Source organism: Streptomyces sp. NPDC051907, from assembly GCF_040681075.1.
Lineage (GTDB): Bacteria > Actinomycetota > Actinomycetes > Streptomycetales > Streptomycetaceae > Streptomyces.
On the sequence record NZ_JBFAYB010000062.1, the window covers coordinates 1 to 52,084 of the forward strand.

Annotated in this window: 53 protein-coding genes and 7 pseudogenes; 26 read left to right on the forward strand and 34 right to left on the reverse strand. The window is 68.4% G+C overall.

Annotated elements, in window-relative coordinates:
• Both AB0M39_RS27385 and AB0M39_RS27390 read right to left on the reverse strand, forming a co-directional pair.
• Window positions 1-191 (reverse strand): annotated as a pseudogene (locus AB0M39_RS27385) (ribonuclease BN); the annotation flags it as partial.
• Between the two features lie 511 nt (window positions 192-702).
• Window positions 703-1,218, reverse strand: coding sequence for a helix-turn-helix domain-containing protein (locus AB0M39_RS27390; protein WP_365368580.1), 516 nt, complete (start codon window positions 1,216-1,218; stop codon window positions 703-705).
• 99 nt (window positions 1,219-1,317) lie between these two features.
• On the opposite strand from AB0M39_RS27390, the gene AB0M39_RS27395 reads away from it, so the two are divergent.
• The 3 genes from AB0M39_RS27395 to AB0M39_RS27405 all read left to right on the forward strand — a co-directional run bounded on the left by AB0M39_RS27395 (window position 1,318) and on the right by AB0M39_RS27405 (window position 5,169).
• The gene (locus AB0M39_RS27395) at window positions 1,318-2,103 is read left to right on the forward strand and encodes an SDR family oxidoreductase (protein ID WP_365368581.1); all 786 of its coding nucleotides are present in this window, start codon (window positions 1,318-1,320) and stop codon (window positions 2,101-2,103) included.
• A gap of 25 nt (window positions 2,104-2,128) precedes the next feature.
• The gene (locus AB0M39_RS27400; protein WP_365368582.1) at window positions 2,129-2,488 is read left to right on the forward strand and encodes a nuclear transport factor 2 family protein; all 360 of its coding nucleotides are present in this window, start codon (window positions 2,129-2,131) and stop codon (window positions 2,486-2,488) included.
• A gap of 548 nt (window positions 2,489-3,036) precedes the next feature.
• The gene (locus tag AB0M39_RS27405; RefSeq protein ID WP_365368583.1) at window positions 3,037-5,169 is read left to right on the forward strand and encodes an ATP-binding protein; all 2,133 of its coding nucleotides are present in this window, start codon (window positions 3,037-3,039) and stop codon (window positions 5,167-5,169) included.
• On the opposite strand, the gene AB0M39_RS27410 is transcribed toward AB0M39_RS27405, so the two are convergent.
• Window positions 5,162-6,307, reverse strand: a complete 1,146-nt coding sequence (locus AB0M39_RS27410; RefSeq protein WP_365368584.1) for a hypothetical protein — start codon at window positions 6,305-6,307, stop codon at window positions 5,162-5,164. The two genes, AB0M39_RS27405 and AB0M39_RS27410, sit on opposite strands and share 8 nt — an antisense overlap.
• Window positions 6,308-7,503: 1,196 nt before the next feature.
• On the opposite strand from AB0M39_RS27410, the gene AB0M39_RS27415 reads away from it, so the two are divergent.
• From AB0M39_RS27415 to AB0M39_RS27425, 3 genes and pseudogenes are all read left to right on the forward strand, one after another.
• Complete coding sequence (locus AB0M39_RS27415; protein ID WP_365368585.1) at window positions 7,504-7,857, forward strand: ferrous iron transport protein A; 354 nt, start codon at window positions 7,504-7,506, stop codon at window positions 7,855-7,857.
• 258 nt (window positions 7,858-8,115) lie between these two features.
• Window positions 8,116-9,149: pseudogene (locus AB0M39_RS27420) on the forward strand (transposase).
• A 74-nt stretch (window positions 9,150-9,223) separates the two neighbouring features.
• Window positions 9,224-9,529 carry a hypothetical protein gene (locus AB0M39_RS27425; protein WP_365368586.1) on the forward strand — a complete coding sequence of 102 codons (306 nt, stop codon included), beginning with the start codon at window positions 9,224-9,226 and terminating at the stop codon, window positions 9,527-9,529.
• A gap of 108 nt (window positions 9,530-9,637) precedes the next feature.
• Here the strand turns inward: AB0M39_RS27425 and AB0M39_RS27430 are convergent, their stop codons facing one another.
• Window positions 9,638-10,087 carry an HD domain-containing protein gene (locus tag AB0M39_RS27430; RefSeq protein WP_365368587.1) on the reverse strand — a complete coding sequence of 150 codons (450 nt, stop codon included), beginning with the start codon at window positions 10,085-10,087 and terminating at the stop codon, window positions 9,638-9,640.
• 341 nt (window positions 10,088-10,428) lie between these two features.
• Between AB0M39_RS27430 and AB0M39_RS27435 the strand changes: the two genes are divergently transcribed.
• From AB0M39_RS27435 to AB0M39_RS27450, 4 genes are all read left to right on the forward strand, one after another.
• Window positions 10,429-10,707 (forward strand): hypothetical protein, encoded by a 279-nt coding sequence (locus tag AB0M39_RS27435; RefSeq protein WP_365368588.1) that lies wholly within the window; start codon window positions 10,429-10,431, stop codon window positions 10,705-10,707.
• A gap of 107 nt (window positions 10,708-10,814) precedes the next feature.
• Complete coding sequence (locus tag AB0M39_RS27440) at window positions 10,815-11,027, forward strand: three-helix bundle dimerization domain-containing protein (RefSeq protein WP_365368589.1); 213 nt, start codon at window positions 10,815-10,817, stop codon at window positions 11,025-11,027.
• Complete coding sequence (locus AB0M39_RS27445; RefSeq protein WP_365368590.1) at window positions 11,008-11,199, forward strand: YozE family protein; 192 nt, start codon at window positions 11,008-11,010, stop codon at window positions 11,197-11,199. The genes AB0M39_RS27440 and AB0M39_RS27445 overlap by 20 nt, the downstream gene beginning before the upstream one ends.
• Window positions 11,200-11,627: 428 nt before the next feature.
• The gene (locus AB0M39_RS27450) at window positions 11,628-11,840 is read left to right on the forward strand and encodes a YozE family protein (protein ID WP_365368591.1); all 213 of its coding nucleotides are present in this window, start codon (window positions 11,628-11,630) and stop codon (window positions 11,838-11,840) included.
• On the opposite strand, the pseudogene AB0M39_RS27455 reads toward AB0M39_RS27450, so the two are convergent.
• The 4 genes and pseudogenes from AB0M39_RS27455 to AB0M39_RS27470 all read right to left on the reverse strand — a co-directional run.
• Window positions 11,819-12,007, reverse strand: a pseudogene (locus AB0M39_RS27455) (AraC family transcriptional regulator); the annotation flags it as partial. The gene AB0M39_RS27450 and the pseudogene AB0M39_RS27455 sit on opposite strands and share 22 nt — an antisense overlap.
• A 133-nt stretch (window positions 12,008-12,140) precedes the next feature.
• The gene (locus AB0M39_RS27460) at window positions 12,141-12,347 is read right to left on the reverse strand and encodes a three-helix bundle dimerization domain-containing protein (protein WP_365368592.1); all 207 of its coding nucleotides are present in this window, start codon (window positions 12,345-12,347) and stop codon (window positions 12,141-12,143) included.
• Between the two features lie 115 nt (window positions 12,348-12,462).
• The gene (locus AB0M39_RS27465; RefSeq protein ID WP_365368593.1) at window positions 12,463-13,566 is read right to left on the reverse strand and encodes a PP2C family protein-serine/threonine phosphatase; all 1,104 of its coding nucleotides are present in this window, start codon (window positions 13,564-13,566) and stop codon (window positions 12,463-12,465) included.
• Window positions 13,567-13,948: 382 nt separating this feature from the next.
• Window positions 13,949-14,128 (reverse strand): hypothetical protein, encoded by a 180-nt coding sequence (locus AB0M39_RS27470; protein ID WP_365368594.1) that lies wholly within the window; start codon window positions 14,126-14,128, stop codon window positions 13,949-13,951.
• A gap of 297 nt (window positions 14,129-14,425) precedes the next feature.
• On the opposite strand from AB0M39_RS27470, the gene AB0M39_RS27475 reads away from it, so the two are divergent.
• From AB0M39_RS27475 to AB0M39_RS27485, 3 genes are all read left to right on the forward strand, one after another.
• A complete protein-coding gene (locus AB0M39_RS27475; RefSeq protein WP_365368595.1) occupies window positions 14,426-14,821 on the forward strand; it encodes a hypothetical protein in 396 nt (131 codons plus the stop codon).
• A gap of 164 nt (window positions 14,822-14,985) precedes the next feature.
• Window positions 14,986-15,780 carry a sporulation protein gene (locus tag AB0M39_RS27480; RefSeq protein ID WP_365368596.1) on the forward strand — a complete coding sequence of 265 codons (795 nt, stop codon included), beginning with the start codon at window positions 14,986-14,988 and terminating at the stop codon, window positions 15,778-15,780.
• A gap of 78 nt (window positions 15,781-15,858) precedes the next feature.
• Window positions 15,859-15,987: an HNH endonuclease gene (locus AB0M39_RS27485; protein WP_365368597.1), complete on the forward strand. Its 129-nt coding sequence runs from the start codon at window positions 15,859-15,861 to the stop codon at window positions 15,985-15,987.
• 358 nt (window positions 15,988-16,345) lie between these two features.
• Here AB0M39_RS27485 and AB0M39_RS27490 read toward each other — a convergent pair whose 3' ends face one another.
• The 7 genes from AB0M39_RS27490 to AB0M39_RS27520 all read right to left on the reverse strand — a co-directional run bounded on the left by AB0M39_RS27490 (window position 16,346) and on the right by AB0M39_RS27520 (window position 23,077).
• Window positions 16,346-17,218 (reverse strand): alpha/beta hydrolase, encoded by an 873-nt coding sequence (locus AB0M39_RS27490; RefSeq protein ID WP_365368598.1) that lies wholly within the window; start codon window positions 17,216-17,218, stop codon window positions 16,346-16,348.
• A 26-nt stretch (window positions 17,219-17,244) separates the two neighbouring features.
• Window positions 17,245-18,090 carry an alpha/beta hydrolase gene (locus tag AB0M39_RS27495; RefSeq protein ID WP_365368599.1) on the reverse strand — a complete coding sequence of 282 codons (846 nt, stop codon included), beginning with the start codon at window positions 18,088-18,090 and terminating at the stop codon, window positions 17,245-17,247.
• 59 nt (window positions 18,091-18,149) lie between these two features.
• Window positions 18,150-18,668, reverse strand: coding sequence for a DoxX family protein (locus tag AB0M39_RS27500; RefSeq protein WP_365368600.1), 519 nt, complete (start codon window positions 18,666-18,668; stop codon window positions 18,150-18,152).
• Between the two features lie 15 nt (window positions 18,669-18,683).
• On the reverse strand, window positions 18,684-19,283 hold the full coding sequence (locus AB0M39_RS27505; RefSeq protein WP_365368631.1) for a hydrolase: 600 nt from the start codon (window positions 19,281-19,283) through the stop codon (window positions 18,684-18,686).
• Between the two features lie 142 nt (window positions 19,284-19,425).
• On the reverse strand, window positions 19,426-21,324 hold the full coding sequence (locus AB0M39_RS27510; protein WP_365368632.1) for an amidohydrolase: 1,899 nt from the start codon (window positions 21,322-21,324) through the stop codon (window positions 19,426-19,428).
• Window positions 21,325-21,387: 63 nt separating this feature from the next.
• Window positions 21,388-22,116, reverse strand: coding sequence for a GPR1/FUN34/YaaH family transporter (locus AB0M39_RS27515; RefSeq protein ID WP_365368601.1), 729 nt, complete (start codon window positions 22,114-22,116; stop codon window positions 21,388-21,390).
• The gene (locus tag AB0M39_RS27520) at window positions 22,109-23,077 is read right to left on the reverse strand and encodes an alpha/beta hydrolase (protein ID WP_365368602.1); all 969 of its coding nucleotides are present in this window, start codon (window positions 23,075-23,077) and stop codon (window positions 22,109-22,111) included. The genes AB0M39_RS27515 and AB0M39_RS27520 overlap by 8 nt, the downstream gene beginning before the upstream one ends.
• Window positions 23,078-23,321: 244 nt before the next feature.
• Here AB0M39_RS27520 and AB0M39_RS27525 point away from each other — a divergent pair, with 244 nt between their 5' ends.
• Complete coding sequence (locus tag AB0M39_RS27525) at window positions 23,322-24,311, forward strand: helix-turn-helix domain-containing protein (protein ID WP_365368603.1); 990 nt, start codon at window positions 23,322-23,324, stop codon at window positions 24,309-24,311.
• A 1,278-nt stretch (window positions 24,312-25,589) separates the two neighbouring features.
• On the opposite strand, the pseudogene AB0M39_RS27530 reads toward AB0M39_RS27525, so the two are convergent.
• From AB0M39_RS27530 to AB0M39_RS27545, 4 genes and pseudogenes are all read right to left on the reverse strand, one after another.
• A pseudogene (locus AB0M39_RS27530) lies at window positions 25,590-26,358 on the reverse strand (transposase).
• Window positions 26,359-26,433: 75 nt separating this feature from the next.
• Window positions 26,434-26,994 (reverse strand): SUKH-4 family immunity protein, encoded by a 561-nt coding sequence (locus tag AB0M39_RS27535; protein ID WP_365368604.1) that lies wholly within the window; start codon window positions 26,992-26,994, stop codon window positions 26,434-26,436.
• Between the two features lie 210 nt (window positions 26,995-27,204).
• Window positions 27,205-28,170 (reverse strand): helix-turn-helix domain-containing protein, encoded by a 966-nt coding sequence (locus AB0M39_RS27540; protein ID WP_365368605.1) that lies wholly within the window; start codon window positions 28,168-28,170, stop codon window positions 27,205-27,207.
• Between the two features lie 1,047 nt (window positions 28,171-29,217).
• Window positions 29,218-29,778, reverse strand: a complete 561-nt coding sequence (locus AB0M39_RS27545) for a hypothetical protein (RefSeq protein WP_365368606.1) — start codon at window positions 29,776-29,778, stop codon at window positions 29,218-29,220.
• 79 nt (window positions 29,779-29,857) lie between these two features.
• On the opposite strand from AB0M39_RS27545, the gene AB0M39_RS27550 reads away from it, so the two are divergent.
• A complete protein-coding gene (locus AB0M39_RS27550; RefSeq protein ID WP_365368607.1) occupies window positions 29,858-30,334 on the forward strand; it encodes a MarR family transcriptional regulator in 477 nt (158 codons plus the stop codon).
• Between the two features lie 77 nt (window positions 30,335-30,411).
• On the opposite strand, the pseudogene AB0M39_RS27555 reads toward AB0M39_RS27550, so the two are convergent.
• Window positions 30,412-30,717 (reverse strand): annotated as a pseudogene (locus tag AB0M39_RS27555) (ATP-binding protein); the annotation flags it as partial.
• Window positions 30,718-31,402: 685 nt separating this feature from the next.
• Between AB0M39_RS27555 and AB0M39_RS27560 the strand changes: the two are divergent.
• Together AB0M39_RS27560 and AB0M39_RS27565 are read left to right on the forward strand one after the other, a co-directional pair.
• Entirely contained in the window at window positions 31,403-32,341 is a 939-nt protein-coding gene (locus tag AB0M39_RS27560) for a ribosome-inactivating family protein (protein WP_365368608.1), read from the forward strand.
• 156 nt (window positions 32,342-32,497) lie between these two features.
• On the forward strand, window positions 32,498-32,932 hold the full coding sequence (locus AB0M39_RS27565; protein WP_365368609.1) for a hypothetical protein: 435 nt from the start codon (window positions 32,498-32,500) through the stop codon (window positions 32,930-32,932).
• Here AB0M39_RS27565 and AB0M39_RS27570 read toward each other — a convergent pair.
• The 4 genes from AB0M39_RS27570 to AB0M39_RS27585 all read right to left on the reverse strand — a co-directional run bounded on the left by AB0M39_RS27570 (window position 32,929) and on the right by AB0M39_RS27585 (window position 35,958).
• Window positions 32,929-33,645, reverse strand: a complete 717-nt coding sequence (locus AB0M39_RS27570; RefSeq protein WP_365368610.1) for an alpha/beta hydrolase — start codon at window positions 33,643-33,645, stop codon at window positions 32,929-32,931. The two genes, AB0M39_RS27565 and AB0M39_RS27570, sit on opposite strands and share 4 nt — an antisense overlap.
• 184 nt (window positions 33,646-33,829) lie before the next feature.
• Entirely contained in the window at window positions 33,830-34,726 is an 897-nt protein-coding gene (locus tag AB0M39_RS27575; RefSeq protein ID WP_365368611.1) for an MBL fold metallo-hydrolase, read from the reverse strand.
• Window positions 34,723-34,989 (reverse strand): hypothetical protein, encoded by a 267-nt coding sequence (locus AB0M39_RS27580; protein WP_365368612.1) that lies wholly within the window; start codon window positions 34,987-34,989, stop codon window positions 34,723-34,725. The genes AB0M39_RS27575 and AB0M39_RS27580 overlap by 4 nt, the downstream gene beginning before the upstream one ends.
• Window positions 34,990-35,112: 123 nt before the next feature.
• Window positions 35,113-35,958 (reverse strand): alpha/beta hydrolase, encoded by an 846-nt coding sequence (locus AB0M39_RS27585; protein WP_365368613.1) that lies wholly within the window; start codon window positions 35,956-35,958, stop codon window positions 35,113-35,115.
• A 166-nt stretch (window positions 35,959-36,124) separates the two neighbouring features.
• Between AB0M39_RS27585 and AB0M39_RS27590 the strand changes: the two genes are divergently transcribed.
• The gene (locus AB0M39_RS27590; RefSeq protein WP_365368614.1) at window positions 36,125-36,736 is read left to right on the forward strand and encodes a TetR/AcrR family transcriptional regulator; all 612 of its coding nucleotides are present in this window, start codon (window positions 36,125-36,127) and stop codon (window positions 36,734-36,736) included.
• 394 nt (window positions 36,737-37,130) lie between these two features.
• Here AB0M39_RS27590 and AB0M39_RS27595 read toward each other — a convergent pair whose 3' ends face one another.
• The 5 genes and pseudogenes from AB0M39_RS27595 to AB0M39_RS27615 form a co-directional block, all read right to left on the reverse strand.
• Window positions 37,131-37,436, reverse strand: coding sequence for a MazG-like family protein (locus AB0M39_RS27595; protein WP_365368615.1), 306 nt, complete (start codon window positions 37,434-37,436; stop codon window positions 37,131-37,133).
• 80 nt (window positions 37,437-37,516) lie between these two features.
• Complete coding sequence (locus AB0M39_RS27600; RefSeq protein ID WP_365368616.1) at window positions 37,517-38,014, reverse strand: hypothetical protein; 498 nt, start codon at window positions 38,012-38,014, stop codon at window positions 37,517-37,519.
• Window positions 38,011-38,883: a nucleoside 2-deoxyribosyltransferase gene (locus tag AB0M39_RS27605; protein WP_365368617.1), complete on the reverse strand. Its 873-nt coding sequence runs from the start codon at window positions 38,881-38,883 to the stop codon at window positions 38,011-38,013. The genes AB0M39_RS27600 and AB0M39_RS27605 overlap by 4 nt, the downstream gene beginning before the upstream one ends.
• Window positions 38,884-39,242: 359 nt before the next feature.
• Window positions 39,243-39,523, reverse strand: a pseudogene (locus AB0M39_RS27610) (transcriptional regulator); the annotation flags it as partial.
• Between the two features lie 12 nt (window positions 39,524-39,535).
• Window positions 39,536-39,997, reverse strand: coding sequence for a helix-turn-helix domain-containing protein (locus tag AB0M39_RS27615; protein ID WP_365368618.1), 462 nt, complete (start codon window positions 39,995-39,997; stop codon window positions 39,536-39,538).
• Between the two features lie 128 nt (window positions 39,998-40,125).
• On the opposite strand from AB0M39_RS27615, the gene AB0M39_RS27620 reads away from it, so the two are divergent.
• Window positions 40,126-40,743, forward strand: a complete 618-nt coding sequence (locus AB0M39_RS27620; protein WP_365368619.1) for a hypothetical protein — start codon at window positions 40,126-40,128, stop codon at window positions 40,741-40,743.
• Between the two features lie 73 nt (window positions 40,744-40,816).
• Window positions 40,817-41,677, forward strand: coding sequence for an MBL fold metallo-hydrolase (locus AB0M39_RS27625; RefSeq protein WP_365368620.1), 861 nt, complete (start codon window positions 40,817-40,819; stop codon window positions 41,675-41,677).
• Window positions 41,678-41,886: 209 nt separating this feature from the next.
• Here AB0M39_RS27625 and AB0M39_RS27630 read toward each other — a convergent pair.
• The 3 genes and pseudogenes from AB0M39_RS27630 to AB0M39_RS27640 all read right to left on the reverse strand — a co-directional run.
• Window positions 41,887-42,120: pseudogene (locus tag AB0M39_RS27630) on the reverse strand (IS982 family transposase); the annotation flags it as partial.
• Window positions 42,121-42,206: 86 nt separating this feature from the next.
• Entirely contained in the window at window positions 42,207-43,145 is a 939-nt protein-coding gene (locus AB0M39_RS27635) for a MerR family transcriptional regulator (protein ID WP_365368621.1), read from the reverse strand.
• A 588-nt stretch (window positions 43,146-43,733) separates the two neighbouring features.
• On the reverse strand, window positions 43,734-44,081 hold the full coding sequence (locus AB0M39_RS27640; protein WP_365368622.1) for a DUF317 domain-containing protein: 348 nt from the start codon (window positions 44,079-44,081) through the stop codon (window positions 43,734-43,736).
• Between the two features lie 214 nt (window positions 44,082-44,295).
• On the opposite strand from AB0M39_RS27640, the gene AB0M39_RS27645 reads away from it, so the two are divergent.
• On the forward strand, window positions 44,296-44,562 hold the full coding sequence (locus AB0M39_RS27645; RefSeq protein ID WP_365368623.1) for a hypothetical protein: 267 nt from the start codon (window positions 44,296-44,298) through the stop codon (window positions 44,560-44,562).
• A 1,206-nt stretch (window positions 44,563-45,768) separates the two neighbouring features.
• On the opposite strand, the gene AB0M39_RS27650 is transcribed toward AB0M39_RS27645, so the two are convergent.
• The gene (locus AB0M39_RS27650) at window positions 45,769-45,909 is read right to left on the reverse strand and encodes a hypothetical protein (RefSeq protein ID WP_365368624.1); all 141 of its coding nucleotides are present in this window, start codon (window positions 45,907-45,909) and stop codon (window positions 45,769-45,771) included.
• A 628-nt stretch (window positions 45,910-46,537) separates the two neighbouring features.
• On the opposite strand from AB0M39_RS27650, the gene AB0M39_RS27655 reads away from it, so the two are divergent.
• The 5 genes from AB0M39_RS27655 to AB0M39_RS27675 all read left to right on the forward strand — a co-directional run bounded on the left by AB0M39_RS27655 (window position 46,538) and on the right by AB0M39_RS27675 (window position 50,883).
• Window positions 46,538-46,735, forward strand: coding sequence for a hypothetical protein (locus AB0M39_RS27655; RefSeq protein ID WP_365368625.1), 198 nt, complete (start codon window positions 46,538-46,540; stop codon window positions 46,733-46,735).
• 694 nt (window positions 46,736-47,429) lie between these two features.
• Complete coding sequence (locus AB0M39_RS27660; protein ID WP_365368626.1) at window positions 47,430-47,864, forward strand: hypothetical protein; 435 nt, start codon at window positions 47,430-47,432, stop codon at window positions 47,862-47,864.
• A 1,058-nt stretch (window positions 47,865-48,922) separates the two neighbouring features.
• Window positions 48,923-49,285, forward strand: coding sequence for an SDR family NAD(P)-dependent oxidoreductase (locus tag AB0M39_RS27665; RefSeq protein ID WP_365368627.1), 363 nt, complete (start codon window positions 48,923-48,925; stop codon window positions 49,283-49,285).
• 32 nt (window positions 49,286-49,317) lie between these two features.
• On the forward strand, window positions 49,318-49,737 hold the full coding sequence (locus tag AB0M39_RS27670; RefSeq protein ID WP_365368628.1) for an SDR family NAD(P)-dependent oxidoreductase: 420 nt from the start codon (window positions 49,318-49,320) through the stop codon (window positions 49,735-49,737).
• Between the two features lie 210 nt (window positions 49,738-49,947).
• On the forward strand, window positions 49,948-50,883 hold the full coding sequence (locus AB0M39_RS27675; protein ID WP_365368629.1) for an AraC family transcriptional regulator: 936 nt from the start codon (window positions 49,948-49,950) through the stop codon (window positions 50,881-50,883).
• Between the two features lie 728 nt (window positions 50,884-51,611).
• Here the strand turns inward: AB0M39_RS27675 and AB0M39_RS27680 are convergent.
• Window positions 51,612-52,084, reverse strand: a 473-nt coding sequence (locus tag AB0M39_RS27680) for a hypothetical protein (protein WP_365368630.1), incomplete at its 5' end; no start/stop codon positions are given.

The window sequence follows — 52,084 nt, forward strand, 5'->3', positions numbered from 1 at the left end:
ACGCCGTAGTAGGTCAGAGCGGCGGCGCGGTCGCCGAGGTCATCGCCGGCGACCTCCTTCATGGTGCGCCTCAGCACGGCCCACCAGGACTTCCCCGCCATGTCCGTCGGGTTCTCCGGGGCTGCCGCGCCTGCCGGAGCCTGTGCCGCCCGCCTTCCGCGCGGATCCTGCTTGCGGTTAGTGGAATCCATGGGATGCGCGTATCCGCACTCTCTGCCGTGAACCCGACTTCAGGCTGCGTGATTCGCCCGATGCCCAACAAAGGAAAGGTGATCTTTTCCGGCTTGGTTCTGGCGCCGGAGGCGTCGAGCGCTTGACGGGGGCTCTCCAGTAGCGGCTGCCGCGCCGACTCGTCGGGCGGAGGAAGCTCTCGGACGCTCTCTTCTCTCCTCAGTGGCAGCTCTGGGAGCAGGCCGGGCGGCTCGGGGCCGGGAATGGCGCCCAGCAGTCCTGCGGGGGCCTGGACCATGGCGATTACTTGTGCGCCTTGGGCCACAGAGATGTCCTGTTCAACACCTGATGCGACCGGTGAGCTGATGGCGATTCTTGGAAACGATCGGTGTTGCTCCTCGCCTCACTTGATCTGGCTTTCAACGGCTGGGGATGATTGACGGGCGTGACACTGCGGGAGCAGGCGTTGCCCAGTCGATCAGAAACGATCTGTGCGTCCCGGCCCTGCCCAGGTGCATGGCCGCGACATCTTTACGCTTCCGCGGGGGTGGCCGGCCGTGTCGCGTACCGGTGGCGCATGGCGTCGCTGGCTGCGGGACCTGCGGTGAAGACGTAGGTGTCGCTGTCGTCGAGCCGGCGGCCGGTCTTGGCGTCGACGACGACGGGCTCGACTTCCTCGCCACTGTGCGCGTCGATGAGGATCATGCTGCGTTCGGCCGGCGTGAGGCGGGAGTTGCCCCACGCGGCCAGGGCGACGATCACCGGCCGTAGGGAGTGCCCGAGTTCGGTGAGAACGTACTCGTGACGTACCGGGTTGGTCTGGTAGGGCCGACGCTCCAGCAATCCGTCCGCGACGAGGGTCTTCAGCCGGGTGGTGAGCATGCTGGAGGAGATGCCCAGGCTCTCCTGGAACTGGTCGAATCGGGTGTAGCCGTCGAAGGCGTCATGGAGGATCAGCAGCGTCCACCACTCACCGACGTGTTCTACCGTCGTGGACAGCGGGCACTCCCGGTCCTCCAGCCTGATCCGGCTTGCCACGGCGACCATCCTCTCAGTTGCTGCTAAAGTCGAAGGTACTAGCTTCTATTTTAGCAGTAATGACGGGAGCGGTGCCTTCTGCGCCCGCATCCGGGAGCGGAGCACATCGTGAGCACGTCCATCAGCGAATCCCTCGAGGGCCGACGTGCTCTGGTCACCGGAGGCACCAAGGGCACCGGGGCCGCCATCGCCCGACGTCTCGCCGAGGCCGGCGCGACCGTGCTGGTCACCGCGCGCAGCCGCCCCGACGGCATGGAGGAGAAGGCGTTCATCACCGCCGACCTGTCCACCGCCCAGGGCGCGGCCCACGTCGCCGCCGAGGTGGACGCCCGCGTCGGAGGCGTCGACATCCTGGTCAACACCCTCGGAGGGTCCGAGGCGCCCGCTGGAGGGTTCGCGGCGCTCGGAGAGGACGACTGGGCCAGGGAGCTGAACACGAACCTGCTGGCCGCCGTCCGTCTGGACCGCGCACTCCTGCCGCACATGATCGCCACGGGCAAGGGCGCGGTCGTGCACGTCACCTCGATCCAGCGCCGCATGCCGCTGTGGAACGGAACTCTGGCCTACGCAGCCGCCAAGGCCGCCCTGACCACCTACAGCAAGGGCCTCTCCAACGAGGTCGCCCCGTACCGCGTCCGCGTCAACACCGTCTCGCCCGGATTCGTGCAGACCTCGGCCGCCGACAACCTCATCGCCCGGATCGCCGAGGAGGCAGACATCACCCAGGAAGCGGCGCTGGGCCGGCTCATGGACTCCCTGGGAGGCATCCCGCTCGGCCGACCCAACCGGCCCGAGGAGGTCGCCGAGCTCATCGCCTTCCTCGTCTCCGACCGCGCCTCGGCCATCGTCGGCGCCGAACACGCGATCGACGGAGGCACCACCCCCACCGTCTGAACCCGCCACCACCCCGAGGAGCGTCATGCACGACAACCAGCCCCGAACCATCACCCCGGACACCCTGCCCGAGGTCATCACTCGATACCTCACAGCGCACCACGCCCACGACACCGCAACCGCAGTCACGGCGTTCACCCGCGAAGCCACAGTGATCGACGACGGCAACACCTACGAGGGCGCTAAGGCGATCGAGGGTTGGCTCGGCCGATCCGCCACCGAATTCACCTACACCACCCACCTCACGAAGGCTCAGCAGACCGACGCAACCCACTACATCGCCACCCACCACCTCGAAGGCAACTTCCCTGGCGGCACCATCGATCTGCGCTACCAGTTCACACTCCGCGAAGACCTCATCGAACGCCTCGTCATCGAGCCCTGAGCCCGCTCACCTGTCTCCGCCTGCACGAAATGCGAGAATGCGCAGGCTCGTGCCCCTTCGGGGCGCATCGGCCGACTCCAGTCCAACGGCAGAGCCGACCCCAGTCCAACGCCAGAAAGGAGGGGTTTCACGTCGCCCGCTCGGATCGGAGGCGGTGGCTCTCGTGGATACGCCGCTCCAGATCTGCCCGGCTGGGTTTCCACGTGCCGACGGTGCGGTCTGTGCAGGCGGCGGCTTGCCGACGAGGCCGCCGAGCGTATCGATCGCCGAGCCGTCCTTACCGCACTGGGGGCACAGGCCCGATCTCTTCGGTGAGTGATCGGGCCTGCTTGAGGGCGTCCGTAGGAGTCGTTGTGGCACCACGAGTGGACAGAGCCGCTCCGCTCGATGGCGCGGGCCGACGCCTCTCCCGCCTCCGACGTGCTTGAGCACCGCATGTATCGCGACACGTAAGGGAGTTACTCAGGCGCGAATGTTTCCATGATGGGCGGACACGGCGATACAGTCCGGCGGAGCAGGAGTGGTGTCCACCAGGGGGAGGGGCCGACGTGTTGGAGGTCGTGGCGCTCAGTGCGCTGACCACGTTCCTGCTGGGGGTGGGGAGTGGGGCCGCCGGGGAGATCGGGAAGAACCTGACCTTGTCGGCAGGGGCTCTGGTGAGACGGACCCTGGGGCGGGAGACTCCGCTGCCGGCCGGCGCGGAAGACCGCCGGGCGCTGGCCGGCCAGGTGCACGCGCGGCTGGGGCGCGATCCGCGTCGGGCTGGTGAGTGGGCCCTGCTCATGGAGAGCCTCCCGGACGAGGCCGCCGAACCGTCCCAGGGCTTCATGCCCCCGGCTCCGTGGGCGTTCACGAACCAGCAGAAGGTGCTCAAGCAGCTGTTGCGGGAGGCCGACCGGCCCTGGGAGGGCCGGCCTCGGGTCGTATTGCTGTCGGGCCCTGCGGGCAGCGGCTCCACCTCGGTGGCGCTCCGGCTGGGCGCCGAAGGCCGCGACCGGTTCCCCGACGGGCAGTACTACGTCGATCTGCGCGATGGGTCCGGGGAGTCCGGACCGGCGCCGGCAGGCGTTCTGCTGCGGTTGTTGCACGAGATGGACGTGGATCCCGAGCGGATACCTTCCACCGAGTCCGGCCGCGAGCGGCTCTACCGGAAGGTCACCGCAGGGCGGAAGGCGCTCGTGGTGATCGACCACACGACCTCGCTGGCGCAGGTCCGTGGTCTCGTACCGTCGACGCCCGATGTCCTGCTCGTGGTGGTCGTGTCCGGGCCGCCTCTGCTGCTGGAGGCCGAGCGCGTCGCCGTGCCGCCGCTGACCGATCGACACGCGAAGCAGCTCGTACGGAAGGTGGCCGGACCGGAGCACGCCACGCGGATAGAGGCGCAGCTGCCCAACGTGCTCGACCGCTGCCGGGGCAACGCGTTCGCTCTCCATGCGGAGGCGCGGCTGCTGGCTCGGGGCGAGACCGAACCCCTGCTTGGCACCAGCGCTTGGCAGGACCATCCGGTGCGTGCCGCGGCACACCTCGCCTCGCTCCGGCTCGGCCCGGAGGCGGTACGCCTTTGCCGGCTGACATCGCTCGGTGGCTGGCCGTCCATCAGCGCGGGCATCGCGGCGGCCGCCGCCGACGTCGACGAAGGGAGCGCCGCTCGACTGCTCGACGAGGCGGTGGATGTCGGACTGCTGGAACCCCTTCCCGATCTGCGCTATCGATTCCGCCCTGAGATCAGGAGGCAGCTGGCCGAGACCGCCGCTTCCGAGTACGGCGTCCGGGAGTGCGCGGATGCTGTGGACCGGGTACTCGACGCGCTCTTGAAGCGGGTGCTGCCCGCGTCCCGTGCTGCCCTGCCCGAGAGCTGGCGGACCGAGCTGCCGCTGGAGTTCCAGGCCGGGCCAGGCCTGCTGCCGGACGGCATCGCGGTGCTGACGGCCGAGGTGCCGAACGTAGCCCGGGCGGTCGTCGTGGCCGAAGAGCATCAGCGGGCCACTACAGCCCTGTGGCTGGCCCGCGCCCTGTGGCCGCTGCAGCTGAAGGCAGGCTACTGGGACGAAGTGCTGCCGGCGCTCCGGGACGCGGCGCGGTGCGCCGAGGAGAGCCGCGCGGACGAACGGCTGGCGGGGGCGCTCCACTTCCAGCTGGCTCACTGCCTGGGCGAGATGGGGCGGTGGGCGCAGGCGGACCGAGCGGCACGGGCGGCCGTCCTGTACGAGCGGGCGGCCGGGCACCTGCGGGGCGTGGCGTCGGCCGTGGAACTGCAGGGCCTGCTGAGCCTGAACCGCTGGCTGTACGAGGAGGCGTACGAACGGTTCGCCGAGGCCGAGTCCGTCTACCGGAGGATCCAGGCCGGTCAAGAAGGCGCGGTCGACCTCCCACGGGCTTTCGCGCTGGTCGAACGCCACCAGGGTCGGGCCCTGCGCGGTATGGGCAGGCTGGCTGAGTCCCGCCGGTGTCTGGAGAACGCCGTGGACTTCTTCGCGGGACGGACCGGAGCCCCACCGGAGGCGTACAACCGGGCCCGTGCCCTGATGGATCTGGCGGAGACCTTGCACGACGACGGTGATGATGCGGCGGCACTGGCGACGATCGCCGAAGCCGAAGCGCTGCTGGATCCCTCTTCCGCGCCGCACCTCAGATACCTCGCCGGTCTGCGGCGGCGGTGTGAGGCAGGCACCGTCAGGTAGCCCAGTCGACCGCGTCCACGCGGAACGGATGCACGCCACCGGCGGTGTGCATGCGCAGTACGACTCCCCGCGCGGGAACCATGCCGTCGTACGCCAGCCAGGCGTGCAGTGCCGAGGCATACGCGGCCGGATCCGCGTCCGCCCCGGCTTCCGCGGACAGCCGGAACATGCCGTGCCCCCGGGTGCGTACGACGCAGGTGTCCGGCCCGGTCACGTACACGGCCGCCGAGCAGTGGGGGTGTCGGAGCAGCACCTCGGCGGTCCACGGGCCGGAGCCGCCCAGCCGCGGATCGCCTGCCTCCCCCTCGCGCGTGATCACGTCCGCTACGTCGAGGTCCCCGTAGTGCCGTGTCTCCTCGTGCACGGCCAGGTGGGCGTCGCCGCCCGCACCGCAGGGGTGCTCCGCCGACCGCTCGATCGCGATGTCCGTCCCCTCCACACGGGTTCGGACATGCAGCGGGGCCGTCACCTTCCCCGGGGTGTACGGCGGAAGGGGAAGAGGCTCCAGGGACGCGGGGCCGGGAGGCTCGGGGAGGTCCATCAGCGCGTAGAAGTGCCGACACAGCAGCTCGGCCGACCGGCCCGGTTCCGAGGTGACGAACCCGGCGGGCGCGGGATCCGGACGATGCGCACGGATCCCCCGCTCCACCTGAGGGAGCAACGGAGCGCGGTGATCGAGCCGTGGCGCGTGCCGGACGAACTCCGCGAGAGGCGCCTCGGCGTCGAGTACGTCCGTCCCGTCGGCGGCCAGCAGCACGGGGGTGCCCAGGGCGGCGGCGTAGTAGGACACCGCACCGAAGTCTCCGAGGACGAGGTCGGCGGCGAGCAGCGCCTGCCGCCAAGCGCTGACGGGGTCGATGAGGACCAGTCCGCTGCGCCGGGCCCGGTCCAGCCACGCGCGGATCTGGCCGGGGCCGTGCCCGAACCAGATGTTCGGGTGGAGCACGGCGGCCAGCCGGTAGTCGTCGGCCGGCAGTTCGGCGGCGAGCCGGGGCAGGAGGCCGGGCAGGATGTCCCGCCCGCCGCTGCCGAAGAACCCCTCTGGGTTCCAGGTCGAGTTCAGGACGACGAGCCGCTGCCCACGCCGGACCCCCAGGGCCCGCCGGAACCTGTCCCGGTACGGACGTGCTGCGAGCATACGGTCGAAACAGGGGTCGCCGGCGAGCACGGCTGAGGGCACTGCTTCCGCGCAGACCCGGGCCAACCGCTCCAACTGCTCGGGGTGGGAGAGGACAAGCCCATCGACGAAGGGCTTTGCGTCGGACAGAAGCCACTGCGGTGACAGCCCGAACGTCGGCTTCCGGCTTCCGGCTCCCGGCTCCCGGCTCCCGGCTCCCGGCTCCCGGCTCCCGGCTCCCGGCTCCCGGCTTGCCTAGTCTCTTAGTGTATCCGACACCGTGTGAGATTATGGACAAACTGCCCTTGAGCTGGTCGAGTTCACCGCCGAAGCTCGCTGCGATCGCCAGATCCACCGGGGTCGAAAGGGCCTGCTCCCACGACAACTCGGGCAATTGCAGGTCGCGGAAGAGTTCGCGGATGCCGCCCTGGAAGGCGGAGGAGCCCGTCGATGTAACCAAGAGCTGGACGCGGAAGTCGTCGTGGAACAGTGGCACCAGGTCCAGCAGGCGACCGGCCGAGGTGATGTTGTGGATCACCAGCAAGACTCGGCGCTGGGTGGTTCGGCTCGTCCACTGTTCGGAACCCTCCCCGACCGGTACGCGAAGCGGCAGGGGTTCTGGCCCCACTCATGACCTCCTGAACGAACATGGTGTCGTCGAGCGAACACCCTATCTGCGGCCGAGCGGTCGCTGAGCGACCTGGAACCGGTGCGGCTCCGGCAGCGGGCGCGCCGGGCACGCACTGCAGCCGGGCAAGGCGAGCCGATGCTACCGATTCGGGCTTACGACACCATCTGGTGATCCTTGGCATCGCCGAGTTTGCACGAAGCGGCCTGCCCGAACCGCCGGCCGCCGACGACGGTAGCCACTGGGGCGACGGAGTCTGCTGGCTCTACTGCGGACAGCAACTCACCAGAGTCCTGTGGATAGGTCCGGCCACCGTCGCCGGAGTCCAGGCACCCGTGTACGCCTGCGGTGCATGCATCAAGGAACTCCAGGCACGCATCTGGCGCTCCCTTCAGCTGCACGACTCGCCCGCCCGACCCGTGTTGTCTCCAGAGAGTGTGTCGTATCAGGCCAGAGCGATCAGGGCGTGGGCGAGGGCACCGGGCCCGGTGCCCCACGGACAGGTGCCCCCACGCCCGACGATCCCGGCGCACGTAGCTTGTTCTTTATCTTCTGGCGCTCCTGAAATGGTGCGGGCAGAGTGGGCGGCATGACAGACAGTTCCGGCCCTGTTCCTGCGGACGTAGATGAGCGCCCGGCGGTAGAGCACATCCTCGGTCGTCCCTTGAGCCAGGCATGGCCGATGGGTGCACTGGCACCGGGCAGCCGGGTCACGGTCCTTCGCGACCAGGACTGGGACGGTCCTTGGCAGGTCGAGTTCGCTGGAACGATCGATGCCGTGGGTACACCCGAACCCAACGAACATGCCCAGTCGCTCAGCGGCGAGCTGCGGTACTGGGTGATCTTTGACGCGCCGCAGTACGACTGCGACGGGGCCGGGCCCTATCGCAAGGCCCAGATCTGGGGTCGGTATCTCAGGGCCGATCCAGAGCCCGAAGCGTAGGAAGCCGCGCCTCACGTGCCGCACGAATCGTCCGTCGAACTGGGTCGCTCACCTGGGCATTCGCCGGACGTGGGGGCAGCCTTCGTCTGATCATGTGCTCCGACCAAGGTGCACGTGACCAAGACGAAGGCCGTGAGGGTGAGTTTGCTGCCTGATGCTGTCCGCAGGGAAGCGTTCGCGGAAGCGTCACGCTTCCGGGGCGAGTTCTACGAGTGTCTGACCGCCCGGCGCGATGAGTTGTTCGAGCTCGTGGACGCGGTGCTGTGTGCGGACGGGGCAGTGAAGTCCCCGGTGGACCTGACGCTGCTGCCCGAGCACCTTCGTGGGCACGGAGCGATGTACGGCGGCCTGAACCGCGGCCGGATCGACGTCGACCGGCTGCGGAAGCTGCTGGCCGGGCTGCCGTTGCCGCGGTTCGACGGTGGACGCCTGGTCCTGGCGGTCGATGTGTCACCGTGGCTCCGCGCGGACGCGCCGTGCTCAGTCGACCGGCTGTTCTGCCACGTCTACGGCCGTGCGAAGACGGCCTCCCAGTTCATCCCCGGCTGGCCCTACTCCTTCGTGGCCGTGCTGGAGCCGGGTGCCACGTCCTGGACCGCGATCCTGATCGCGGTCCGGCTCGGCCCGATCGACCACGCGACCGCGATCACGCCGACCAGCTCCGAGGAGTCGTTGAACGGCTCATCGCCGCAGGGCAGTGGCAGGCCGGGGACCCGGCCATCGTGATCGTCAGCGACGCCGGCTACGACGTCACCCGCCTGGCCTGGGTCCTGCGCGACCTGCCCGTTGAGCTGGTCGGTCGGGTCCGCTCCGATCGCGTCATGAGCCTGCCGAAACCACCGAGAATGCACGGCGTCAACGGCCGGCCGCCCAAGCACGGCCCGGAATTCCGTTTCACCAAGCCGGAGACCTGGCCCGAGCCCGCGATCACCACCGCCACCGACACCACCAACTACGGAAAGGCCGAAACCCAGGCATGGGACCGGATCCACCCACGGCTCACCCACCGCTCATCATGGCTCGACCACGACGGTGAACTTCCCCTCGTCGAGGGAACGCTGATGCGGTTGAAGGTCGAGCACCTGTCGAAGGACCGAGACGCTCCGCCAGTGTGGTTGTGGGCGTCCAAGACCGGCGCCACCCCGAACGACGTGGATGGTTGCTGGCAGGTATTCACCCGCCGCTTCGACCTGGAACACACATTCCGCTTCGCGAAGCAGGCCCTCGGCTGGACCACCCCGAAACTCCGCACTCCCGAGGCTGCGGACCGCTGGACCGTTGAGAACATTTAGGCGTTCTTGTCGATATGAGATCAGAGTGCCTTGAAACAATGGTTCGCCGTTGAGCTGCGGACTAGGCTCCGTGTATGACCGACGAGGTGCCGCCGGAGATGTTGTTCGCTTCTGTGTGCCGGACCCTGGAGCATGCTGGCTTCGACGTCAGATCGGCCACGTCAGTCGATGGAACGGGGCTGTGGGTGCGGCAAGAGGCCTGTGCGGTGGTGGTGGGATGGATTCCGGCCCAGCTAGATCCGGCGGGTCGCCTGAACGCGGAGTATCACGGGATTCGCTCTGCGCTGCGACAGGCGCTGCTGGCGATCCTCACGCAGGCTGGCTTTGAAGCACGGGCGAAGAGTGAGAGCGGTGAGGTGTGGGTCAGGTCGCCGATCTGACCCCACGGCGGCGAGGCTGGAGTCGTGCCCGTAGCGCCTTTCGCCCCAGGGCTGGCTCTCATGGGCAAGACGCGGGCTGCACAGGCCGCCGGGAGAGGGGACTCGGCATCACAGTTTCTGTAGGCCAAGCAGCCGCCGCATCCTCCCGTACTTCTCGCTGAGCTGGGTCCTGGTCGGTTCGTCGAGCAAAGCGAGCCGGTCCGAACTGGCATTGTGGGCGAGGTCTGCCTCCTTGACGAGGAGGGCGCCCGGTGTGGCGAGGATCCGCTGCGTGTACGACTGGTCGCTCTCCCCGGGGCGCTTCGTCATAGCGTCGACCAGGTCTTTCACGTGCTGCGGCAGTGCGGCCGACTTGAGCCACTCGGCGGAGAGCACGTTGTCCTCGATCGTGTCGTGCAGCCAGGCAGCCGCAATCTGCTCGTCGGAACCGCCCCGTTCCCGCACCCCGTCAACCACCGCCTGAACGTGCTCCAGGTAGGGCAGTCCCGTCTTGTCCCTCTGGTGCGCGTGACCTTCGCGGGCGATCGCCTCGACCTGGTCGAGCGTGAGGTTCGGCATGGATACGACTCTACGGGCGCTGGGCCCGCATCCGCCCGACTCACGGGACCTCGCGGACGCGCTCGATACGGGAGCACGAGCGGACGAAACGGGTCGTGGATACGGTCCTTTCGCCGTGGTCCAGCCCGCCGCCTGGGCCTGGGTTGCCCCGTTCGGCCCGCCAGGGTTGCCCAGCTCCAAGGAGGCGTCGAGTCTCGAGGAGACCACTCGTGCCAGGCGTGCCTCTGGTGCCGCCGTGCCACCTGAGGAGCCTGGAGTGGAAACGTATCCGTTCGACAGCTGGGCACTTCGCTGGGCGGTCCACGCCAGGGAGGTGTCGCACGGCGAGGTGGTCGCGGGGCTTGGCCGCTGATCCGCGCGGGGTGTACCTCACCCCGTCGGTCGTCTTCCCGCTGGGTCCTGCCGCCCGGGCCCTCGGAGTGCCGGCGGTCCTCGTGCGTACAGCCCTGCACCAGCTATCGGAAGCCGGCCTGGTCCGTCTCGGCACCGAAGACGACCACGAGGACGGGCCGCGGGTGAGGGTGACCCTCCTGCCGCCGTTCCCGGAGGTCACCGCCGGCGCCGCCTCCCTCGCACCGCCTCCCGCCGACCGATGCGAGGCGGATGACCCCGGCTCGTGAGCGCGGGCGGCGTGCTGCCTCCGGCCGAAAGTGCCTTCGCGACGCCACGGCTGCCCGGACGAGTCATGCCTGCGGAAGGGCACGGAGATGCAGGTCTCCGCCCTGTCATGGAACGCCTCAAGCGCGCCGTTCACCTGTTGACCCCAGGCCTGGAAGGCGCGGTCGACACGGCACATCGAGAGCTCCGCACGGCACACGTGCAGATGTACATCTTGATCCTGGTCGAACGGCGCGCGGCAATGACACTCGCCGCGATGAACGCAGCAAAGGTGCCTGAAACGGAAAACGAACGGAGCCGGGATGAAGGACACCTTCGGTAGGTGGCTGGCGCAGTTTGCCGAAAGCTCCACCTCGCTCGGTGACCTCGCCCGGCTGGCTGCCGCCGATCCGGCCTGGCCGAACGAACCCGACCGGCTTCAGACCTACGTCGACTACCTGAAACAGGCCGGCGCGGCCCCTTCCGGAGCGGACGGGTCACTTCGTCTGCCTTAGGCAGTGGGTGCTCAGAGCGCGGAAGATCTTGTGCGTGTCAGGCTGGAGGGGGAATCCGGCGACGACGGAGTGCCCACGCAGGCAGGACCCGGCCAGTGCCCGCACTCCACTGGCCGGGTCCTGTGCTGCCGTTCGGGCACGAGGCGATGAGGGCCTCCTTCTCCGATTCCGTCATCCTGCATCTCAGCCTTCTTTCGAAGTGCGTCTCCTGAAATTCGGGAAGTGCTCGGTAATCCGGCTCCGCCGCCACGCGTGGGCGGCTGTCGTAGCCGATAGGCCGAAAATCTGCTGCGCTCGTCCGGCAGCTGGTGGTGAGCGCGTATCGTGCGCCGCGGCGCTCAGCGGCTTCCTGTGTGAGAGGAACGCCGACCCGTCGCTGCTCGGCAGATGCAGCCGGTTCTGACGACTTCGGATACGGGGATGGCCCGATGGACGGGTTCACTGCGTGGTTGTTGCGCCACGTGACGGACCAGGATGCGATCGGGGAGCTCGCCCGGCGGGCGGACGCTGATCCGGATTGGCCCGAAGGCCCTGACCGGCTGCGGACTTTCACGGATCACCTGGAGGGCAGCGGTGCCAAGCAATCAACTCTGCAGAACCTCATGGACGCCTGGGTCCGCTACGCCTCCCACTGGGCGTGATGGGTCGGCGGGATCTTGCCCGGGGGCGCGGTTGCTGGGGTGTGCGACGTGTCCCGGATTCGGTGGCGCCATTCTCGCGGTGTGATGCCGTAGGAGGCCCGGAACCGGCGGGTGAAGTGGCTGGGGCTGGTGAAGCCGCAGCGTGCCGCCACCGCCGACACGGGGAGGCCGGCGTGCCTCGTGGAGGTCAGAAGGCAGCAGTCCGGCCCCGCAGTTCTTTGCGCAAGAGGTTCCCGGCGGGGCGGGGAGCCTCCGGTCTATTGGCTGGCTCGATCCATGCCAGTTCGAACCCGGATCGCCTCAGCGGTCTTCGGCGTGAGGGAGCAGATCCTTGGCCCTGCGTTCCATGAGAATCGGCAGGTAAGTACGCACTCGTGCGTTGCGGAATTCGTCGTACGCCGTTTCCACCGAGCGTCGTACCAAGCGTGAGTCCAGATCGGGGCGCGACCGCGCTAGTCGCTCGATCACATGGCGGATGACACTCACATCATCCGTCTCTGCCGCCATGATCAAGCCTTTCGTAGCGGGGATCTCTCCCTCAACTGTCGCGCAGCCATGTCCTGCGATCTAGCGGATCTCTCGCCATTGTGCACGGCGTAGTGGAATGCGGTTCGGCAGGCGCCTACCGGTTCTCGATCGGGATCGGGGCGACTGCGTGAGGAACAGAAGAATGGCCGGTCGTGTGGCTTACGCGTTCGATTGCTACCAGGGCGGCATCGTCTCCGAGATGGCCACCGGCATGTTCGAGCAGATCGTCCTGTAGGTAGCGGAGGAGTGCCTCGGGTTCATGGCCGGGCCATGCGGCGACCCGCTCGGTCAGGGGGTAGAAGATGCCGTGTCGGTCCCGGGCTTCGATGACACCATCCGTGTAGAGCAGGACGAGGTCGCCGGTGTGAAGGGCGAAGGCGTCCGCAGTGGAGGGGGAGGTCATGAACTCTGTGAGGCCCAGGGGTGGAGCCTGCTGACGCACCTGCAGTTCGAAGACCTGGCCATCCCTGAGGAGCAGTGGCGGCGGATGCCCGCAGTTGATCATCATTAGCGCCGGCGAGTGGTCCTGGATGTCGAGAACGGCTGCGGTGGTGAATGCCTCGTTGTCGCTCTCCGTGTCCCAGTCGCCGGGCGTGTCCAGATCCGAGGAGACGGTTGCCTCCAGATAGGTGACCAGTGTGGACAGGTCGGGCTGCCAATGCGCCGCGGCCCGGAAGGCGCCGAGGAGCCGGGCGGCCTCGCCGATCGCCTCCAGGCCCTTGCCTCGCACGTCACCGATGATGAACCGGGTCCCCCCGGTCGTGCGCGCCGCTGCGTACAGATCTCCGCCGATCTGTGCCTCGGCTTCGGCCGCCAGGTAGACGGCGGCAAGCCGAAGGGGCCCGATCCGGTGTGGAAGGGGTCGCAGAACCACCTGCTGGGCGGCCTGGGCCACTGAGCGCAACTGGGTCAGCTGCTGTTCGTGCCGCTCACGCAGTCTCGCCAGAAAGGCGACCAGTACCGAGATAAGAACCAGGGCGACGATCTGAAGGGTGTGGTTGAGATCGGTCAGACTGGTGCGTGTCACGGCGACCACCGCTTGGGCGAGCACTGCGAGCGCACCGATCAAGCCCGTCGTACCAGGACCCGCGAAGGACGCGGTGATGGCGGGAGCCGCGACAAGGAATGGGCCAAGATGAACTTCGGGAGGGGCCAGGATGTCCACAACCGTCACGATCACGATCAGGGCGATGGGCACGGCCAGCCGAACATCGTACGGTCTCTGAGACTGGCGGCGATGTCCAGGAATTCGTCCAGAGTCCATGCGACTTGCATACACCCGGTGATGCCACGGTTCCCGTCCAAAGGAGCGGTGTGTCCATGCGCCGTGGTCCGTCCTGAACACCCAGATCGCCTGAGAACACCTGCCGCGGGAACTTGGCTTCGGCCCAGGCGCGACCTAGTGGGGCCCCGGTCATCGGGCAACCGCAGACCGCCGCGAGCTGCGCGGTTTCGCTGCGTGCTGCAGCCGCTTCACGGACGTGGTTAGGCCGCGTGGCTGAGGGAGGCCAGAAGGTGAGCAGCTTCGGTAGGCCACCTGCTATTCAAGGCAGGTGCTCATCGCTGAGAACACCGAGCAGCTACGAACTGGACTCGATCGCCCTTCGCCGTCGGAGGTTGAGCAGAGAGCGGGTTCCGTCGACGATGAGAGCAGCGCCTGCCATGATGGCGAAGATCGAGTAGGGGACCGTGACGATGACGTCCAACGTGTAGAGGGTGAGAAGCGTCCGCCTGCCGCGATAGCGCTGGAGGCCGTCCACCTGTTCATGATGACTCCTGTTGGTGCGCAGGTCAGCTCCGCAGAGCGGATGATGTGCCCCGCGGCGTAACCGCTCGGGTACCCGGCTGCTGCCCGTGGACGAACCCTGGAGCAGCCAAGGCCGTGACACGAGCCGCATGGGCCCCCAGCCTTCCGTACCAATCAGTACAGCGGAAGTAGCCGCCGTGACCATGGCGTGGTAGAAGCCGTCGCCTTTGAGGCGGCAGTCGCGGAGGACTTCGCACCGGCCACGCTGCATCCTGTGGCAACGCCCACGCTCAGTCTCTACAGTCACCGCATGGCCACAGAGGACGAGCCCCCAATTCAGCCCGACATCGCCGCGATGCTCACCGACCAGACGAGCGCGTGCAAGCCAGCACGCGAGGCCATCGCCGCCGGCGCCGAGGTGCGGGTCGTGGACGGGTTGGCGCCCCACTGGATGGTCCATGGGATCGCCGCAACGAGGCTGAGACGGTCGTTGGCCCGCGGCCTGCAAGAGACCGTCGGCCTCGACGAGACCGTTGAGATCCTTGCACGGCACCGCGGCGAGCAACTGCGTACCGGGACCATCCTCGCAGCAGACCGGCTCTGGTTCTTCAATCTGTACTTCGACGCCACCGGGACCGAGCTCTTGGCGTGCAGCGGTGTCGAACGGCCTCGGCGGCCCAGCGCGAAGGACTCGTCCGAGCCGTGAGCTGATCCGCATCCGCCCTCTGTCGGAATTGCGGCGACGATCTCTGCGCCGGAGGGAAGCCGGGGGAAAGAACAGGGCCCCCATTTCGCGGAAGGGAAGCCACTCTGGGGGACGGCGGTCGGGGAGATCCTTCCGGGGCAGGCCAGGGCGGTTAGCCTGTGCGCATGGTCTTCAGACGCCTGTGGGGCGACAAGGGCGAGATACCGCTCGACATAGACACCGTCATCCTGTCCGAGCCCGTCGAACCGGGAGGGATGCTCACCGGTGAGGTGGTGCTGCGCGCGCCAGATCGTGATGTGGAGGTGCAGTCGATCCACCTGGAGGCGTTCGTCGATACGCTGGGCGTCCACAAGGGCGACGAGGGCAAGGGCCACTCGTTCACCTCCACCGCCGCGAGCGGATGGTTCACCCTGAAGAAGGGTGAGGAGAGGCGGTCGCCATTCCGCCAGCGGCTCAGGTGGGGGACCCCGGTGTCCGAGGTGAACGGGCAGCAGTTTCACGGCGTGTCCCTGACCCTACACACCAAGGTCGAGGCCGAGGGCATCAGCACCCGGACGGACGCCGATCCCGTGCGCATCGCCGCGCTGCCTCTGCACACAGCCGTATTCGACGCCTTCACCGCCGCGGGCCACGGGTGCACGACCTCACAGATCGTCGACTCGACCATCCCGGACACTGAGTACCACCTCTATCTGCGGCAGAGCTTCCTGCTCACCCGGCGGACCGGCTGCGAGGGACCGCGGGAGCTGGAGCTGACCTTCCACAACAACGCCGTCGGCTGCGAGATCTACCTCCGTCGGGCCGCGCTGCACGAGAGACACTGGGACGACAAGCCGCCAGCCCTGCGCTATCTCGCCGCCCACCACGACGTCGGTCGGGTGGACTTCGCGGAGGAGGTCCAGCGCTGGATCGGCGAGGTCGCCGCCCTGGACCAGGGCCACGCCGGTGCCGCGGACTGACGGTGCCGCGCGGCGGCCAGAGCCGTCGGGCCAACTAGCTTGACTCTGTCGTCGCCGGAGACGAAGTGACCAGAGCTCATGAGCGCAAGTCTCGACCACATCATCCCGCTGGCCAGGCAGGGAGACCACACCCGCATCAACGTCCAGCTGGCGCATCTGCTCTGCAACCTGCGGAAGTCGGACAAGCTGCTGGACGCCGCCGCCTGAGCCGCAAGATCGCTTCGCCGCCGCGAACCGTCCGCACCGAGGAGAACATCGACGAACTCCGGGCCGAAGCCGCACAGCTCAAGGCGAACGTCGACGACGAAGCCAGCCCGCCGAACGAGCCGTTCGCGGCGCGAGGGCACCCAGCCGATGCACTTCAAAAACTACGGGACGTTTGAAGGGGGCGGGGCTCGTCGAGCGGCTCGTGACTGAATAGGTCCCCCCGTCGCCGGGGAGTCGACGAACCATGTCCAGCGACTCCAGGGCTGGTTCAGCCGGTTGGGGGAGGTGGGCGAACAGCACCGGGGCCCACCCTCCAGGGTGTCCAGGCGGGGGGTGGCCAGTCCCGTTCCGTCTCGCGTTATGAGGCGGGGTGGGCGAACCGGCGGACGAAGGCGAGGGCGGTGTCGGCGACCTCGCGCCAGCCGTGGTCGATGGTCAGGGAGTGGCCGCGGCCGGCTATCTCGGTGATCTCCGTGATCGCGTGCGCGTTGTGGGCCTGCTTCTTGTAGGAGGCGTTGGCGATGGCCCAGGGGACGGTGTGGTCCTTCTCCCCGGAGATGATCAGCAGCGGTCCGCGGTCGGTGGAGGCGGTGTCGACCTTGGCCTCGGTCCACGGGTTGACGTTCGCCGCAGCCGCCTGGAACAGAGGTTCTCCCGGGGCGGGGACGGCGAAGGCGGCGTACAGCTCGCGGGCTTCTTCCTCGCCGACCGCGTTGGCGAAGGAGTAGCGGAACTGCTCGTACGTCAAAGGGACGGCGCGGTGGTAGTTGGCCGGGTTGCCGAGGACCGCGCTCGCGGCCCGCAGCGAGGACAGCGGTAGCGGCAGCACGCCGCGGAACGGCGCCGGATCGATGGCGACGGATGCTCGGGAGAGGCCGCGCCCGGCGGTGATCTGGGTGATCAGGCCGCCGAAGGAGTGGCCGATGACCACGGGCTTGCGGTCGAGTTCGCGGATGAGGCCGCAGAAGTGGTCGGCGACCTGTCCGACGCTCTTGCCGGCGAAGACCTCGGGGTGGGCGTTGGCCTCCTCGACGGTCTCCGGGTCGTCGGGCCAGCCGGGGGTGACGGGCGCGAAGCCGGCCTCCTCGAACACTGCGGCCCAGCGGTCCCAGCTGGTGGGCAGCAGCCACAGGCCGTGGATGAAGACGACGGGGATGCGGCCTGTGGCGTTGGCCGCTTCGACCTTGGCGAGGTCGCGTGCGTAGGGCGGGGTGGTTTCGTGAGATGGCACGGGTGCTCCTCAGAGGTGGCGGGGTATCAGGCGGTGACGGTGCGGGCAGCCGACCGGATCAGCGCGACCACGGCATCGGGCCTGCTGTACATCGGCAGATGGGAGGACGGCACCTCGACCGTCCGGGACCGGGCGCGGGAGGCCTGAAACCGCTGGAGCTCGGGGACGATTCCCCGGTCCCGGCCGGAGATCAGGGTCCACGACGGCACGGTGTGCCACGCCGCGCTGCTCACCCGGTCGGCGAACGCGGACCCGCTGAGCGGGCGCTGGCCCGCGGCCAGCACCCGAGTGATGGGACGCGGAACGTCCTGGGCGAATACCTCGTGGTACCGGTCGGGCCGGATGTAGAGGTCGACGCCGGTGGCGCCGTCGGGTCCGGGTACGGGCACGGGGGCGAGGGAGGCTTCGAGCTGGGAGCCGGGGAACCGTGCGGCGAGTTCGCCGAGCACCTCCCCGGCGTCGGGGATGAACGCGGAGACGTAGACGAGGGCCTTGACGGCGGGAGCGGCGGTGGCAGCCTGGGTGATGACCGCCCCGCCATAGGAGTGGCCGACCAGGACGACGGGTCCGGGGACGGCAGCGAGCCGGGCGGCCGCCTGGGCGGCGTCGTGGGCGAGGCCGCGCAGCGGGTTGGCCACGGCCACCACCCGGTGGCCGTACCGCTGGAGCCGTTCGGTGACGGGGTTCCAGCTGGAGGCGTCGGCGAAGGCGCCGTGGACCAGGACCACGGTCGGCTTCCCGGCCTGTCCCGGCCCGGAGCCGGGTCCGGCGGCGGACGCCGCGGCCGGAGGCGCCGAGGCCACGGTCAGCGCTGCCGCGGCGCCGGCGGCGGTCTTCAGGGTGTGGCGTCGGCTCAGTGGACGGCCGGTCATGGTCGGGTCCTTCCAGGTACGGGGGCGGGGGTGGGCGCAGACGTGTCGGGCGGTTGCGGTCAGGAGGACTTCGGCGGAGCCGGGGACGGGGGCGCGGCCGGTTCGTGCAGCAGGGCGCGTACGGCGAGGCCGCCGGCCACCCCGACCGCCGGCGCGGCCACGGCCGACCAGCCGGGCCAGAGGGGCAGGGCGAGTGCGTGGTCGACGGAGAAGCGGCCGGGGCCGGTGAGGGCGAGTCCGGCGGCGATTCCGATGAGCACGAGGGGGTACTCGTAGCCGTCGTGCTGCACCCACAGGCCGTGGGGCCACTTGACGGTGAGCGCGACGGTCATCACGCCGATCGCCCCGGCGGCGCCGAGCGGAGTGAGAGCTCCGGCGGCCAGCAGCAGGCCGGAGCCGATCTGCCCGGCCCCCGCGGCGAGGGCGGTGAGCGCCCCGCCGCGGAATCCGTCGCGCCGGAACTCCTCGGTCCCGCCCGCCAGTCCGGTGCCGCCGAGCAGGAAGCTGACCTTCTGCACGCCGTGCGCGGCGATCAGCAGGCCCGCCAGGAGGCGGAGGAGGAACAGTCCGGTGTCCATGGTCGAGCTGTCCGGTCAGCCGGCCGCGTGCGGGTCGACCATGGAGTGGGCGTAGACGACGCCCAGGCCGTACGCGCCGCCGTGCTGCTTGACCACGTCGGTGGTGGCGGCGTACGTCTCGGTGCGTGCCCAGTCGCGCTGGAGCTCCAGAAGTACCTGCAGCCAGGTGACGGGTACGGCGCCGGCGGCGGTCATCCGCTGCAGGGCATGCTCGTGGGCGGCCGGGGTGACGCCGGCGGATGCGTCGGCGACGACGTAGACCTCGTACCCCTGGTTGAGCGCGGAGAGGGCGGGCAGGACGAGGCAGACCTCGGTCCACAGGCCGCAGAGCACTATCTTGTGGCGGCCGGTGGCCTTGACCGCCTCGACCAGGGCCTCGTCCTCCCAGGCGTTCATGGAGGTCCGGTCGATGACGTCGTGCTCGGGGAAGACCTCGCGCAGCTGCGGCAGGATCGGGCCGGAGAAGGACTCGGCGGCCACGGTGGACAGTACGACGGGGACGTCGAAGACACGGGCGGCCTTGGCCAGGCCCACGGTGGCGTTGATGACGGCGACGCGGTCCGTGCTGGCGGCGCCGAAGAACATCTGCGGCTGGTGGTCGACGAACAGCATCATCGCGTTGTCGGGGGTGAGCAGATCGCGACTGGGCGCGGCGATGACGGCATTGAGGTCGAAGTTGAAATCGGACACGGGGAGTTCCTCTCGGAGATGAACGGTGTGGGATGGGGAACGGCAGACGAGCGGGTACGGGGGTGGGTCAGGGGCCGAAGCACGGATCGAAGACGGCGGGCGGCTCCTCGGAGGCGAAGCCGCGTGCGGCTCTCCACTGGCGGTGCTGCTCGGAGGCGGCGACCGCCTCCGCCAGCAGATCGGCCTGGCGGGCGCCGGCCACCGAGGGCGGCGGCGTGGCCTGGTAGCCGCCGAAGTGTGCGACCGGGCTCCACCCGGGGCTGACCGGCGGGATGGCCTCGTCCAGGCCCTCGTAATCGCCGGCGGCGTACACGATCCGGCCGCCGGCCACGGTCAGCAGGGACTCGATGTGTGGGATGTCGTCGGCCTCCACGCCGAAGTAGTCGTGGGACAGGACGGCGAAGTCCGCGAACCGGCCTTCGCCGAGGACGCCCTTGTGCTCGTCCTCGCCGGTGAGCCGTGCCCCGCCGAGGGTGTACAGCTCCAGGGCCTGCTCGCGGGAGACCAGTTGCCCGGCCGGCCGCGGGGCCGCGCCGCCGACGGTCCGGCCGGTAACCAGCCAGTGCAGGGCCACCCACGGGTTGTACGAGGAGACGCGCGTGGCGTCGGTGCCCGCTGCGACGGGCAGACCGTGGCGCAGCATGTCGGTGACGGGCGGGGCGAGCGCGGCGGCCTCGGCGCCGTAGCGCTGGGCGAAGGCCGTGCCCTGGAACGACATCCGGTTCTGCACGCTGATCCCGCCGCCCAGCGACGCGATCCGCTCCAGGCTCCGGGCCGAGACGGTCTCGGCGTGGTCGAACAGCCAGCTGTTCCCGGCCGGGAAGAGCCCGTCCGCGGCCAGTTTCTCGAAGACGGCGAGGTCGCGGCTGATGGTCTCGTCGTAGGTGGCGTGGAGCCGGAAGCCCCAGCCGTTCTCCATCAGCAGCCGGACCGCCTTCTCGAACTCGGCCTCGTAGGAACCCAGTTCCGGGCGAGGCTCGGAGAAGTTCTCGAAGTCGGCGGCGGCCCAGGTCAGGTTCTCCCCGGCGCCGTTCAGCCGCAGCCATGCGTCGCCGTCCCCGGGCTGGAGCGTCTCGGTCCAGCGTGCGAGGTCCGCCAGCTCCTGGCCGGCGGTCTGCGGGAACAGGTGGTAGCCGATGCGTACGCTGAGCTCGCCCGCGCGGGCCAGCTCGGTGACGGTGGCGTAGTTCTCGGGGAAGCTCTGGAATCCGCCGGCCGCGTCCACGGCCGAGGTCAGGCCGAACCGGTTCAGCTCGCGCAGGAAGTGCCGGGTGGAGACCATCTGGTCGGCTTCGTCCAGCGCGGGGGCCTTCGCGAGGGTGGAGTAGAGGATCAGCGCGCCGGGGGCGGCCAGGAGCAGGCCGCCCGGCTCGCCGTTCCGGTCCCGGACGATCTGCCCACCCCGGGGGTCGGGGGTGTCCCGGGTGAATCCCGCGGTGCGCACGGCGGCCCGGTTGAGGACGGCCGACTGGTAGAGGTGCAGGACGAACACCGGGGTGTCGGGCGCGGCCGCGGTGAGTTCGGCCGCGGTGGGCATCCGGCGCTCGGCGAACTGTTCGGCGGTCCAGCCGCCCACGACCCGGATCCACTGGCCCTTGGGGGTGCGCCCGGCCTGCTCGCGCAGCATGGCCAGGGCATGCCGCAGGCTGCGTACGCCGTCCCAGCGCAGCTCCAGGACGTAGTTGAGGCCGCCTCGGATCACGTGCAGATGGGAGTCGTTGAGCCCCGGCACCGCCCGCCGGCCGAGGGCGTCCACCACCCGGGTCGCCGGTCCTACCAGGCGAGCGACGTCACCGTCGTCGCCCAGGGCCGTGATCCGGCCGCCGCGTACGGCGAGGGCCGTCGCGGCAGGCCGGGAGGGGTCCTGCGTATGGATGCGTGCGTTGCGCAGGACGAGTTCGGCGGACTGGCCGTCCCGGGGACGACCGGCCGGCCCGGGCGCGGCGGTGATGCCGCCGACGGGCATGCTGCTGCTCACGGTGCTCGCTTTCGAAAGGGGGGGAGGTGGCAGGAGGCCAGGGGGCGGGGGTCAGAGGGTGCGGCGTACGCCGGCCTGCCGCTCGAGGTTGCGCAACTGGACCGTCAGATCGCCCTCGACGGCGTGATGCGCGGGGCCGCTGCGGCCGATGGGGAGAACCGGCTCGCCGCGCATGTCCTCCAGCATCAGGGCGAAGGCCGTGTACAGGGCGACGGCCGCGAGCACCAGCCCGAGGACCCCGGAGACGGTGCTCAGCCAGTCCGCGCCGGTGAGGTTGGCCAGTGCTGCCACGGCGAAGCGGGGGACTGCCGTGCACAGCACCAGCCACAGGGCCCGCTTGGGGGTCGCGACGGATGCCATCAGCACGGCGAAGAGGGCGAAGACGGCGTTGAGGACGCCCAGCACCCGGGTCCCGCCCGGCGCGTCCACGAACAGGGTCAGAGAGCTCACCAGCCACAGGCCCGAGAAGCAGGCCATGAGCGTCGCCGCCAGCACGTCGCGCGCGCCGAACGCGAAGTAGCTCACCAGCAGTTGCAGGACGAAGGCTGGCAGAATGGCCAGGCCGACGGCGCGGTGCGCGCCCTCCTCGAAGAGCCCGATCTGGAAGCAGCCGACTATCACCGAGGCGATGGCCACGGAGTAGAAGCCCAGCGGCATGGGCGAGGCGATGGGCCGCAGGTTGATGCGCGTCATCCGGCGCAGGTCGGGCTCCACGTGCCTCGCCCCGCCGGCCGGGCCGTGCCCCGGCGCCGCGGCGGTCGCCGGTTCGGGCTCAGCCATCGGCCAGTGCCCGATCCAGGACGCGGACGGCGAGCTCGATCGCGGACGCCGCCGCCTGCGTTCCGCGCAGTGCGTCCACCATGACGAAGTCGTGGATGATGCCCTGGTAGCGCACCGCCGTGACGGGCACGCCCGCGGCACGCAGGTTGTTCGCGTACGCCTCGCCCTCGTCCCGCAGGACGTCCGCCTCCGCGGTGATCACCAGAGCCGGCGGCAGACCCGTCAGCTGCTCTGCGGTGGCGCGCAGCGGGGAGGCGGTGATCTCCGCCCGCTGGGCCTCGTCCGTCGTGTACTGGTCCCAGAACCACCGCATCCCGTCGCGGCGCAGGAAGTACCCCTCCGCGAACTGGTGGTAGGAGTCGGTGTCGAAGGCGGCGTCGGTGACGGGGTAGAAGAGGACCTGCTGGAGCAGCGCGAGTCCGCCGCGTTCCTTGGCCATCAGGGTCAGTGCCGCAGCCATGTTGCCGCCGACCGAGTCGCCGGCCACGGCGATGCGGGTGCCGTCCAGGCCGTGGCCGGCGCCGTCGGCGACGACCCAGCGGGCCACCGTCCAGTTCTGCTCGATGGCGACGGGGTAGCGGTGTTCGGGCGACAGTCCGTACTCGGGGAAGAGGACGGCGGCCCGGGCGCCGACGGCCAGTTCCCGGACGAGGCGGTCATGGGTGTGCGCGTTGCCGAACACCCATCCCGCGCCGTGGATGTAGAGCACGACCGGCAGGGCGCCGCTCACCCCGGCCGGTCGGACGATCCGGGCTCTGACCTCGCCGGTGGGGCCGCCCGGAACGGTCACCCACTCCTCGTCCACGTCGGGCTTGGCGATGTCGCCCGACTGCACCTCGTCGACGGCTTTGCGGCCCTCGGCGGGCGGAATCTGGAACAGGAACGGCGGTGTCCCGGTCGCTTCCGCGAAGTCGGCTGCGGCCGGCTCGAGTACGGGTGTGACGGGCGTGTGATCGGTCATGGATGGGACCTCTCGTCGGGTCGAGGGGCGTATGCCCACGCCGTACCGGGCGGCGCAGTCCGAAGCTAGACGGGTGGCAAGGGGCGCGGTTGCCTGTGCACGCAGGGGAGTTGACCTTCGGCGCAGGGCTCGGACAGGAGGGCGCAGGAGAACAGGAACGCGCACGCAGAGGCAAGTGGGCGGGCAGCCGGCTTGGGACGATGCGAGCCACCGAATTCAGACAACCGTGATGGAGGGGTAGTTCGTGCTGCTGCTGGACTTGGAGGACTTCGCACCGCGCGACCGGGTGGACGCGTTCCACCACGCGATGACGGACACCTCCGTGCCGAACGACATCGCTCACGAGGAGCACGAGACGGGGATGCGTGCCCGGATCGAAGGATGGCGGGTGGGCGGGCTGGACCTCTTCGACATACGGTGTTCGGGGTTCGAGGTCAGGCGGACGGCCAGGCACGTGCGCGCGCACCGGGACCGTCCGGTGGTCTCTGTCTCGCTCCAGACCAGGGGCGTCCACCGAGCCGAGCAGGCAGGAGATCGGTTCATCCTGGGCCCGGAGGACGTCTGCGTCTTCCACGAGCTCGAGCCCCGCGCCTACGGCTGGTCCGGGTACGGGGCCTCGCAGGCCATCACCATGGACGCGGAGTACCTCGGGGTACCGGTCGACACCGTGGTCCGGGCCTCCGTACGGCTTAGGGCCAGCCCCTTGCACGACCTGCTCCTGGGGCATCTGCGAGCGTTTTGGCGGGATCCGGGCCGGCTGGAAGCGGACCCCGGGGCCGCCGCCCTCGCGAACTCCACCACCGAGCTGGTGCGGGCCCTCCTGGCATCGGCGGCGCACGACGAGCGGCATCGGCAGGTCAGAGCGGCCATGGACAGTTCCCTGGTGGCCCGGATCATGGCTTACGCGCGCCGCCACCTCACCGATCCCGACCTCGGCCCGGAGCGCATCGCTGTCGAACACGCCGTATCCAAGAGACAGCTCTACGTAGTGCTTGGTCGCGCCGGGATCAGTCTGGAACAGTGGCTGATCGGCGAGCGACTGGAGGCGGCGTGCCGCCTGTTGGCTTCACCCCGCCACGCGGACTTGCCCGTATCCGCCGTGGCCAACCGTTGCGGGTTCACCAGCCCCAGCCATTTCACCCGGCGCTTCCGCGCTGCCTACGGTGTCACCCCGAGCGAGTGGCGGCGCCACCGGCTCCGCCCCGCCGTCGAACTCGCCCGCGAAGCTGCCTGAGCGTACGGGGCCGGGAAGTCGGCGGGAATCGCGCCGGGTCGGGGTCCGCGCACTCCGGGACTGCGCGTGTCTGCTGGTGAAACGGGGTTGCCCTACTCGACCATCGACGGCTCGCCGCAGACAAACGTCTGCGTTTCGGTGCCGGGCTCGCGACGGCCATTCGGGGTGAGAGTGCGAACCAGTCCGAGGCGGTGGTCGACCTCCAGACCTGCCCGGATCCTGCCAGTGCGGACTGAGGGCCGCCGCCGTCGCCGGCGAAGACCAGAGCGGGCTCTTCACCGTCGATCTGGACGGCCCCGTACTCGCGGAAGTGGTCCGTGACCAGCGAGGCCGGATGGACGAAGTAGCCGTTCTGTACATCGGGCAGGGAGACTTTGTCGATCACCCAGTACATCGTGGCCAGGTCCGAGGGAATCGGCGTCAGCTCCACGAGTGCGTCGGTTGCCTGGTGGCTCTTCTCCGTGGCGAGCACGACCATGTTGCTGCCTGGCTCGAAGGAGTGTCGTGCTTGGAACGACTGCATCAGCTTCGCGAGCGCCGCACCCGCCTGCTGACACCAGCCGCGGAGCCCCTCGGCATCAAGACGTTCGCCGGCCACGATCGCCCCCCCAAGCTCCTGGGAAGTTCACCCTCGCCGAGTCCCGGAAGAACATACAGGAGCGTCCACGCAGATCAGTGAAAGCCGCTGGTGCTTCCGCTGGTACGCATCACGCGCCACGGCGCCATCGCGAGTAGCCCTGTTCGATCGCAGCTAGGTACTGGGTCAGGTCAAATCGAACTTCCTCGATCACCCGGTCGTCAGCACCTGGGTACATCAGATCGCCCCAGACCACCGTCTGACCTCGGAGCCGGATCCGGATACAAACCGCCGAGGCGGCGTTGGCGCCCTGCTCCTGAGTCGCAGCATCCACAATCCGGGCTTGATCAGTCGGATAGAGGGGGCCTCCGGGCCTGAGTAGCCGATTCGGATGATCGCCGCTTGCACCGTTGTAACTGCGCGCGATCAAGTCGAGGCCATCGACATAGAGGTACGTGTGTATGGCGCTGCAAGTGGGTGGCCCAGGGCAGGCAGTAGTCAGCAGCGTGCTGACCGAGTCATGCCCTTGGCGATCAGTGAGGCTGGCGCGCACCAGTCGCGGGGACTTACGCGGCATCTGACCTTCGCGACATCACGGAGCCGATAATAGGTGCCCAGGAGACCGTCTCGCCATCCCTTTCCTCAGGGCTGTCCCGCAAGTGATCTCAGACGCGCTCCTCTCAGCCGTCGGCATGGATCCGCTATCCGGCCAGGGCGAGGTTGCGGAGGCGGGCGTTGCCAAGCATGGCGTGGTGGACGCCGTCGCCTTTCAGGCGGCAGTCGCGGAGGATCTTCCAGGTCTTCATGCGGGCGAAGGTGTGCTCGACTCGGCGCGGACTTTGCGGTGGGAGGTGTTGTGGGCTTCCTTCCAGGCCGGCAGCTCGCTCTGGCCGGGTTCTCGGCGGTGCGGGCTGATCAGACCGGTGCCGCGGTAGCCGCCGTCCGCGATGACGGTGGTGTTGCCGACCGAGCTCTTGGCTCCGGACAGTTCCCATGCTTTGCAGTCGTTGCGGTTTCCGGGCACGGCCCGGCCGAGGAGACGACAAGGCGCGAGTCGGCATCGATGACGACCTGGTGGTTTGTCGAGTAGCGGTAGTTCTTGGACTGCTCCGCCACGCTGTGATCGCGTGTCGGCACCAGGGTTCCGTCCACGATCAGCACCGTGTCTCTGCGGAAGCGGCTCCCTAGCCTCAGCGCGAGTAAGGGCCCGAGCTGGCTCACGATCCGGCCCGCGGCCGACTTCGAGATCCTGAGCAAGGGAGCCAGCTGCCGCAAGGTCAGGTTCGTCCGCCAGTACGCGGCAACCAGCAACACCCGGTCTTCCAGTGGAAGACTCCACGGACGGCCCCTGCAAGCAAGGTGCGGACCTCCGCGCCGCAGCATGGTGATCAGTTTCCCGAACTGCTTCGGACTGAGCCCGGAGTACGGCGTTATCCATGACGGCTCCGACGCCGTGATCACAGCCCCCACTTGAAGATCATCTCAGTCATGGGCTGGCATCCCTGCACGGTCCAGGCCTGCGGGCCCTGGATCTGCCGGCCGAGGTCAGTAGAGCCAGCGGTCCAGGAACCCTGGCCAGAGAAACCCCTCGTAGCCGTTGAAGGCCGCCGGGTCGATCTCCTCCAGTTTCTTGGCCAGCCGGTTCAGCTCGGCGAAAGCCCCCTCCTCCTCCCCTTCGGAGAGGTACTCCTCGGGGCCGTCCGGCTCGCTGAGAAGCTCAGAGGCGGTGACGCAGCTGCCATAGTGGTGAAGGACGTCGAGCCACACGCCGACACCTGAGTCGGCGAACCAAGCCTCCCCATCCGGCATGACGAAGTAGACCGTCCCGGTCTCCGGCTCGACGCCGAACGATGACCGCTCGTCCTGATCATCGAGGTCCGCCTGCTCAGTGAGACGGTAGAGCGGTCCCCGGGATGTGAACAGGGCTGGCTCGGCCTCGCTCTGCATCACGACTCGTTCGATGACGCGCGGAGCTACCGGGATACCCACCTCGATGATCTGTGCCTTCATGAAGTCGGGGATCCGCCAGCCAGCCACGACGTCCTGTCCGGCTCGCGTGACATGCCCGAGCCCAGCCCACTCGGTCAGCTGGTCGTACGTCGCCATCGAACGATCCTCTTCCGTCGGCTGCGGTCCCGACCCTATTGAGCCGGCCCCTGGCCAAGGGTCGGCTGCACTTGCGGGACAGCTCTTAGCCACAGATCACGCTCCCCTGTCATCCCGTCCAACCAGGCGGCTCTGGCCGACCACGGGATCGGGGGGGGGGGGGAAGATCACTCACACAATCGCGGCCAGAGCCAAGTTCCGAGTTCGCAGTCACGGGCTGGCGGCGTGCAGCGCCCGCCAGTCGCTAGGGGTGAGGTCGTAGGTTTGTTTGAAGGTGCGGCTGAAGTGGGCGGCGTTCGGGAAGCCCCAGTGCCGGGCGATGGCGGCGATCGACCGGTGTCGGGCGGCGGGTGCCGCGAGTTCGTCGCGGCAGCGTTCCAGCCGCTGTATCCGAATCCAGTCGCTCAGGCAGATCCCTTGGCGCGAGAGGGTGTTGTAGAGCTGGCGACGTGAGATGTGGTGGTGGGCGGCGATCCGTGCCGGGGTCAGGTCGTGGTCGCCCAAGTGGGCGCGGACGTGGTCCAGGATGCGCAGGTGCAGGGTTTCGTGCCAGGGCTCGGAAGTGAGGTGCTGGTCGCTGAGACGGTCCGTAATGAGGGCGCGCAGCAGTTGGATGCCCGGCCGGCCTGCCGCGTCCAGGCTGTGCTCGGAGGAGGGCGCGGGGTGCGCCTGGTGGCGGGCGATACGCCGCAGGCAGGTGGCGGTGAGGTCGGCCAGCGGGTCCCTACGGCTGAAGCGGACTGCGGTCACGCGGTCCAGCAGCTTCGCGGACAGACTGAGCTCAGAGCGTGGGATGCGGAAGAAGTGCTGGTGGATGCCGTCCTTGTTGAACAGGGTGTAGGGGCGGGTGGTGTCGTACAGCGCCAGATCGCCGGGCTGCAGCACGGCCTCCCTCCCGTCCTGGACGACCATGCTGCTACCGGTGACCTGCAACCCGACAAACAGGCTCGGCTCCATGTCGTCGCGGGCGAGCGAGGGCGTACGCCGGATGGTGGTCGCGTTCGCGCGCACCGAGCAGACCGTCAGCGGCCCGATGCCGCTGATGGCACCCAGCGTGCGAATCAGCCGGGGATCCGGCTGATGCGTGATCTCCACCCGCACCACGCTGCTCCAGATGACCTCGCGGATCGCCTCGGCCCGCTCTGCGGGCGCCATGACCGCAGCGTCGATCATCATCTGTCGGTTTCCTCTCTCCCCCTGGAACCTCTCAACGGGCTGGCCCGTAGAGGAAGTCAAGCGGGTGTCGGCACCAGTGACAAGGCGCGGTTCCGGGCATGCCGCGCGGCATCGGCCCCGCCTCCTCTCCGCCGGACTTCACCGCGAGGTCGTCCTCGCGACCGCTCGCCCCTGTGCGGCCACGTTGCCCTGGGCATTGCGGGGATGAGACGCACGCGGCCGCTCAGGCTCCGCAGTTGGCGACGGACAGGTAGCGGCGGACGTCGTCGATTTCCGAAGCATTCGGCCACCCTGGGCAGGGAACGCTGCTCGTAGGTCGCCAGAGAACCCAAGTCACCCCCAGGGACAGCATTCGGTGGAGCGGGACGGGACCCGCTCGCCCTCGGGCACGACGGCCCAACTTCCGGACGCCAGCCACGCGTGGTAGCCCTTCGGGGGCACCGCGGAGATCGGCATGACGGGAGTCGCGCCGGCCGCCTCGGTACCGCGCCGGAGTCTGCGAGGGTGCCCGCTGCGGTGCTGGGGGAGCAGTGGGTGCGTTTGTCCTCACCGGGCGGGCTGGGAAGGGGCAGCAGGTCGGTGCCCGGCCCCTGTTCGAGGGGCACGTGCCCGCTGGCCTTGCCCCCGATGTACCTCCCGTGCGCGGCTCGGATCAGACAGAGGACGCGGTGAGCGCGCCCTCGCGAATAGTGGGGGCACTGACCCAAGGCCCGAGTCCGAGCACATGTAATTCCGGGTGGTAACGGTGGTGCAGAAGTACCCGTACTGAGGCCTGCGCCCGTATTCCCTGCCTCGCGTGGCTTCGTTCACTTCAAGGGGCAGCGTTTGTCCAGCAGTCTGGGAGGCAGTCGGTTATCCGCGTGCCCGCTGATGTTCACGGCAAATGACGTCGCTCTGACCTTCGCGGCTCGCCCCGCTCATGCGGGCAATCGAACGTGGAGAGCCGCCGCGAAGCCACGGCTTCCCCGGAGCACGCGGCGCTCCGCACCCCGGGGGCCGGGGTCCCGTCCCGGGCTCTCCCGCGGAGCCAGGTCGCTTCCGTGCGGGTCAGTCCTCCAGCAGCTGCCGCAACCGGCAGGCGTACCACGCGGTCGCCGCGCACACCGCCACGTAGATGACGACGCCCTGGAGAGCGAAGTTGCCGTAGTGGAACTCCCACTGCGCCGCCCCCGGTTCGGTGCCGTACCGGGGGTTCTCCCAGATGTGCGGAAGGACCTGGGCGACGAGCCCGCCCAGGCACTGGGCGGCGATGTAGAGGGCGGTCAACTCCCCGAGGCGCCGCAGCCAGGCCCGTCGGTTGGTGCGGATCAGGGTGCGGACTCCGGCGAGCGCGTTCCCGGGCTGCCACCGCGGGCCCGCCGGGGCGACCCGGGCGCAGACCGCGGGCACCAGGACCACGGCGGCGATGACGAGCCCGACCAGTAGCGCGTTCAGCAGTCCCGCCGTGCTTTCCGAGCTGACCCGGCTGCGGCCCTGGGGCGCGAGGAGCACCGCCAGGATCGGCAGGTGGGTGATCAGGGCGGCGAGGTACACGCGGCCGAGCAGCGCGGCCGAGGGCGGACCGGGGCGACGCGGGCGCGAACGGGTCGGTGCCTGGGGTGTGGTCATGCGGCTGATCCCATCACATCCTTTCACTTTGGTGAAGTAGTTTTCTTCACCAAAGTGAAAGACTTGTACGCTGACCGGCATGAGTACCGAACGGGACGGCGCCGCGCTGGGCCACGAGCTCAGCCTGTGGGTGGTGCTTTACCACGAGCAGCTCGCGGCCCGCCTGCACGTCAACGCCACCGAGCACAAGGTGCTCGGTGTCATCGCCCGCACCCCCGGCACCACTCCCGGTCGGCTCGTCGGCGAAACCGGCCTCAGCAACGCCGCCATCACCAAGATCATCGACCGGCTGGCCGCTCTTGGATACGTCGAACGCGCCAGGGATCCCGGCGACCGCCGCCGGTTCACCCTGACCGCCACAGCCGCGCACCGCCGCGTCCTGGGTGCGGCCATGGCCCCGATGACGGCAGGGATGGCCGAAGTGGTGCAAGGCCTCGACGAGTCCGAACTGGCCGCTGTCGGCCGCTGGCTCACCGGAACCGTCGCCGTCATGCGCGAGGCCGCGCTCGCCCTGGCCGAGGAGAACCGCAGCGGTGATCCGAAGGGACCGGGCTAGCCCCCTGCCGGGGTGCACGGTGAGGCGGCGGTCCGCCGCCCGTGAAGGCGGCGGACCCGGAGAGTGGTCTGCCGAGGTCAGCCGGCCTTGGCAGATTCTTCGGCGCGGGCTCGTGTGCTGGCGAGGCGGTAGGAGTCGGTGCCGGTCTCGATGATGGTGCCGTTGAAGGTGAGGCGGTCGACGATGGCCGCGCAGAGGCGGGGGTCTGTGAACGTCTTGGTCCACCCGCCGAAGGACTCGTTCGAGGCAATGGCCACGCTGTTCTTCTCCTCCCGTTCGGTCAAGACCTGGAAGAGGAGTTCGGCGCCGCGGCGATCGAGTTCCATGTAGCCGAGCTCATCAATGCAGAGAAGATCGACGCGGCCGTAGCGGGCGATCGTGCGGTGGACGATCCGCGTGATCGTGTGCCGCTGCTTGCGCAGCGCGTCCAGATCCGCCTGGAGCATCCCGTCGATCACCAGCTTGTACGGATCCAAGGCCGTCGGCCGCGGAGGCAGCTTCTTCCTCGGCTCCGGCCAGACCGAGTCCACGGCCTTCCTGATCGTCCGCCACGACACGTTGTACTTGCGCTCGATCTCCCGGATCTTCATGCCACTGCGGTGGTCGCGCCGGATCGCCGCATACAGCTCGACCTTCGACCTCTGCGGCATGACCAGGACCTTTCACCAGGAGCACCCCGATGCTGCCCTGGCATGCACCCCGGCGACTTCAAACTCGTGAACATCACCCGACCGTGGATCAGGGCGCCTCCCAAACCCGTGAACAACTGACTTCACGACCCGTGAATAAAGCCACTCGCGTCGTGCTCGGCGGCCTCACGGCTACCTCGCGGCGCATACCGTCCGATGCCCGGCGGGCGGGGAACCGTGCACAGACAGGCTGAGGCGGTGCACTAGAGGCACAGTGGGGGACGTCGGGCGACCCTAGCGTGGGGGTGGGCCCACGCCGCCGGCACTCTCCTGGGAGGCCTGAACCATCCCTATGGGCGGTGAAGTTCGTCGAGCGCCGGGTCCCCCGTCCCGCCGCCGTCGCTGTGCGTCGGCGGCTCCCCCGACCCATGGAGCTCCCATGTCTCCCATGCCCCTGCTGCGCCTGGCGCAGCTGTTCGCGCGAGCGAGCCGGCGTCTCGTCGGCTCCGTCGTCGCGCTCGCGCTCTCCGCCGGCCTCGTCGGCCTGGCCGCCCCCGCGGCGCAGGCCGACCCCACCCAGCCGAACACGGTCGTCGACTGGAACATCGACTCCCTGGCGAACGGCGGCAGGAGCGCCCACGACGCCTACTACGGCATGATCGACCGGATCCACCGCGTCAGCGGCCACGACTTCCGCTCAGCCGCCAACATCGACGAGAGCACCACCCAGCTGTCCCGCCTGATCCAGATCCGGGTCCTGCGCCGGGGCAGCCAGGTCGTCTCGCTGTACTTCTGGGCCAACAACCTCTACCTCGCGGGCTTCTACGTCCCAGGCACCGAGCAGAACCCGGGCCGGCACTACGCCTTCAACGACACCTGGCCCGACGACTTCAACCACGTCCTGAACCTGCAGACGCAGGCGACCCGCCTGCCGTGGGGCGGCAACTACGTCTCCCTGCCCGGCGGGAACAACCGCACGGACGACGTCATCAACGGCCCCAGCCTCCACAACGCCCTGCTCGTCCTGGGCGGCGCCAGGTCCCGGCTCGAAAGCGGCGGTGACCGCGGTGCCACCGAAGTCGGCAACGCCCTCACCCTGACCATCCAGGCCACCGCCGAGGCCGCGCGCTTCGGACGTATCTTCGACACCGTCCGCGGCAACATCGGCACGGGCACGAGGACCACCATGGGCACGGACAACGTGGTCCTCCAGAACAACTGGAGCCAGATCTCACGCTGGATCTACCGTGCGAGCAACGACCCGGCCTACCCGACCCACAACGCGCTCACACTGAACGGCGTCGCCTACAGGGCCCTGCACGCATTGCTCACCCACCTCCTGTACGTGGAACTCCACAGCGGATCCCGCCCGCGCTGAAGGTCTGGCTCAGGGGGTGCCACCATCAGGCGTCCGACACGAACTGGTGCCTGCGGGGCTGGTATGCAGACACCCCAGGGTCCTGACTCGACAAGTCCCACGGTCATAGCCGCTGTGCAGCCCCTGTCGATCTGCTCGAACGGGAGGGGGCCGAGGGTGGACGTCGAAGGAGCACGTGCTGCGATCCAACTCCCTGAAGGGTCTTGGTGGGAGTGGGATGTCGTTGCCTGGGACAGTGGACAGCTCAGGCTCCTGCCCGGCCACGACCTCGCGTACCGCCACGGCCTGGAACTGGTCTCCGGTGATCCGGTATTCGTCAGCTGCCCGCCCGCGTTTCACGATCCGCCCTTCCGCGCCCCGTCGCCCGACGAGCTCCTGAGAGTTACTCGTCAGCTCGGCGGGAAGCCGCCCGTCGTGGTCGCCTTCGAGGCAGACGCCGGCGGGCAGGAGCCGGTCTCGTGCCTGATCGCTGCCGAGCGACTCGACATCGTCCAGGAAACGGTCCTGCGCTACTGGCGTGAGAACGCAGGTTCCGATCAGTCGCTTCGCCCCTCGGTTCGGTTCCCAGACCAGCAGGCGGTCTCGGGTTAGGCGGCCGCCGGCGGCACGCGGACCTGTTCGGCGATCCAGGATTCCGCGAGCTTCGTCCAAGTGGCGGCATCGCCGGCGCCCTGGGCCAGGCCGAGACTGTGCGGGCCGTGGGCGAAGACATGCACGGTGTGCGGTACCTCGTGCGCGGCCAGTGCCGACGAGAGCCGGTAGGTGTGCTCCGGCGGGACGTAGACGTCCTCGGCGGTGTGCCAGAGGAAGAAGGGGGGAGACGCCTTGGTCACCAGCGCGTCGAGGCTTGTCCGGCGGCGCAGGTGCGGTGAGGCGTTCTCCCCGAGCAGGATCAGCCGCGCGGGTCGGTAAGTCTCGGTCTCCATCGATGTGATCGCGTAGCCGAGGACGGCGAACTGTACAGACTCGCGCGGGTCGTCGCCGGGTGCGAGTGCGGCCAGGCCCGCGAGATGCCCGCCGGCCGAGAAGCCGATCACGCCGATGCGGTCCGCCCCCTGTTCCCGCCTGAGGCGGATCTCGACCCTCAGGGCGAGGAGGGGTTCGGGATGCCGCACGTGGAGCGGGTAGCGGAAGACGCTCGCGGACAGGCCCAATGCGGAGAGCCACGCGACGACCGGCTCCGCCTCATGTGGGGCGTGCGCTGCATAGCCCCCGCCCGGCAGGACGATCAGATGTGTCGTGGCGGGGCGCACCCGCTCGGCACGTCCGCGAGTCGCTGGCGCCGTCTCGAATGGATTGCTCATGTGCACCTCCCCGCTTGCTCAGCGACGCCGCGAGCGGCTCTGTCCACAAGGCTGAACCTAGGTCGTCACCACGCCGAGTCTTCGATATCACGCGACCGGGCGAAGGGCGCAGCCGTGCCGCAGCTCCAGGCTTCGCCCTCCGGGTGGAACCGCCTGCCTGCCGCTTGGTCGGGGACGACTGCTGCTAGAACCAGCCGCCCACAGCGGCGGCGACGGGGTCGGCCCCCGGCTCGCGCAGGGCGTAGATCGTCTTCGCGCCGACCCACAGCAGGGTCCTGCCGTAGGGGAGGTCGGGGTGGCGGTCGACCATCGCGTGGAAGAACTCGGTCGCGGAGGAGCACTTCGCCAGCGCCGCCTCGGCGTCGTCGAGGTACCGGCGGGTCTCCGCCATGACGCGGGCGGCGTCGTCGTCGAGGTCCTTGTTCTTGTGGCCGGCGACGATGTACCGGGGCGCGAGGGCCTCGACGGTGCTGATGGCGTCGCGCCAGGCGTCGAGGCCACCCCCGGCCGACTCGCCGATGTACATGTGAGCGCCGTTGTAGAGCGCGTCGCCGGCCACCACGAGGCCGAGGTCGGGGACGTGCAGGACGCTGGTCTGCTCGGTGTCGGTGTGGCCGACCTCGACGAGGTGCAGGTCGTGCCCTTCGAGGGTGAGGGTGTTGTCTGGGACGGTGACGGCGGTGACGGGGGCGTCGGGGATCTGCCCGGGCCAGAGCTTGTCCCAGGCGAAGGGCCGGGCCTCCACGTTGCCGTGCATGACGGCGATGGTGCCGCTGGTGGCCACGACCGGCGCATCGAACCGCTCGGTGAACTCGTTGCCGCCGAACCAGTGATCGCCGTGACCGTGGGTGGCGATGACGGCGATGATGTTCTTCCCGCTCGCGGCCACCCATGCGGCGACCTCCTCGATCTGTCCCTCGGTGAACGGCGGGTCGACGAGGACGGCGTCCCGCTCGCCGTGGACGAGTGTGGTCGAGATCGGCTGGAAGGCGCGCACTTCGCCGTTGGGCAGGGGTTCGGTGACGCTGATCGGGATCGGGTCGCAGACGTGTACGGCGTAGCCGAGAGAGCGCGTGTTCATGGGGGCTGACCCTTCTGATGGGTTGGGGCGGTGCGGTTCGGGTGGACGGGCTGTACTGCGCCGGCCGGGGGTACCGAACGGGTAGTGCGACACTCGCTCCTCGTGCAGCAGGCGGTGATGCGGATGTCGTCGAGCACGCCCTGCTGGCCTTTCAGCCCCCACACGGCGCCGCCCTGGGGGAGGTGCGCGGAGACCGACTCCAGTTCGTTCCTGCGGGCGAGCCCGCCGTGGGCCTCCACGCTTTCATCGAGCAGATCCGTCATGGCTTCTTCTCTTTTTTGCTCTGCGCTGGTTGCCGAGTCGGGGGCCGGGCGTTGGAGTATTCGGTCCACTGGGCGATCCGGTCTCAGGGCGGCCGCGTCTGCGGGGAGGGCTTTGCCGAAGGCCTACCGCGGATCGGTGAGAAACGCCTCGACGTCGTCGGCGAACTCGGCGTGGTGCTGGAACAGGAACCCGTGGGCAGAGTCGGGGTAGATCTTCAGCCGTGCCTGCGGAATCAGACCGGCGAGCAGGTGGGAGTAGCGGGGCAGGATCATCGGGTCGTTGTCGCCGTTGGCGACGAACACCGGTGCCTGGATGGCCGTCACCCGCTCGAGCAGCGAGAAGTTGGGGACGCCCCAGGCGGAGACCGCGTCGTACTGTGCATGGCGCGTCTGCCACGTTGTGGGCGCGTCCAGCTCTGTCCGGGTGAACATCCGCCCCATGGCCTTCTCGCCGGCCGACCGGCTCTCCGGCGACTGGGTGTAGAAGACGTCGAGCACCCGTGCGGGATCGATCTCCGGTTCGCCCACGGCGTCGATGACCCAATGCGCCCACCCGTGCATGCCGGGCGCGCCCTGCGGTGCTGACGAGGCGAGCACGACGCGCCGTACGAGAGCGGGCCGGATCAGTGCGATCTCCTGGGCGACGAAGGAGCCCAGGGAGAAGCCGAGGACGTCGATCTGCACCAGGTCCAGGGCGTCGGTGAAGGCGATGGCGTCCATCGCCATCTGCGTGATCGTGCTGGGTGTTCTGCCGCTGGATCCGCCGACGCCGGTGTTGTCGAAGGCGATGACGCGCCGTCTCTGGGCCAGGGCATCGACCAGGGCGGGATCCCAGTTGTCGAGGTTGCCCCGGAAGTGAATGAGCAGGACCAGAGGCACTCCGCCCTCGCCGACCTCGCGGTACGCGTACTCGATGCCGTTGGCGGCGGACACCGTCGTGATGGGTGCTTGGGCGTAGGACCGTGCCATGGGAGTCTCCGTTCAGGCTTGCCCTGCAGGGGTCGTGGTCGACGCGCGGGGCGGGCAGGAGCCGGCGGCGGGCTAACGAGCCTCATCAAGGTATAGCGATCGCTTTACATGCTTCGACGCTACGCCGGTCCGTGTCGGATGTAAAGCGTTCGCTATACTTATGGGTATGGGGGCAACGGCATCGACCACTGGGGCGGCCCGCGGTGGGCGTGGTGCGCGTGAGCGCATCCTGCAGGCGGCGCAAGAGCTCTTCTATACGCGCGGCATTCACGCCACCGGCGTGGCGGCGCTCATCGAGGCTGCGCACGTCTCGCCGCGCACCTTCTATGTGCACTTCCCCACCAAGAACGCGCTGGTGGAGGAGTATCTCCGCCGGTTCGAGTCGGAGAAGTCCATCGCTGCCGAAGCGGAGCTGGAGCGCGAAGACCTGCCCCCGACTCAGCGGCTGTTGGCGATCTTCGCCCCCGTCGAGGGGGATCCTCTGGCCCTGATCCGCGGGTGCCCTTTCCACAACGCCGTCATCGAGGGGGCCGGAGAACTCCCGGAGGTCGCCCGCCTCGCGGAGCGACACAAGCAGGCTTTCCGTGATCGCCTCGTGGCCACTGCTTCAGAAGCCGGCGCAGCCGACCCGGAGGCCCTCGGCAGGCAACTCGCCGTGATCTTCGAAGGAGCCAACGCGCTGGCCGCCTCCTGCAACGACGCGGAGGCGTTCACGGATGCCCGGCGGGCCGCCAAGACGCTGCTGGATTCCGCCTTGAGCGCTGCGCCCGGAGGGTGAACGCGTGACGATCGTGTAGAGCTCGATGATGGCGCCGTGCCGGGCTCGGGCGATGTCCATGCCGCTGACGGTCGGTGGTTGGCCGTCGGCCGGGCCGTACTGGAACCGAGGCAGCCGATGTCGTGGAGCCCTGACGCGGCGCCTGCGGGTCGGAAGACCCAGCCCGTGTTCTCGCCGAGCATCTTCGCGGCGCGGCGCAAGCTGTCCGTACGCCCGCGGTGGATGCGGTCCGGTTCGTGCCACATCACGTCTTCGGCGTAGTTCTGCTAGAGCGCTCAGCGGCCAACTACAGCGATCAGTCACGCCTACACGTCGCCCTGCACGGCGGAGGCCCCCGGCGGGTGGTCGGGGCCTCCGCCTTCGGCGCTCGTGCGGGCAGCTAGTCGGTCATTGCCTACAAGGCGCTCGTCCGGACCAGTGCTCCGTGATCGTTTCGCTCGTACGTGCGTCGCTCGTTCTTCTCGATTTTCCGGGTCACCTCCGCCTCGAGGTCTACCCCGTTCATCTCCGCCAGCGCGGTCACATACAGGAGGACGTCGGCCAGCTCCTCCCCGAGGCTGGACTCCCCCTTGCGCCACGCGGTGAAGGCTTCACTGACTTCGGCGGTGAGGAGGCCGAACTCCAAGGCCACGTCGGTGGTGTTGAACCCCTTGGCGGCCTTGTTCTCCCAGGCGAGCTTCTGCGCAGCTCCGATCTCCACAGCTCCTCCAGCGGCGGTACAGCAGGTGCCCTAGAAGCGTAGCGGGATCGGTGTGCCGGCGTGCTGGCTTCGGTGAGCCGTCACCCCGTCGAGGGGAGGTCTGGGAGCGAGGTGTCGAGGGTGAGCACATGGGTGTAGTCCGCCAGCGTGGAGAAGACCCTTTCGTAAGCAGCCACCAGTTCGGAGATCTCCTCCAAGTCGACCGCTTCACCATCGCGTGACAGAAGCCGCTGATGTATGACGGCAGGTGGTGCGGTCAGGTGAACGAGTACGCCGGAGCGCTTGATGACGCTCTCGGTCAGGTCGATCGCCTGGGACCAGTTGATACGGGAGCGACCCCGGTGGAGCGGACCGTACACCAGCTCGCTGATGAAGCATCGATCGAAGAGGATCTTTCCGTCCTCGGCCAGGATGTCCCTGTAGCGGCTGGCCAGGTCGAGATGGTCGGGCGTCCTCGGAGAATGGACCATGGTGAAGCCGTGGTGTGTCGACAGACGCTCGCCGAGAGTGCTCTTGCCGACTCCGTCGCAGCCCTCCAGTACCAGGGTCTGGTAGCCGGCGATCTCATCGGGGCTCATGCGGCCAGCCAGGACAGGACGGCGTCGTCGCTGTCGAGGTGAGCGTCGGCGGCGTACTGGATCATGAGGTTCCGCCAGTTGGGCTCACGGCCATGAGCGTGCGTGAACGTCGGGCGCGACTGGAAGGCCGCGATTCGTACGCCGCTGGCCAGTGCCGCGCCGATGAGCAGGGCGGTTCCCGGCGGGGTCTCGGGACCGGAGACGTCGGCCAGCAGCCGGGCCGCCGAGCGAACCGCAGTCAGATCGACCAAGGCGCCTGCAACCGGGTCCGGCGCCGTGAAGCGTTGGGGCACCACCACAGTGTGTCCGGCACCCATGCAGGCTTTAGCCAGGTGGTCTCGCCCCCATGCCGTGTACGGCGACTCCTCGACGTATACGGATGTACCGACGCCCGAAGGCGAGCCTGAGGGGAGGGGAGCACGGCTCGGGAGGTTGAGCAGGGCGTCGACGGCCGCGTCGAGGGCCGTGCTCGTCTGAGCCATGTTGCGTGCCCGGAAGTCCTGGAACCGCGACCGGCCCGGAGCTGGTGGCAGGGCCGGTGGTCCGAGCTTGGCCACCCGCACGACGCGGGTGGCCACGGCCTGGAGGAGAGGGTCGGGGAATTCGAGGTGGCTGCCGGCCTCGGTCATCGAGTAGGTCTGAAAGTCCGTGGTGAGCACGACGACGGGGATGCCGGAGGCGGCGGCGTATCCGATCTCCATGCAGACCCCGTCGTCGAGGCTCGGGCCGTGCAGGATGGCGATCATGGCGTCGAGGCGTCCGAGGCGGTCACGATCCAGCTCGAACAGGCGGCGTCCCTTGACCTCGGCGACGAGGTCCTCCTCGTCGGTGTCGCAGAACGGCAGGAAGACGCGATCTGGGCCGACCACCGAAGAAGGGATGGCGGTGCTGCGGCCGCTCCGGACTCAACCGGATGCGGTGTCCGCTGTACACCGCGCACGGTCGTCAATGAGCCGTTTCGGCCTCACGCTGACGCGAGCTGATGAGTCCAGGCACGTTAGCTGGTCCATCTCAGCTTCCCCCGACCTGCGGATTCGATTGGGCAAGCAAGATGTTGTCGTCAGGGCGGCGCGTTATTTGTCACTAGTAGTGCTTGGTCATGTTGGTGCGGGGTCTGGCATGTCGCGGTGACAGGTGGGGCAGTCGCCGGTCCAGATCACGAGGAGTATCTGCAGCTTGCGGACGACTCGGTAGAGGCTCAGGCCGACGCCGTCTCTTTCGGGGATCGGCTCAGTCGCTGCAGGGTGGGCCACAGCAGGCTGCGGTGGGGTGTCCACTGCCGGGTGGCGGTGGTGCGGTGCCGGGAGCGGGTGAGGGCATCAAAGCCCTCGGCGGCCTGGGCCAGGTTGAGCAGGTGGGCTCGGCGACAGATTCGAGGACGGCTGGGGAGACGCCGGCGAGGCGGCCGCGCTCCAGTTTGGCGTGGTACTCGACGCTCATGTCGGCGAGGGCGGCGACCTCGCTGCGGCAGCCCGCCGGGCACGCCCGCCGGCTGCCGGACGGCAGGCCGAGCGGGGCGGCTCAGGGTCGTAGCTGCGGCGGGTGTGTGCCTCCCACCACGGCCAGGTCCTCGAAGCGGATCTCCTCGCCGCAGGCGGCGCAGTCCGCTCGGGTATGCAGGACGGCACCGCATCGGTGCTGGAACTCCGCTGTGGCGAGGCCGTCCCGGCAGTATGTATCGCCCCACTCCTTGAGGGCGGCCAGCACGGGCAGCAGAGCCATGCCCGCCTCCGTGAGGATGTATTCGTCGCGCGGTGGATGCTCGCTGTAGCGGCGCCGCTCCACGACGCCTGCCGTCTCCAGCCGACGCAGCCGTGTGGACAGCAGTGTCCGAGAGAGCCCGACGGCGTCGGCGATCTCGGAGAAGCGCCGATTGCCGTACAACAGCTCGCGCACGATCGGCAGCGAATGGCGCTCCCCGACTACGGCTACCGCGTCGGTCACTGAACAGACGCGGGGTGTCGGTACAGATTCAGTACTCACTGTGCTAGATTAGCGTCATTAGTGAGTACAGTTTTTGTACTCACTCCGGTGCGACCGCCGGCCTCAACGGGGTCCGGCGCGGTCGTACGGCAGTCGAACTCGCACACGAGTGACAAGAGGCGAACGCCATGAGCAGCGAAGCCAACAAGCAGGTTGTCCTCGAGGCCATCGACGGCGCGACAGATCGCAAGAACCAGGTGCACCGCGTGATGGCACAGGGGGACTTCGTCGTGACTCACGCCACGACCACGCTCCCCGAAGGCGGTCAGGCCGCAGTCTTCGATCTCTGGCAGATCGCGGACGGTCAGATCACCGGCCACTGGGGTGACCACGAGGCGATCGTGGAACAGACGGCCAACGGTCACACCCAGGTTGACGGCGTCGCAGTCATCGACACGACCGCAGACACGGACGCCACGCGCAGGGTGGCGGAAGAGACGGTGCGCACGATTCTGGTCGACAACGACTTCTCCGACGTAGAGCACTATCTGGCGGGCGAGTCCTACATCCAGCACAATCCCCGCTTTGCCGACGGCGTCAGCGGACTGGGGGCCGCACTCGGTGAGTTGGCAAAGTCCGGCAAGTCCCTCAAATACTCGGACGTCCTGGACGTCGTCGCCGAGGGAGACTTCGCCTACCTCCGTTCGGTGGGCGTCTTCGCGGGCGCCGACTTCGTGTTCCACGACCTGTTCCGGGTGGCGGACGGGCGAGCCGTCGAGCACTGGGACGTCATGGTTGCGAGGTGAGACGAGGCGGCCGAGCCGCCCGTCCCCGTCAAGTACTGCCAGGCAACCACCGCACGGGAAGGGCGTGGTCTAGATGGCCTCCCAGACCGATTTGGCGTACGAAGTCTTCATTTCTGATCCGATCCCCACCAGCGTCACGGATCCCATTCCCAACGGAGAGCAGTTCTCCTGGTCGCCGATGTCGACCACGCTGATTTATGGGGAGAGGAACGCAGTACTGGTCGATCCCCCGCTGACGATCGACCAGGCCCGGAGGGTGGGTGACTGGGTCGAGCAGTCGGGCAAGAACCTCGAAACCATTTTCATCACGCACGGCCACGGTGACCATTGGTTCGGCGCCGGCCCTCTGGTCGAGCGCTTCCCCTGCGCCGCGGTGCTCGCCGGCGAGGACAGCATCCGTCTCATGCGACAGCAGAGCTCGGCGGAATTCAGAAAAGCCCAGTGGGACAACCTATTCCCCGGTCAGATCCCGCCGACCCCCGTGCTCGCACAGCCCGTACCACCGCAAGGATTTCTTCTGGAGGGCAACGTTCTGCGCTCCGTCGAAGTCGGTCACAGTGACACCGATGGCACCACCGTGCTTCACGTTCCCTCGATCGGGCTCGTCGTCGCCGGCGATGTTGTTTACAACGGCGTGCACGCGTACCTCTCCGAATCTGCGGACGGCGGGCGTGCAGAGTGGCTTCGGGCACTCGATGCGGTCGAACTGCTCGCGCCGCGCCATGTCGTCTCCGGGCACAAGAACAAGACGCTTTCGGACAGCCCGGACACCATCGAGGAAACTCGGCGGTACATCCGTGACGCGGACCGGCTCCTGAAGGAGACAACGAGCCGGCTCGAATTCTTCGATGCCGTGTGCTCCCTTCATCCCGAACGCCTCAACCGGGCGGTCGTGTGGCTCACGGCCACCGCGCTCATGGATGCGCAGAGCTGAGCCGGCGTTCAAAAACCAGCCCAGACAGCACCACCGTCCTGGGCTGCACCGCCCTAGTAGGGCTTGGTCAGGTCGGTGCTGGTGTGAGTATGCCGCGGTGACAGGTGGGGCAGACGCCGGTCCATGTTGCGAGGATGGTCTGTAGCTCGCGGACGACGCGGTAGAGGCTCAGGCCGGTGCCATGACTTCTGGGGCTCTGGCCAGTCGTTGGGCACGTAGGGAAACAGGTGGCCGAAGTCCCGCCCGACGCGGCGAAGCCAGCGCCGCTCAGAGGTGTATCCGGGCAGCGCCGACATGGCCGCGAGCGTGATCAGCTCGGCATCACTGAGCGTGGGCGTGATTCCGACGGCAGGCCGCCACGGCGCCAGCCACGGCGAAGCCTTCGATTCGTCGTCAATCCGAGCATAGAGTGCCGTTGCGAGGGTGCCCAGGTCGTTGGTCACACATCGACGTTGGACGCGCTGGTCTCATGTCCGCAGGTGATCCCTTGGACTCGTTCAGGGATCCGGGGCGGTGCCCGCTGCGGTGACTATGCGGCGCGGTCATTTCGCAGGGCCTGGGTAAGCCAGGGGTACACCGGGATCAGGTTCGGTACTACATGCCAGCCGTTGACGATCCACACCAGCCGCCAGTACCGGTCCACCCTGGGATCGTGCGCCTCTTCGAACCGTTGTGCCATCCAGTGCCGGAATTCCGTGTCAGGGGTGCGCGCGAACACCTCGGCGAAGCGGTGCACGAGTTCGTCGACGACGGGTGCGGCCCTGTTGCTGAGCGGGTCGATGCCCGACTTCCAAGCCTCGGCCACCTTCTGACGGGTGAACTCCATCAGCTCCTCGCCGGCATCGCGCTCGATGTCGAGCGGGCGCCCGGCGGCCTGGCGTACGGCCGTCCGGCGCATCCGGGCACGGAAATCCTCGTCGCCGACCAGCTCGGCGAGTTCCACCCACGCGGTGACCTGCTCGCCGGTCGGATCGTCGGGGAGGTCGGGAGTGGCAGCGCGAACCATGGCCACTGCGGCCGGGTCGGCATCCACTGTGCCGAAGGCGCCGTCCATGAAATCGTCGATCAGACGTCGGCGTTCCTCGCCGGACAACTGCGTGAGCCTGTGCATGAGCTTGGTCTCCTCGGGACTGGACCCGCGGCTGGCCACGACTCGCAGAACGCTCCGACGCAGTTGCAGCATCCGGATCTGGACGTCCATGGCGTCGGCGTGCGCCGCGGCGACTTCCGCCACCGAGAGCTCGCGGTCCAGCACCCGTTGAACCGTGGGCAGGTCCATGCCCAGCTCGCGCAGTGTGCGGACGAGTTCCAGACGAAGCAGTGCGTCGAGGTCGTAGAGCCGATAGCCGGCGGGACTACGGGTGGTCGGCGCCACCACCCCCGAATCGGAGTAGAACCGGATGGTCCTCACAGACAAGCCGGTCCGCCGGGAAAGCTCCCCGATCGAGTAGAGGGTCGTAACGTCCATGTCCCCCACTCTGCTGTCTCCAGTCGCTGGAGACTCAAGGCTATTCCCCAGCGGGGCCCCGACCGAGACGTCCTCCGAGTTGCTGAAGCATGAGTCGCGTGATCTCCGCTGACCGCACAGGATGAAACAGGCACGCTTGCACGCGCGGGGCGAGTGATGGCAGCGACATGCGACACCACTCGCTGGCGGCCTACGGCTACGAGCCCTTGGACTCAGTCATCTAGGAGCTCTCACTCTGTGCCGTCGATGCCCGATCGCTGCCGCTGTATGGACGAAGGTCGTGTCATTGGGGGAGCGATCGGCGGTTGCGCGGACTCAACGCGCGTACCGCATTCCCAATCGTGGACAGCTTGTCTTCCAGGTGCTTGGTGGGCCGCTCTTCGAGCATGACCCACTTCACCGCGTCAAGGTCAGCCATGTACTGCGCAGTCTCCACCTCGCCCTCAGGACCGTTTGCGTCCACCGTGAAGGTGTAGACGCGGGGCAAGCTAGCGTTCTGGAACCGCTGCCGGTTGTCGAAAAGGAGGACCGGGACGAGTGTCGGTGAACGGGGCGGGCCACCACCGGACCGCCCGAGTGGTTCAGTGATCAGCGCGGGGTGTGGGCGACAAGGGCAGCGAGGAATCCGGCCACGGCTTCGGTTGGAGTGTGGTGACCGAACTCCTGGACCCACGCCTCTCCTTCGGTGGGCTGTACCCGGACCTGCCAGACGGTTCCGCGCTTCCAAGCGGTGGCGTCCTCGGGGAGCCAGCCAACGTAGACGTGGCCGTCCGGGCTGTTCGCGTGGACGTTGGCCTCCGGGGTGTCGACGATCGACCAGCCGAGAGCGCCCAGGAGGTCGAGCACCGGACCCGCGCAGTGGTTGGAGGAGAGCCAGTGGCGATCTTCCACGGCGGGGCGGACGACGGCGGGGAGGAGGGCGGCGGAGGTGGTCATGGTTGGACGATCCCTTCGTTGACCTGCGGTTTTCCCGACACCCGTACGTTGACATGCGGTGTGCCGAAGTGCGTAGTCGTTTCCCGGCGGTGACGTCTGCCGTGGGCGAACTCGCGACGGTCAGCAGCGGGGCGGCCGGGGAATGGATCGGCTGACGCGGTTGTCGTACCTGGGTTGCGGCGACGGGCCGCACAGCATCGACGGGGGAGCAGGGTTGGCAGAGGCGAGCAGACACCGGGACGGAGCCGGGCTGGAGCGCAAGGTCCGCGCTGCCGGGCGGCCGTGGACCGTGGGAGACATCGCGATGGTTGCCGAGGGCCAGTGGGGCGTCGGCGCGCAGCCCGACCGGTGGCCGGACGAGGACATGGTGGTGGAGCGCCGGGTCGCGGAAGGCCGGCCCGTCGAGCTGACGCTGGAGGAGCTGGCTCGCGTGGTGGGCCCCCGTACCGAGGACGCCCACCGCGACGAGGACCTCGCCTGAGTGTTCAGCGACGCGGCCGCGCAGCGGGCGCCGACGGCCCGAAGATGGCCGAAGGCGCGGGCGGGTCGGGCACCTGGCCCGGGGCGTTGGGCGCGTGCCCGGAGCGGGCGACAGCGGCCTGAGTCAGGCGAACCGCCGGGGCCCGGTCTGGGGGCGCGGCGGCTTCACGAGCCTCGACCACGCGCCTGATCGCCTGCAGGTACGTACGGCTCTCCGCGTGGGCGACGCGGAGGTCGACTGCCGAGTGGGTGATCCGGTCCAGTTCGTAGAAGTCCGGCACGTACCCGGGACGGGTCAGGGCGTGCAGACGGTCCTGGTTGTCCCTTCGCAGCGAAGTTATCTTGAGTCTCTGAAAAGATGTCAGTTATGTACGCGAGTGAGGTAGTTCTGCACTTGCCTTAACGGTATTCCGCCGCAGTCAGTTCGACGGATGCAAAGCAACCAGCCGGAATCACAAAATACGCGCATCCGACTAGCCTGGAAGGGGGGCGAGTTGACGCCATCGCATCGTGGCCTGCGATGCAGGTGTGTCATTGCGCCCGGCGGGGGTCACCCGCGAGGGGGACCGGCTGCCGCTATGCCTGCTCTCGCGACAGGCGGATGGGCGAGCCCACCCGTAGGGGGCATCGGCTCCTGTCCATTTCGCGCCGTTCCGCGAAGGGGGGCCATCGGCGCGGACAGGGAAGCCTGTCAGTGCCCCAGCGTACGGTCGGTCAGCACGCCGTCCATCGGGACGAAGCCACGGCTCGGCGACCGTCGACTGTCAGTGGGTGCGGGTACAGTGCCCCCGCGCATTTCCGAGGAAGCGGATTCTGCCCACTTCACTGGGTGAACACCCGGCAAATCCCTCCAAAAACAACCGCTCGGGTGTGCCGTCCCTCACCCTCCACGGCATGTGATGTCCGTCACTCTAAGGGTAAAAAAGGGGTGCCGACCTGGGCTGTTACCGGATGAGCAAGATTAAACTGCGCAGATCAACATGCGGCCACACGATGCACAACCACCACGACGCAAGGCAAGATGGGGGCATCGCCGCACCCGAGTGTGATCGTCGCCACAAAGGCGGCCATTGTCTTGCGTACGCGGCGGTAACCGCATTCGGAAATGCGGAAGGCCCCACCCGTCGCCCGCGAAGCTCCAGGTGAGGCCCTCCCTCAGCACTCCGCCTGCAGCGCGGCCCCGACCGTTAGGTCGGGGCTTCTCGCGTTACAGCGGCCCGTAGTCCCGCACGATCTTGTAGACCGTGAAGACGACTGGCCCCAGCCAGCGGACCGCCCGTCGGTGCGGCGGAATCCGCTTGCTGCAGCAGCGACAGTGCCCCTCAGGCTTCTTGTCGTTCTCGGCCATCGGGATCTATCACCCCATTCCGTGGGACCTACGGATTTCGCAGGTCCGGTGGGTGGGTCCACATCCTTCGTGGACTCCGCGGGAGGCACGAGTGTTCGCGAACCCCAGGGGTGACTGATTGCAGAGCAGAGTACCCGCACGGTGCGGAATCCGTGGGGCCGTCAACTTCCCCTCGGCGCAAGGCGAGCGAGGCACTGCGTGCCGCGACGGACGGCTGCACGGGGCATGCATCCGCAACTATGCGCGATCACGGCACTCTTACCTGCGGCTCCCTCTGGGCGTACGTCCGGAACGGAGTGCCAGTTCCCCTCAAGGGAGTCGCCTATCTCACACAGGAATGCCAGGTTCTAGGTGAACCGTCAGGCCTGAACGACCGTATTAGTATGACTAGTTGGGCTCTGTGGTTACGAAGCAACGGCACCGACGCGGGTACGAGGCGCCTGCCGAGCCCGGTGCCACAGCTACAGGTCATGCTGACGGACGGCCGCCCGGGGGAGTTCGGCGAGAACGGCGTTCTCCGCGTCGGTGAAGCGCTGGATCTGGTCGCCGGTCTCGTCCTCCAAGTGGTTCCAACCCTCCATGTCGGGGGGCTCGTAATGGGTACGGACTCAGGCACCAGCCTGTACTCATGTCGTCGTACACCGCCCGCACGTACGTCTGGACCGTCTTCTGGAAGTCGGTGGTGGCCGGCGCGAGGGACGGCACCGTCAGCCGGATGTGCGCGACAGTGTTGTCCAGGGCCGCCATGTCCTCGGTCATCCCGTCGTACAGCACATCTCGGGTGCTGTCGTGCAGCTCGTGGCGTGTGCGGGTACTCGCGTCCTGAGAGTCGTTACTCCTCGCCTATCGGCGAGGAGTTCTGCCGCCAGCCTCTGTCGCGCCCTGCGGCGCAGTCCGGGCGATCGTCCCGTCCGTCGTATTATCCGGGTCGCCCCGACGTCCGGGGTTGTCATGGAGCCCTTTGGGGGCGTGCTGTGGCGAGCAACTGGACGCGTCGGAGTGGCATTTCGGGCGATCAGTTTGTCGCATCGTGCGCGGAACGGGGGAAAGGGAATTTCCGTTCCTGCAGATCACCGAGGAGCGGGCGGACTTCCCGTTCTTCACCGGCTGGGGGGCCGCCGGCGTCTCCAGCTCGTCCAGCAGCCGCTCCAGTTCCGTCCAGGAACGCGCCCGCTGCCGGACGTACACGCGGGCTGTCGAGGAACAGTGCGTGGCAGTGCTGGGTGATGGTCTGCAGGGCGTGCGCCCACGCGGTCGTGTTCTGGCTGGTCAGGACGGGTCTGCGGTGGTATTCCTGAGTGGCGGCTTGATGCCGCAGTCGCTGTATAGAGCGGCCTGCTTGGGGGTGAGCGGGGTGGTCTGGATTAGTTGTCCGGCGAGTCGGTGTTGTGCGGCCGAGGCCCTGGGTCGCCGGGCTCCCACCTCCGCGACGCCTTGCGTGTGCGGGAACGGCCGCATGGAGGATGGTTCAGGTGCTGTGTCCGAGGCGCAGCTAGCCTGGATGTGAAGGATGGGGGGCCATGTCTGCTTGGGACGCCGTGGCGGCCTTGAGTTCGGTGACTAGTACCGGAATCGTGGCCATAGCCGCTCTATATGCCGTGCGCCAAGTCCAAGAGGCCAAACGGACGCGGGCCTTGACAGCTCTCGTGGCTCTGCACCAGGAATACCAGAGCGCTGAGCTCAGTCGCGTACGGCGTCGGCTGAAGGCCAACGAGCTTGGCGATCTGACGCAACTCGGCGTGTCTGACAAGGAAGGGTTAGACAACCTCCTCCAGAAGTTGGAGCTGCTGGCGGTACTGACTAATCGCGGGCTGCTCGAAGTTGAAGACGTTGTAGCCCTGTTTCCTGGGGTCCCGACGACCTTCGCGTTGACGCGTCCGTATGTCGACCTGCATCGCGGTTCTAGGCCGCGGTACGCCATTCAGACGGAAGAGCTGGTGGGTCGGTATCCCTGAGTGCGTCGGGTTGGTGATGGGAGGATTGGGACCCGGTCTGAGGGATCGGGTGGCCTCTGGCGCTCTGGTGGAATCGCAGCCCGCCGGCCTCGACAGCCTCGAGAGCCCTGACCTGGCGATCCCTCGCGATGGCCCAGCCGTCGTCCCGACCCGAACTCTCCTTCTGGTGCAGCTCGTGGAACCTCGTCGTCGAGCGCTGGGCGGCATCGGGCTCGGGCAGAAGACGGCGGTAAGCGGAGATGGACTCGACGAGCTGGTCGTAGGCCCGATCCTGCCGGGTAAGAAGGTCTCCGAGCATCGGGACTGGGGTCCGCAGCAGCGCGTATGAGACGCCTGCACCGCCGAGTTCACCGTGTCCGATGGGTTCGAGCAGCCTGAGAGCGTCCTGGGCTGTGTGCGTTACTCGGCCGTGTAGGTCGTCAAGCTCGTACGCGGCCCCGATCACCTGCGTCGCGGTCCGGTGCAGTGGCTCAGCTGGCTGGTGCGTGATGTTGAGCGTGCTGACGTCCGAGACGCCGAGCATCTCGGCAATTCAGTCAGCCCTCGGGAGCAATCTCCACATCCTCCTCCGCTGAGCCTTTTTACCCCTCACTCCGAGCTGGCCAGATGAAGGGCTAGGACGGCGTGGACCAGGGCCCAGCGACCCCAGCAGGGGTACGGCTAGTCCCACCGGCACCCCGGCATCCTCCCGCTACCGGTACTGGCGGCAGAGATCCCGAAGGCGCACGGTGACGGCATTCGAGTACTGGGGGCGCCGACCGTCGTGGACCGGATCGCGCAGACGAGGTTCCACACCGGCTCCTGCGGATGTCGGACGGACCGGTCGGCGCCGATCAACCCTGGGCGATCTGTTCGAGGCACCGCCAGAGCTGAGCGCCAACCGGCACGGAGGTTGTGCCGGAACCCGTCCTCGCGAACAAAGGCAGATCGAGAGTATTTGAGACGCTGGGGTATGAGGATGAGACTGTTGAGCATGGAGAGTATCGATTGCCGAGACGTAGCGTGGTCTACCGAGAGGGGGCGTCCCTCCGTGAAGATCGTGACAAGGACGTATGACCATGAGCAAGATCTGGTTCATCACCGGGGCGTCCCGTGGCCTGGGCCGTCACTTCGTCCAAGCCGCAGTCGCCCAGGGCGACAAGGTCGTCGCGACCGCCCGGAACATCGACGGCGTCAAGGACCTGGCCGTCAAGCACGGAGACGCCGTGCTTCCGCTGCAGCTCGACGTGACCGACCGAACTGCGGCCGTCAGTGCCGTGCAGGAGGCGACCGCGCACTTCGGCCGACTCGACGTGGTCGTCAACAACGCCGGCTTCGGCTTGTTCGGTGCGATCGAGGAGATCACCGAGCAGCAGGCCCGCGACCAGATCGAGGTCAACTACCTCGGCGTGCTCTGGGTCACTCAGGCAGTGCTCCCGTAGATGCGCACCCAGGGCTCGGCCACATCATCCAGGTGTCGTCTCCCTTCGGCGTAGCGGCGTTCCCGCTGTTCGGCGGCCACCACGCCGCCAAGTGGGCCCTGGAGGGCTTCACCGAGTCGCTGGCCCAGGAAGTCGGCCCGCTCGGCATCAACGTCACGCTGGTCGAGCCCGGCGCCTACACCACCGAGTGGGCCGGTCCCTCGCTGGCCGCCGCCGAGATGATCCCCGCCTACGACCCCGCCCGCATCGCAAGCCAGGAGTTCGCCAAGACCATCGTCCCTGGCGACCCAGCCGCGGCCGCTCGGGGCCTCGTCGAGGTCGCCAACGCCGAGAACCCGCCGCTGCGCGTCTTTCTCGGCACCGCCGGCCTCGAGTGGCTCCCCGCGATCTACGCCGACCGCATCAAGACCTGGGACGAGTGGGCCGACCTCTCCCGCCGCGCCCTGAAGTAACCCTCACCCCCGACGTGGGCACACCTCGTACACGCTGGGCGGTAAAGGCGCGGAGCAGCGTGGCGCCGCGGGACCTTACTGCGGTGTCACACTGCAAGGAGGGACGTGAGTCTCACACAGTGAGAGCACCGATACTGATATGCCGCGTCTACATGTTTCTGCATCTCACACAAGGTGCGGAATCCTACCTTGGCCAGATAGCGTGACCAAATGGATGTACTTGCCGACGTTCTGGCGTCAACCGGGTTCACGGGAGCACTCCTCGCACAGCTTCGTTCCAACGGATCGCAGTGGGGGTGCGAACTCGACCAGGGGAGCATCGCCGGATTCCATCTGATCGTCGACGGCGCATGCTGGCTCCAGACTGCGAACATGGCACCGATCCAGCTGGTGTCCGGTGACGTGGTGCTGCTCCCCAGGGGCACCCCGCACCAGCTCCTGGGCAGCCCAGGCACTGAGACCCGCCCCTACTCGGAGATCGCAGCTGAGAACCCCCCAGGCCGCGCAGGCGTCGTGGACATGGGCGGTGATGGCCCGCAGGTCCGCGTGGTGTGCGGAAAATTCCAGTACGCGACGTCCACGGACCGCCATCCGGTGCTGTCGGTACTGCCTGAGGTGGTGCACGTGCCCGGCATGGCAGCGGACCCCCAGCTCCAGAGCGTCGTCCGGCTCCTCGCCGCGGAGGCCACCAACGGTCAGCCGGGATCCCGAGCGGTCGCCACCCGGCTCACAGAAGTGCTGTTCATACTGACCGTTCGCAACTGGCTGGAGCGCGCCGACGACGAGGACTTGGGCCCGTCATGGCTGACCGCTCTACGCGACCCCGATATCGGCGCCGCACTGTCGCTGATGCACGAGCAGCCGCAGGAAGACTGGACCGTCGACAGCCTCGCCCGCACTGTGGCCATGTCCCGACCCACATTCGCCCGCCGCTTCAAGTCCACCGTCGGCGCCAGCCCCCTCGCCTACCTCTCCCGGGTGCGCCTTGACCAGGCCGCCCGCCAGCTGCGTGACACCAACGACTCACTCGGCATCATCGCCCGCAATGTCGGCTACGCCTCCGAGTACGCCTTCTCCCGGGCCTTCACCCGCGAACTGGGTGTCCCGCCAAGCCGCTACCGCCGCACAGTCGGCGTCGAAGCCTGACCCTGTGGGACTGTAATCGATCAAGCACACCCTCAGAACTTCGACCGAGACCGCAGCCCACGGCAGGTCCTCGAGGAGCTGGCCACTCGTCTGCATCGCACATCCGTTCAGCGGCTCCTTGACGACGCCGACCTGATTCCCGGCGAAGTCCAGAGCCAGCAGCCGGGCCTCCTCCAGATTCTCGGTTCCGTGGTGACGGCCCATGCTCATCGTGAACTGCAACCCCAGGCAGCGGCCCTGCTAGCGCCGCCAGGAGGGAAGGCACGTCCAGGTCGACGAGGTCGACTTCGTACGGATCTCGGCCTACGGTCCTGGGCGCACCACGGTTTCGCGGCAGCGCCGCACTGCGGCCGACGTGCTGGACAGGGCCAACGGGTGTACCCCGGGCCCGGCGGGCGACTGGATTGGATGAGACAGCGGCTGGCTTCATGTAGGGTCTCGCCGCTCATGGCGCAGGCTGTGCCCGCCGATCAGCAGTTCTTCCGCTGTCTCGGGTCGATGGCGCAACTGCTCAGTCTCACGAGCGTGGCAATTCCTCGCGGTGCCGACCGAACGGTGACTGAGCGCGGTGGAGGGTTCTGACCGTTGTTCCGGATGTTGTTGGTGATCTTCGGCGCTGGCGCGGGCGGGTTCCAGGAGTCCCTGGTCTGCCGTCGCTGCCGACAAGATCACCAACAGCATATCGGAAGAGGCGACCTGAGGCCGCGGAGGTCCCGATACCGAGGGTGTCAGCGTCTCCTCGGGCGGCCCGGGTAGGAACCGGCCGGGCGCAGTCGGACGCCGTTCTTGAGGAATGCGAGCCGGACGGTGGCGAGGCTGACTCCTTCGCGGTCGCCTATGCCCTGGAGGGACAGGTGGTCCTGTTCGTACCAGGCGCGCCATGTCCCCAGGCGGGTGTTGGTGTGCTGGGTACGGCGGAACCGGGGCGGGTTCCAGTCGACGGGGTGCCGGGACAGCAGGCAGACGACGTGGGCCGTGGTGGTGTCCAGGGTGCGCGCGAGGCGGGCGATGGAGAAGTCGCCGCCGGGCACGGCCTGGTGGAGCTGGGTGACGGTGATGCTGTCCGGGTCGGGCCCGGGGAGTACGAGGTGGTGTAGGGCTCGGGCGGGGAGCCGGGGTGTCCACTGGAGGGGTTCGGTGATGCCGTGCTCGTCGAGGAGCGCGTGCGCGGTGTGGGTGAGCAGGTCGGCTTCGGCGGGCA

Bases quoted from the DNA above. Each gene is read 5' to 3' on its own strand.
- AB0M39_RS27390 (WP_365368580.1), bottom strand. From the start codon at position 1,218: ATGGTCGCCGTGGCAAGCCGGATCAGGCTGGAGGACCGGGAGTGCCCG.
- AB0M39_RS27430 (WP_365368587.1), bottom strand. From the start codon at position 10,087: ATGCCGAACCTCACGCTCGACCAGGTCGAGGCGATCGCCCGCGAAGGT.
- AB0M39_RS27440 (WP_365368589.1), top strand. From the start codon at position 10,815: ATGGAACGCCTCAAGCGCGCCGTTCACCTGTTGACCCCAGGCCTGGAA.
- AB0M39_RS27500 (WP_365368600.1), bottom strand. From the start codon at position 18,668: ATGGACACCGGACTGTTCCTCCTCCGCCTCCTGGCGGGCCTGCTGATC.
- AB0M39_RS27480 (WP_365368596.1), top strand. From the start codon at position 14,986: ATGGTCTTCAGACGCCTGTGGGGCGACAAGGGCGAGATACCGCTCGAC.
- AB0M39_RS27510 (WP_365368632.1), bottom strand. From the start codon at position 21,324: ATGCCCGTCGGCGGCATCACCGCCGCGCCCGGGCCGGCCGGTCGTCCC.
- AB0M39_RS27475 (WP_365368595.1), top strand. From the start codon at position 14,426: ATGGCCACAGAGGACGAGCCCCCAATTCAGCCCGACATCGCCGCGATG.
- AB0M39_RS27445 (WP_365368590.1), top strand. From the start codon at position 11,008: ATGAAGGACACCTTCGGTAGGTGGCTGGCGCAGTTTGCCGAAAGCTCC.
- AB0M39_RS27535 (WP_365368604.1), bottom strand. From the start codon at position 26,994: ATGGCGACGTACGACCAGCTGACCGAGTGGGCTGGGCTCGGGCATGTC.
- AB0M39_RS27635 (WP_365368621.1), bottom strand. From the start codon at position 43,145: ATGGACGTTACGACCCTCTACTCGATCGGGGAGCTTTCCCGGCGGACC.
- AB0M39_RS27665 (WP_365368627.1), top strand. From the start codon at position 48,923: ATGAGCAAGATCTGGTTCATCACCGGGGCGTCCCGTGGCCTGGGCCGT.
- AB0M39_RS27400 (WP_365368582.1), top strand. From the start codon at position 2,129: ATGCACGACAACCAGCCCCGAACCATCACCCCGGACACCCTGCCCGAG.
- AB0M39_RS27675 (WP_365368629.1), top strand. From the start codon at position 49,948: ATGGATGTACTTGCCGACGTTCTGGCGTCAACCGGGTTCACGGGAGCA.
- AB0M39_RS27540 (WP_365368605.1), bottom strand. From the start codon at position 28,170: ATGATGATCGACGCTGCGGTCATGGCGCCCGCAGAGCGGGCCGAGGCG.
- AB0M39_RS27570 (WP_365368610.1), bottom strand. From the start codon at position 33,645: ATGAGCAATCCATTCGAGACGGCGCCAGCGACTCGCGGACGTGCCGAG.
- AB0M39_RS27460 (WP_365368592.1), bottom strand. From the start codon at position 12,347: ATGGCGGCAGAGACGGATGATGTGAGTGTCATCCGCCATGTGATCGAG.
- AB0M39_RS27625 (WP_365368620.1), top strand. From the start codon at position 40,817: ATGGCCTCCCAGACCGATTTGGCGTACGAAGTCTTCATTTCTGATCCG.
- AB0M39_RS27550 (WP_365368607.1), top strand. From the start codon at position 29,858: ATGAGTACCGAACGGGACGGCGCCGCGCTGGGCCACGAGCTCAGCCTG.
- AB0M39_RS27660 (WP_365368626.1), top strand. From the start codon at position 47,430: ATGTCTGCTTGGGACGCCGTGGCGGCCTTGAGTTCGGTGACTAGTACC.
- AB0M39_RS27590 (WP_365368614.1), top strand. From the start codon at position 36,125: ATGGGGGCAACGGCATCGACCACTGGGGCGGCCCGCGGTGGGCGTGGT.
- AB0M39_RS27620 (WP_365368619.1), top strand. From the start codon at position 40,126: ATGAGCAGCGAAGCCAACAAGCAGGTTGTCCTCGAGGCCATCGACGGC.
- AB0M39_RS27505 (WP_365368631.1), bottom strand. From the start codon at position 19,283: ATGATGCTGTTCGTCGACCACCAGCCGCAGATGTTCTTCGGCGCCGCC.
- AB0M39_RS27415 (WP_365368585.1), top strand. From the start codon at position 7,504: ATGACAGACAGTTCCGGCCCTGTTCCTGCGGACGTAGATGAGCGCCCG.
- AB0M39_RS27495 (WP_365368599.1), bottom strand. From the start codon at position 18,090: ATGACCGGCCGTCCACTGAGCCGACGCCACACCCTGAAGACCGCCGCC.
- AB0M39_RS27640 (WP_365368622.1), bottom strand. From the start codon at position 44,081: ATGACCACCTCCGCCGCCCTCCTCCCCGCCGTCGTCCGCCCCGCCGTG.
- AB0M39_RS27515 (WP_365368601.1), bottom strand. From the start codon at position 22,116: ATGGCTGAGCCCGAACCGGCGACCGCCGCGGCGCCGGGGCACGGCCCG.
- AB0M39_RS27600 (WP_365368616.1), bottom strand. From the start codon at position 38,014: ATGAGCCCCGATGAGATCGCCGGCTACCAGACCCTGGTACTGGAGGGC.
- AB0M39_RS27650 (WP_365368624.1), bottom strand. From the start codon at position 45,909: ATGGCCGAGAACGACAAGAAGCCTGAGGGGCACTGTCGCTGCTGCAGC.
- AB0M39_RS27560 (WP_365368608.1), top strand. From the start codon at position 31,403: ATGTCTCCCATGCCCCTGCTGCGCCTGGCGCAGCTGTTCGCGCGAGCG.
- AB0M39_RS27545 (WP_365368606.1), bottom strand. From the start codon at position 29,778: ATGACCACACCCCAGGCACCGACCCGTTCGCGCCCGCGTCGCCCCGGT.
- AB0M39_RS27520 (WP_365368602.1), bottom strand. From the start codon at position 23,077: ATGACCGATCACACGCCCGTCACACCCGTACTCGAGCCGGCCGCAGCC.
- AB0M39_RS27585 (WP_365368613.1), bottom strand. From the start codon at position 35,958: ATGGCACGGTCCTACGCCCAAGCACCCATCACGACGGTGTCCGCCGCC.
- AB0M39_RS27575 (WP_365368611.1), bottom strand. From the start codon at position 34,726: ATGAACACGCGCTCTCTCGGCTACGCCGTACACGTCTGCGACCCGATC.
- AB0M39_RS27485 (WP_365368597.1), top strand. From the start codon at position 15,859: ATGAGCGCAAGTCTCGACCACATCATCCCGCTGGCCAGGCAGGGAGAC.
- AB0M39_RS27450 (WP_365368591.1), top strand. From the start codon at position 11,628: ATGGACGGGTTCACTGCGTGGTTGTTGCGCCACGTGACGGACCAGGAT.
- AB0M39_RS27410 (WP_365368584.1), bottom strand. From the start codon at position 6,307: ATGCTCGCAGCACGTCCGTACCGGGACAGGTTCCGGCGGGCCCTGGGG.
- AB0M39_RS27580 (WP_365368612.1), bottom strand. From the start codon at position 34,989: ATGACGGATCTGCTCGATGAAAGCGTGGAGGCCCACGGCGGGCTCGCC.
- AB0M39_RS27655 (WP_365368625.1), top strand. From the start codon at position 46,538: ATGTCGTCGTACACCGCCCGCACGTACGTCTGGACCGTCTTCTGGAAG.
- AB0M39_RS27425 (WP_365368586.1), top strand. From the start codon at position 9,224: ATGACCGACGAGGTGCCGCCGGAGATGTTGTTCGCTTCTGTGTGCCGG.